41 protein-coding genes and 1 pseudogene (1 of these 42 running past the window's edge) are annotated in these 50,091 nt (G+C 72.9%); 21 read left to right on the top strand and 21 right to left on the bottom strand.

The annotated features are described in order from the left end of the window. Positions 1 to 121: 121 nt before the first annotated feature. From Psi01_RS26475 to Psi01_RS26450, 6 genes are all read right to left on the bottom strand, one after another. Complete coding sequence (locus tag Psi01_RS26475) at positions 122 to 829, bottom strand: ABC transporter ATP-binding protein (RefSeq protein WP_275424600.1); 708 nt, start codon at positions 827 to 829, stop codon at positions 122 to 124. Beyond that, entirely contained in the window at positions 822 to 1,589 is a 768-nt protein-coding gene (locus Psi01_RS26470; protein ID WP_204066813.1) for an ABC transporter ATP-binding protein, read from the bottom strand. The genes Psi01_RS26475 and Psi01_RS26470 overlap by 8 nt, the downstream gene beginning before the upstream one ends. After that, complete coding sequence (locus Psi01_RS26465; protein WP_239128033.1) at positions 1,586 to 2,503, bottom strand: branched-chain amino acid ABC transporter permease; 918 nt, start codon at positions 2,501 to 2,503, stop codon at positions 1,586 to 1,588. The genes Psi01_RS26470 and Psi01_RS26465 overlap by 4 nt, the downstream gene beginning before the upstream one ends. 224 nt (positions 2,504 to 2,727) lie before the next feature. Next, the gene (locus Psi01_RS26460; RefSeq protein ID WP_204066812.1) at positions 2,728 to 3,621 is read right to left on the bottom strand and encodes a branched-chain amino acid ABC transporter permease; all 894 of its coding nucleotides are present in this window, start codon (positions 3,619 to 3,621) and stop codon (positions 2,728 to 2,730) included. A gap of 76 nt (positions 3,622 to 3,697) precedes the next feature. Then, positions 3,698 to 4,861, bottom strand: a complete 1,164-nt coding sequence (locus Psi01_RS26455; RefSeq protein WP_204066811.1) for a branched-chain amino acid ABC transporter substrate-binding protein — start codon at positions 4,859 to 4,861, stop codon at positions 3,698 to 3,700. Between the two features lie 193 nt (positions 4,862 to 5,054). Next, complete coding sequence (locus tag Psi01_RS26450) at positions 5,055 to 6,191, bottom strand: epoxide hydrolase family protein (RefSeq protein ID WP_204066810.1); 1,137 nt, start codon at positions 6,189 to 6,191, stop codon at positions 5,055 to 5,057. Positions 6,192 to 6,244: 53 nt separating this feature from the next. Between Psi01_RS26450 and Psi01_RS26445 the strand changes: the two genes are divergently transcribed. Next, positions 6,245 to 7,303, top strand: a complete 1,059-nt coding sequence (locus Psi01_RS26445) for a helix-turn-helix transcriptional regulator (protein ID WP_204066809.1) — start codon at positions 6,245 to 6,247, stop codon at positions 7,301 to 7,303. On the opposite strand, the gene Psi01_RS26440 is transcribed toward Psi01_RS26445, so the two are convergent. The 6 genes from Psi01_RS26440 to Psi01_RS26415 all read right to left on the bottom strand — a co-directional run bounded on the left by Psi01_RS26440 (position 7,221) and on the right by Psi01_RS26415 (position 13,517). Then, positions 7,221 to 8,222 carry a proline racemase family protein gene (locus Psi01_RS26440; protein WP_204066808.1) on the bottom strand — a complete coding sequence of 334 codons (1,002 nt, stop codon included), beginning with the start codon at positions 8,220 to 8,222 and terminating at the stop codon, positions 7,221 to 7,223. The two genes, Psi01_RS26445 and Psi01_RS26440, sit on opposite strands and share 83 nt — an antisense overlap. Positions 8,223 to 8,250: 28 nt before the next feature. Next, entirely contained in the window at positions 8,251 to 9,144 is an 894-nt protein-coding gene (locus Psi01_RS26435) for a dihydrodipicolinate synthase family protein (protein ID WP_204066807.1), read from the bottom strand. After that, a complete protein-coding gene (locus tag Psi01_RS26430; RefSeq protein ID WP_204066806.1) occupies positions 9,141 to 10,556 on the bottom strand; it encodes an FAD/NAD(P)-dependent oxidoreductase in 1,416 nt (471 codons plus the stop codon). The genes Psi01_RS26435 and Psi01_RS26430 overlap by 4 nt, the downstream gene beginning before the upstream one ends. After that, positions 10,546 to 10,941 (bottom strand): (2Fe-2S)-binding protein, encoded by a 396-nt coding sequence (locus Psi01_RS26425; RefSeq protein ID WP_204066805.1) that lies wholly within the window; start codon positions 10,939 to 10,941, stop codon positions 10,546 to 10,548. Before Psi01_RS26425 ends, Psi01_RS26430 begins: the two co-directional genes overlap by 11 nt. A gap of 64 nt (positions 10,942 to 11,005) precedes the next feature. Next, on the bottom strand, positions 11,006 to 12,181 hold the full coding sequence (locus tag Psi01_RS26420) for an NAD(P)/FAD-dependent oxidoreductase (protein WP_204066804.1): 1,176 nt from the start codon (positions 12,179 to 12,181) through the stop codon (positions 11,006 to 11,008). A gap of 67 nt (positions 12,182 to 12,248) precedes the next feature. Then, positions 12,249 to 13,517 (bottom strand): MFS transporter, encoded by a 1,269-nt coding sequence (locus Psi01_RS26415; RefSeq protein ID WP_204066803.1) that lies wholly within the window; start codon positions 13,515 to 13,517, stop codon positions 12,249 to 12,251. 466 nt (positions 13,518 to 13,983) lie between these two features. Between Psi01_RS26415 and Psi01_RS26410 the strand changes: the two genes are divergently transcribed. From Psi01_RS26410 to Psi01_RS26370, 9 genes are all read left to right on the top strand, one after another. Continuing rightward, positions 13,984 to 14,931 (top strand): TOMM precursor leader peptide-binding protein, encoded by a 948-nt coding sequence (locus tag Psi01_RS26410; RefSeq protein ID WP_204066802.1) that lies wholly within the window; start codon positions 13,984 to 13,986, stop codon positions 14,929 to 14,931. Next, positions 14,928 to 16,544, top strand: a complete 1,617-nt coding sequence (locus Psi01_RS44175) for a CocE/NonD family hydrolase (RefSeq protein WP_204066801.1) — start codon at positions 14,928 to 14,930, stop codon at positions 16,542 to 16,544. The genes Psi01_RS26410 and Psi01_RS44175 overlap by 4 nt, the downstream gene beginning before the upstream one ends. Continuing rightward, positions 16,541 to 17,971 carry a YcaO-like family protein gene (locus Psi01_RS26400; RefSeq protein WP_204066800.1) on the top strand — a complete coding sequence of 477 codons (1,431 nt, stop codon included), beginning with the start codon at positions 16,541 to 16,543 and terminating at the stop codon, positions 17,969 to 17,971. The genes Psi01_RS44175 and Psi01_RS26400 overlap by 4 nt, the downstream gene beginning before the upstream one ends. Then, positions 17,968 to 19,323: a YcaO-like family protein gene (locus tag Psi01_RS26395; protein WP_204066799.1), complete on the top strand. Its 1,356-nt coding sequence runs from the start codon at positions 17,968 to 17,970 to the stop codon at positions 19,321 to 19,323. The genes Psi01_RS26400 and Psi01_RS26395 overlap by 4 nt, the downstream gene beginning before the upstream one ends. Before the next feature lie 81 nt (positions 19,324 to 19,404). Next, entirely contained in the window at positions 19,405 to 20,379 is a 975-nt protein-coding gene (locus Psi01_RS26390; RefSeq protein ID WP_204066798.1) for an ABC transporter substrate-binding protein, read from the top strand. Further along, the gene (locus Psi01_RS26385; RefSeq protein WP_239128032.1) at positions 20,376 to 21,617 is read left to right on the top strand and encodes a FecCD family ABC transporter permease; all 1,242 of its coding nucleotides are present in this window, start codon (positions 20,376 to 20,378) and stop codon (positions 21,615 to 21,617) included. The genes Psi01_RS26390 and Psi01_RS26385 overlap by 4 nt, the downstream gene beginning before the upstream one ends. Beyond that, the gene (locus tag Psi01_RS26380; protein ID WP_204066797.1) at positions 21,614 to 22,462 is read left to right on the top strand and encodes an ABC transporter ATP-binding protein; all 849 of its coding nucleotides are present in this window, start codon (positions 21,614 to 21,616) and stop codon (positions 22,460 to 22,462) included. Before Psi01_RS26385 ends, Psi01_RS26380 begins: the two co-directional genes overlap by 4 nt. Next, the gene (locus Psi01_RS26375; RefSeq protein WP_239128031.1) at positions 22,446 to 23,435 is read left to right on the top strand and encodes a COX15/CtaA family protein; all 990 of its coding nucleotides are present in this window, start codon (positions 22,446 to 22,448) and stop codon (positions 23,433 to 23,435) included. The genes Psi01_RS26380 and Psi01_RS26375 overlap by 17 nt, the downstream gene beginning before the upstream one ends. A 15-nt stretch (positions 23,436 to 23,450) precedes the next feature. After that, positions 23,451 to 24,140 carry a SanA/YdcF family protein gene (locus Psi01_RS26370; protein ID WP_204066796.1) on the top strand — a complete coding sequence of 230 codons (690 nt, stop codon included), beginning with the start codon at positions 23,451 to 23,453 and terminating at the stop codon, positions 24,138 to 24,140. Positions 24,141 to 24,168: 28 nt separating this feature from the next. On the opposite strand, the gene Psi01_RS26365 is transcribed toward Psi01_RS26370, so the two are convergent. After that, positions 24,169 to 25,314 carry a PrsW family intramembrane metalloprotease gene (locus tag Psi01_RS26365; RefSeq protein WP_204066795.1) on the bottom strand — a complete coding sequence of 382 codons (1,146 nt, stop codon included), beginning with the start codon at positions 25,312 to 25,314 and terminating at the stop codon, positions 24,169 to 24,171. 101 nt (positions 25,315 to 25,415) lie between these two features. Further along, the gene (locus Psi01_RS26360; RefSeq protein WP_204066794.1) at positions 25,416 to 26,369 is read right to left on the bottom strand and encodes a heme o synthase; all 954 of its coding nucleotides are present in this window, start codon (positions 26,367 to 26,369) and stop codon (positions 25,416 to 25,418) included. A 384-nt stretch (positions 26,370 to 26,753) separates the two neighbouring features. Here Psi01_RS26360 and tkt point away from each other — a divergent pair, with 384 nt between their 5' ends. The 8 genes from tkt (at position 26,754) to Psi01_RS26320 (ending at position 39,262) form a co-directional block, all read left to right on the top strand. Continuing rightward, complete coding sequence (gene tkt / locus Psi01_RS26355) at positions 26,754 to 28,787, top strand: transketolase (protein ID WP_239128036.1); 2,034 nt, start codon at positions 26,754 to 26,756, stop codon at positions 28,785 to 28,787. 2 nt (positions 28,788 to 28,789) lie between these two features. Continuing rightward, positions 28,790 to 29,893, top strand: a complete 1,104-nt coding sequence (tal, locus tag Psi01_RS26350) for a transaldolase (RefSeq protein ID WP_204066792.1) — start codon at positions 28,790 to 28,792, stop codon at positions 29,891 to 29,893. Positions 29,894 to 29,898: 5 nt separating this feature from the next. After that, on the top strand, positions 29,899 to 31,521 hold the full coding sequence (locus tag Psi01_RS26345) for a phosphoglucose isomerase-related protein (RefSeq protein WP_204066791.1): 1,623 nt from the start codon (positions 29,899 to 29,901) through the stop codon (positions 31,519 to 31,521). Positions 31,522 to 31,565: 44 nt separating this feature from the next. Beyond that, on the top strand, positions 31,566 to 33,137 hold the full coding sequence (zwf, locus tag Psi01_RS26340) for a glucose-6-phosphate dehydrogenase (RefSeq protein WP_204066821.1): 1,572 nt from the start codon (positions 31,566 to 31,568) through the stop codon (positions 33,135 to 33,137). A gap of 1 nt (position 33,138) precedes the next feature. Continuing rightward, positions 33,139 to 34,053 (top strand): glucose-6-phosphate dehydrogenase assembly protein OpcA, encoded by a 915-nt coding sequence (locus Psi01_RS26335; protein WP_204066790.1) that lies wholly within the window; start codon positions 33,139 to 33,141, stop codon positions 34,051 to 34,053. 111 nt (positions 34,054 to 34,164) lie between these two features. Next, positions 34,165 to 34,938 carry a 6-phosphogluconolactonase gene (gene pgl, locus Psi01_RS26330; protein WP_204066789.1) on the top strand — a complete coding sequence of 258 codons (774 nt, stop codon included), beginning with the start codon at positions 34,165 to 34,167 and terminating at the stop codon, positions 34,936 to 34,938. A 500-nt stretch (positions 34,939 to 35,438) separates the two neighbouring features. Continuing rightward, complete coding sequence (locus Psi01_RS26325) at positions 35,439 to 37,070, top strand: phospholipase A2 (protein ID WP_204066788.1); 1,632 nt, start codon at positions 35,439 to 35,441, stop codon at positions 37,068 to 37,070. A gap of 149 nt (positions 37,071 to 37,219) precedes the next feature. Next, on the top strand, positions 37,220 to 39,262 hold the full coding sequence (locus tag Psi01_RS26320; RefSeq protein ID WP_204066787.1) for a S8 family serine peptidase: 2,043 nt from the start codon (positions 37,220 to 37,222) through the stop codon (positions 39,260 to 39,262). A 37-nt stretch (positions 39,263 to 39,299) separates the two neighbouring features. Here the strand turns inward: Psi01_RS26320 and add are convergent, their stop codons facing one another. After that, complete coding sequence (gene add, locus Psi01_RS26315) at positions 39,300 to 40,310, bottom strand: adenosine deaminase (protein WP_204066786.1); 1,011 nt, start codon at positions 40,308 to 40,310, stop codon at positions 39,300 to 39,302. 214 nt (positions 40,311 to 40,524) lie between these two features. Between add and Psi01_RS44170 the strand changes: the two are divergent. After that, positions 40,525 to 41,016 (top strand): annotated as a pseudogene (locus Psi01_RS44170) (Clp protease N-terminal domain-containing protein); the annotation flags it as partial. Between the two features lie 216 nt (positions 41,017 to 41,232). Here Psi01_RS44170 and Psi01_RS26305 read toward each other — a convergent pair. Next, positions 41,233 to 42,267: a GNAT family N-acetyltransferase gene (locus Psi01_RS26305; RefSeq protein WP_204066784.1), complete on the bottom strand. Its 1,035-nt coding sequence runs from the start codon at positions 42,265 to 42,267 to the stop codon at positions 41,233 to 41,235. 167 nt (positions 42,268 to 42,434) lie between these two features. Here Psi01_RS26305 and Psi01_RS26300 point away from each other — a divergent pair, with 167 nt between their 5' ends. Together Psi01_RS26300 and Psi01_RS26295 are read left to right on the top strand one after the other, a co-directional pair. After that, on the top strand, positions 42,435 to 43,835 hold the full coding sequence (locus Psi01_RS26300) for an NAD(P)/FAD-dependent oxidoreductase (protein ID WP_204066783.1): 1,401 nt from the start codon (positions 42,435 to 42,437) through the stop codon (positions 43,833 to 43,835). Between the two features lie 102 nt (positions 43,836 to 43,937). Further along, entirely contained in the window at positions 43,938 to 45,566 is a 1,629-nt protein-coding gene (locus Psi01_RS26295) for an amidohydrolase (protein WP_204066782.1), read from the top strand. Here Psi01_RS26295 and Psi01_RS26290 read toward each other — a convergent pair. The 5 genes from Psi01_RS26290 to Psi01_RS26270 form a co-directional block, all read right to left on the bottom strand. Beyond that, positions 45,484 to 46,200 carry an SLC13 family permease gene (locus Psi01_RS26290; protein ID WP_204066781.1) on the bottom strand — a complete coding sequence of 239 codons (717 nt, stop codon included), beginning with the start codon at positions 46,198 to 46,200 and terminating at the stop codon, positions 45,484 to 45,486. The two genes, Psi01_RS26295 and Psi01_RS26290, sit on opposite strands and share 83 nt — an antisense overlap. 11 nt (positions 46,201 to 46,211) lie before the next feature. Then, positions 46,212 to 46,526 carry an anion permease gene (locus tag Psi01_RS26285; RefSeq protein WP_204066780.1) on the bottom strand — a complete coding sequence of 105 codons (315 nt, stop codon included), beginning with the start codon at positions 46,524 to 46,526 and terminating at the stop codon, positions 46,212 to 46,214. A gap of 89 nt (positions 46,527 to 46,615) precedes the next feature. Beyond that, positions 46,616 to 46,990: a spore germination protein GerW family protein gene (locus Psi01_RS26280; RefSeq protein WP_204066779.1), complete on the bottom strand. Its 375-nt coding sequence runs from the start codon at positions 46,988 to 46,990 to the stop codon at positions 46,616 to 46,618. 117 nt (positions 46,991 to 47,107) lie between these two features. Beyond that, entirely contained in the window at positions 47,108 to 47,566 is a 459-nt protein-coding gene (locus Psi01_RS26275; protein WP_204066778.1) for a hypothetical protein, read from the bottom strand. Positions 47,567 to 47,568: 2 nt separating this feature from the next. After that, positions 47,569 to 50,091: the 3' portion of a molybdopterin oxidoreductase family protein gene (locus Psi01_RS26270; RefSeq protein ID WP_204066777.1), read on the bottom strand. It continues 168 nt past the right edge of the window; the window shows 2,523 of its 2,691 coding nt (coding positions 169–2,691); its start codon lies beyond the right edge, outside the window; it ends in the stop codon at positions 47,569 to 47,571.

The raw sequence follows: 50,091 nt of genomic DNA, 5'->3' as shown, positions 1-50,091 counted from the left end.
GGCCGGTGTCCTTCCGGCCGGTGTCCTTCCGGCCGGTGTCCTTCCGGCCGGTGTCCTTCCGGCCGGTGTCCTTCCGGCCGGTGTCCTTCCGGCCCCGGCCGGCCGACGCCTTCCGGCCCGCTCAGACCCCGCCCAGATAGGCCTGCACGACCCGGGGGTCCTCGCGCAGACCGGCGGCCGGGCCCTCCAGCACGCACTCGCCGTTCTCGATCACGTATCCGCGGTCCGCGATCCGCAGGGCCGCGGCCGCGTTCTGCTCGACCAGCAGCACCGAGGTGCCCCCGGCGTTGATGTCGGCCACCAGCTCCATGACCGAGGCGACCACCAGCGGCGCCAGGCCCATGGACGGCTCGTCCAGCAGCAGCAGCCGCGGCCCGGTGACCAGCGCCCGGCCGACGGCCAGCATCTGCTGCTCGCCGCCGGACAGGGTGCCGCCCTGCTGGCCGCGCCGCTGGGCCAGGTGGGGCAGCAGCTCGTAGACGCGCTCGATCCGGCGGCGGATCTCGGCGGAGTCGCGCACCAGGTAACCGCCGAGCTGCAGGTTCTCGTGGACGGTGAGGGTGCTGAAGACCCTGCGCCCCTCGGGGACGTGCACCAGCCCGCGCGCGGTGATCCGGTGCGGGTGCTCCCGGGTGATGTCGGCGCCCTCGAACAGGATCGCGCCGCCGCTGGGCCGTACGAGACCGGAGACCGCCGAGAGCGTGGTGGTCTTGCCCGCGCCGTTGTTGCCCAGCAGGGCGACGATCTCCCCCTGCGCGACGCCGAGGGACAGGCCGCGCAGCGCGTGGACGCCGCCGTAGTGCACATCCAGCCCGCGGATCTCAAGCATGCGGCTCACCTCCCAGGTAGGCCTCGATGACGGCGGGGTCGCGCCGGACGTCCTCGGGGCGGCCGTCGGCGATCTCCCTGCCGAAGTTGAGCACCACCACCCGCTCGGAGACCTCCATGACCAGCCCCATGTCGTGCTCGATGAGCACGATGGCGACGCCGAGGTTCTGGATGCGCCGGATGAGGCTCAGCAGCTCGGCCTTCTCCCCGTGGTTGAGCCCGGCGGCCGGCTCGTCCAGCAGGAGCAGGGAGGGGTGCCTGGCCAGCGCCCTGGCGATCTCGGTGCGGCGCTGCTCGCCGTACGACAGCGCCCGGGCGGGGCCGTACCGGTCGCCGCGCAGGCCGACGAAGTCCAGCCAGTGGTGGGCCTGTTCGGTGCACTCGCGCTCGGAGCGGCGGTAGCGGGGGGTGTGCAGCAGCGCGTCGAACACGCTCTGCCGCAGCCACAGGTGGGTGCCGGCGCGCACGTTGTCCAGGACCGACAGCTCGCCGAACAGGCGCAGGTTCTGGAAGGTCCGCGCCACGCCCAGGCCCGCGACCGCGGATGGCCGCAGCCCCCGCAGGTCCTTGCCGCGCAGCGCGATCCGTCCCGAGGAGGGCCGGTAGAACCCGGTGACGCAGTTGAAGGCCGAGGTCTTCCCCGCGCCGTTGGGGCCGATGACCGAGACGATCTCCCCCTCCCCCACCGAGAAGCTCAGCCCGTCGATGGCCAGCAGCCCGCCGAAGGACAGGCGCAGGTCCGCCACGTCCAGCAGGGTCATTTGAGGGCCTCCTTGGAACGGGCGGGCCACAGCCCCTGCGGGCGCAGGAGCATGACGACGATGAGCAGGACCCCGAAGAGGAAGAAGCGGTGGTCGGCGAGGTCACGCAGGATCTCCGGCAGGATGCTGATCACGATCGCGCCGATGACGACGCCCGGCATCGATCCCATGCCGCCCAGGACCACGGCCATCAGCACCAGCGCCGACTGCAGGAAGGTGAAGCTGGCCGGAGAGATCGCCGACAGGTGCGCGCCGAACAGCACCCCGGCCAGGCCGCCCCAGATCGCCCCGGCGATGTAGGCGGCGAGCTTGACCCGGTAGGTGTGCACGCCCATCGCCTCGGCGGCGTCCTCGTCCTCGCGGACGAACCGCCAGGCCCGGCCCAGGCGGGAGCGGCCCAGCCGGGCGGCGCCGGCCACGGCCACCGCGACGACCGCCACGGTCAGGTAGTAGAACGCCACCGGGCCGTCGACGAGGTGCGGGATGCCGTAGACGCCCGACGGGCCGCCGGTCACCTCCAGGTTGTTGGCGGTGATGCGGATGATCTCCCCGAAACCGAGGGTCACGACGGCCAGATAGTCGCTGCGCAGCCGCAGGGTCGGCGCGCCGATGACGATCCCGGCGATCACGGTGGCCACCAGGACCGCGGGCACGGTGGCCAGCAGCGGCAGATCGAAGCGAGTGGCCAGCACGCCGCTGGTGTAGGCGCCGACCGCGAAGAAGGCGGCGTATCCCAGGTCGAGCAGGCCGCAGTAGCCGACCACGATGTTCAGCCCGGCGGCGAGCATCACGAAGATCGCCGCGCTGGTCATGACCGACAGCGCGTACGGCGTGGCGTTCACGAAGGGCGCAAGGATCGCGACGAGCAGTCCCGCCAGCCCCGCCCACCGGTTCTGCAGCAGCCGTGAGGCCACCGTCGGCGGCTTGGTGGTGCCCCGCAGGCGGGTCTTCGGCCCGGTCGCACGGCTCCCGCCCGGCGGCCGGGCTTCCGCGGATCCGGGGGCCGAGCCGGTCTCCGCAGGAGAACCCGAACCGGGAGAAGGAACGGACTCCTGAGGCGCGCCGGTCTCCGGAGGCGCGTCGGAGCCGGAGAGCGCGGAGTCCGGGCCCGGGGCCGCCGGGTCCTGTCCGGGGCCCTTCACACCCGCTCCGTGACGCGCTCGCCGAGCAGGCCCGTCGGCCGCACGGTCAGGAACAGGATCAGCACCCCGAAGGCGAACACGTCGCGCCACTCGCCGCCCAGCCAGAACGTCCCGAACGACTCCAGCAGCCCCAGCAGCAGCCCGCCGAGCATGGTGCCGGGGATGTTGCCGATCCCGCCGATGACCGCCGCGGTGAACGCCTTGAGCCCGATCAGGAAGCCCATCAGAAAGTCGATCTTCCCGTAGTAGGCCCCGGCCATCACCCCGGCGGCCCCGGCCAGCGCCGAGCCCAGGAAGAAGGTCCGGGAGATGACCGCGTTGACGTCGATCCCCATGAGCGCGCTGGTGCGCGGGTCCAGCGCGATGGCCCGCATGGCCCGGCCCTCGCGGGTCCGGGTGACCAGCAGGTTCAGCCCGGCCATCAGCACCACGGCCACCGCGACCAGCGTGAGCTGCTGCACGGTCAGCCGGGCCCCGAACACCTCCAGGGTGGTGCCGCCGAGCCGTACCGGGTAGACCCGCGGGTCGGCCCCGGCCACCACGCGCATGCCGTACTCCAGCGCGAACGACGCCCCGACCGCGGTGATCAGCAGGGACAGGCGGGGGGCGCCGCGCAGCGGCCGGTAGGCGACCCGCTCCAGCACCACCCCGGCCAGGCCGGTGATGACCATGGTCGCCAGGAGTACGGCGAGCAGCACCGGCAGCGCCGCGGAGGACGACACCCCGCCGGCCGCGCCGAGGATGGCGAAGCCGGTGAAGGCGCCGAGCATGTACAGGTCGCCGTGGGCGAAGTTGAGCAGCTTGATGATCCCGTAGACCATGCTGTAGCCCAGCGCCACCAGGGCGTAGAACGAACCGACGAACAGGCCGTTCCAGACGAGCTGCGTCATCCGGCCTCCCGCGCGGCCCGGGCCGCGGCCGGGGGCCCGGCCGGTGCACCGGCCGGGCCGTGGTTCCCGCGCCCGGTCACGCGAGGGGGTCCTGCAGAGTGAACGCGCCGTCCTTGACCACGAGGATCTGGAAGCCGCCGTTGGCCAGGGTGTGCTCGGGGGTGAACTTCAGCGGCCCGGAGAACATCGGGAAGCCGTCGACGGCCTCCAGCGCGGCGATGACCTTGGCGCCGTCGGTGCCGCCCGCCTTGGTGATGGCCTCGGCGGCCAGCCGTACGGCGTCGTAGGACTGGTTGGAGTAGGGGCCGGGGTCGGCGTTGTACTTCTGCTTGTAGGCCGCGATCCAGTTCTCGGCGCCCTGGAGCGTCTCCGGGGTCTGGGTCATGGTGGCGTAGACGCCCTCGGCCGCCTCGTCCCCGGCGATCTCGGCCAGCTTCGGCGACACGGCGCCGTCGGCGACCATGATCGAGCCCTTGTACCCGGCCTGGCGCAGCTGGCGGGCGATCAGGCCGCCCTCCTGGAAGTAGCCGGTCCAGTAGACGAAGTCCGGCTTCTTGGCCAGCACGTTGGTGATGTTGGCGCTGTAGTCGCTCTCCTTGGGCGTGACCGCCTCGACGATCACGGCCTTGTCGCCGAGCAGGTCCTGGGAGCGAACGGCGATGTCCTTGGAGTAGCTGGTGTTGTCGTGCATCAGCGCGACGCTCTTGGCGCCCTGCTTGTCGACCCACTTCTGGGCGGCCGCGGCCTGCTGGGAGCCGGTGCCGTTGATCAGGAAGACGTGCTTGAGCTTCTGGTCGACCAGCTCCTGGGAGTTCGCGGCCGGGATGATCATCGGGATGTTCGCCCTGCCGAAGATCGGCAGGGTGGGCAGCGTCGCGCCGGAGCAGTATCCGCCCACCGAGATGTGCACGCCCTCGGTGACGAGCTTGTTGGCCGCCGCCGAGGCCGACTGCGGGTCACAGGCGTCGTCGGCGGTCTTCAGCTCCAGCTTGCGGCCGAGCACTCCGCCCTTGGCGTTGATCTCGTCGATCGCGAGCTGCGCCGCGTTGCTCATATAGGGGCCGATGGCGGCCTCGCTGCCCGACTGGGGGATCAGCATGCCCAGGACGATCGGGCCCTGCGCCGGTGCGCTGCTCTGGTCTCCCGTACCGCCGTCGCCGAGCAGGCCCTGGCTGCATCCGGCCAGGACGAGCACGGCGAGGGTGAGTGACGCGAGGGATTTCAGGGGGGTGGCACGCATGGGGCGGCTCCTCACATTTAGTGATATGTGATATTGCATGCCGGTCGAGCGTGCTCGTCAAGGCCCGGAGCGCGACATCGACGTTCACAGATTGTTTGTCGACGCAGGACCGAAATCCGTCAAGGGCCCGAAATCCCACAGGAGCCCGGGAAGCGGCTCCGGTCCGCCGGAGCCGCCGCCGAGGTCGCCGAGGTCAGGGCCGTGAGCGCAGGCCCCTGAAGAACGCCTGCACGTCCGCCACCAGCAGGTCCGGCTCCTCCATGGCCGCGAAGTGACCGCCGCGGTCGAACTCGCTCCAGTGCACGATCGTGTTGGTCTTCTCCGCCCACGCCCTGATGGGCGGGGCGACCTCGGCGGGGAACAGCGCCAGGCCGGTCGGGACGGTGAGCATCTCCGGCATGCCCCACGCCTGCGCGAACTCGTAGTAGAGCTGGGCGGAGGAGCCGGCGGTGCCGGTCAGCCAGTAGAGCATGACGTTGGTCAGCAACCGGTCGCGGTCCACCGCCTCCTCGGGGACGTCCTTGGCGTCGGTCCAGTCCTTGAACTTCTCCACGATCCACGCCAGCTGGCCCACCGGCGAGTCGTTGAGGGCGTAGGCGAGGGTCTGCGGGCGGGTCGCCTGGATGTACATGTAGCCGGACAGCTCGTCCTCGAACCGCTTGAGCCCGCCCAGCCGCCGCTGCTCCTCCTCGGTGAGCGCGGCCATCTCCTCCGGGTCACCGGAGGGGAAGGTGAGCAGGTAGTTCAGGTGCACGCCGATCACGCGCTCGGGACAGAGCAGGCCGACCTCGCGGGAGATGCCCGACCCCCAGTCGCCGCCCTGGGCGCCGAAGCGCTCGTAGCCCAGGCGGCTCATCAGCTCCGCCCACGCCGCGGCGATGCGCTTGAGTTCCCACCCGGTCTCCCGGGTCGGGCCGGAGAAGCCGAAGCCCGGGATGGACGGGATCACCAGGTGGAAGGCGTCGGCGGGGTCCTCCGGCCGGGTCAGCGGCTCGATGACGTCGAGGAACTCCACCACGGACCCCGGCCAGCCGTGGGTGAGCAGCAACGGCGTCGCGTCGGGGTGCGGCGAGCGCACGTGCAGGAAGTGCACGGTGGCTCCGTCGATCTCGGTGGTGTACTGCGGGAACTCGTTCAGCCTCGCCTCGTGGACGCGCCAGTCGTAGCCGTCGGCCCAGTAGGCCGCCAGTTCCCGCAGATAGTCCAGGGGCACGCCACGGCTCCATCCGGTGCCGGGGATCTCGCTGGGCCAGCGGGTGCGGGCCAGCCGGTCGCGCAGGTCGTCGAGGTCGGCCTGGGGGACGTCGATGCGGAACTCCGTGATCTCCATACCTTGACGGTAGAAGCGATAAAGGACAACTACCGCCCTTAATATGAGGATTCATGTTGGGGACATCCGCCCGGTTGCTGCGCCTGCTGTCCCTGCTGCAGGCCCGGCGTGACTGGACAGGCGCCGGCCTGGCCGAACGCCTGGAGATCGACGTGCGCACCCTGCGCCGCGACATCGAACGGCTGCGCGACCTCGGCTATCCCGTGCACGCGGCCCGGGGCGTGGCCGGCGGCTACCGGCTGGGCGCCGGGGCGGCGCTGCCGCCGCTGCTGCTGGACGACGAGGAGGCCGTGGCGGTGGCGGTGGGGCTGCGCACGGCCGCCGACGGCACGGTGGCCGGGATCGAGGAGAGCTCGCTCCGGGCGCTGGTCAAGCTGGAGCAGGTGCTGCCCTCGCGGCTGCGGCACCGGGTGAACGCGCTGCAGGAGGCGACGATCGGGCTGGGCGGCGGCAGCCCGCTCGTCGACCACACGACGCTGACGGCCATCGCCTCCGCCTGCCGCGACCACCGGCAGCTGGGGTTCGGCTACCGCAGTCACGACGGTACGGCCACCGCCAGGATCGTCGAGCCCCTCAAACTGGCCCACATGGCCCGCCGCTGGTACCTGCTGGCCTGGGACACCGGCCGTCAGGACTGGCGGACCTTCCGCGTCGACCGGATGGACGCGCCGAGCCCGCGCGCCCGCTTCACCCCGCGCCAGCCTCCCGCCGCCGACCTGGCCGCCTACCTCTCCCGGCGGATCACCACGCAGATCTACGGCTGGCGGGCCAGGATCACCCTGCACGCCTCCGTGGAGCAGGCGCGCACCCGGGTGCTGCCCACCGCGGGCACGCTCTCCCCGATCGACGGGCGCACCTGCCTGCTGGAGATCGGCGCCGACTCCCTGGACGGCCTGGCCTACCTGGTCGGCATGCTCGGTTTCGAGTTCGAGATCCACGAGCCGGAGGAGCTGCGCGCGCACGTGACCTCGCTCGCGACGCGCCTGCTCCGGGGGGCGGCCCCGCCGGACGGGGCCGCGGGAGACGGGGTCACAGGAGGAAGCCCTCGGGGAAGGGATCCTGGGGGTCCAGGAAGTACTGGGCCGTACCCGTCACCCACGCCCGGCCGGTGATCGCCGGGATGACCGCGGGCCGCCCGGCGACGGTGGTCTCCTCGGTCAGCCGGCCGACGAACCGGGTGCCGATGAACGACTCGTTGACGAAGTCGCAGCCCACCTCCAGCTCGCCCCGGGCGTGCAGCTGCGCCATCCGCGCGCTGGTGCCGGTCCCGCACGGGGAGCGGTCGAACCAGCCGGGGTGGATGGCCATCGCGTGACGCGAGTGCCGGGCGTCGGACCCGGGGGCGGCCAGATAGACGTGGTGGCAGCCCCGTACCCGCTCGTCGAGAGGGTGCACCGGCTCGCCGGCCTCGTTGATCGCCTCCATGATCGCCAGTCCCGCGTCGAGGAGCCGCTGGCCGTGCGCGCGGTCGAACGGCAGGCCGAGATCCTCCAGCCGCACGATCGCGTAGAAGTTCCCGCCGTAGGCCAGGTCGTGGACGACCTCCCCCAGGCCCGGCACCTTGACCACCCGGTCCAGGCCGACGCTGAAGGACGGCACGTTGGTGATGGTCACCCCGGCGGCGGCGCCGTCCTCGACCCGCACCTCGGCCACCACCAGCCCCGCGGGCGTGTCCAGCCGGATGACGGTGAGCGGCTCGGTCACCTCGACCATCCCGGTCTCCACCAGCACGGTCGCGACGCCGATCGTGCCGTGCCCGCACATCGGCAGGCAGCCGGACACCTCGATGTAGAGCACGCCGTAGTCGGCGTCGGGCCGGGTCGGCGGCTGCAGGATGGCCCCGCTCATCGCGGAGTGCCCGCGCGGCTCGTACATGAGCAGGGTGCGGATGTGATCCATGTGCGCCAGGAAGTGCTCCCGCCGCTCGGCCATGGTGGCCCCGGGGATCACCCCCACTCCCCCGGTGATCACCCGGGTCGGCATGCCCTCGGTGTGCGAGTCCACCGCGTGGAAAACCCGCTCGGTCCTCATCGTCCCTCACTCTCCAGAACAGGATCCGCTATCGCAGGCCCGAGGCGAGGACCTTCTCGGTGGCGGCGCGGACCACTTCCTCGTCCTGCGGCGCCAGGGGCAGCCGCGGCGGGCGGCAGGGGCCGCCGCGGTGCCCGGCCATGTCCATGGAGAGCTTGATGGCCTGCACGAACGCGGTCTTGGAGTCCCAGCGCAGCAGCGGGTGCAGCGTCCGGTAGAGCGGGACCGCGGTCGCCAGGTCCCCGGCGACGGCGGCCCGGTACAGCGTCACGCAGGCCTCGGGCAGGGCGTTGGGATAGCCCGCCACCCACCCGACGGCCCCGGCCACGGCCAGCTCCAGCAGCACGTCGTCGGCCCCGGCCAGCAGGTCCAGTCCCGGGGCGAGCTCGGCGAGCTCGTAGGCCCGCCGCACGTCGCCGCTGAACTCCTTGACGGCCACGATCAGGCCCTCGGCGTGCAGCCGCGCCAGCAGGGCGGGGGTGAGGTCGACCTTGGTGTCGAAGGGGTTGTTGTAGGCGACCACCGGCAGGCCCGCGCGCGCCACCTGTCGGTAGTGCTCGATCACGGCCCGCTCGTCGGCCCGGTAGGCGTTCGGCGGGAGCAGCATCACCGCCCCGCACCCGGCCTCCCCTGCCTGCTCGGCCCAGCGGCGGGCCTCCAGGGCGCCGTAGGCGGCGATCCCCGGCATCACCCGGTCCCCGCCGACCGCGGCCACCGCGGTCCGCACGACCTCGGCCCGTTCCTCGGGCGTCAGCGTCTGGTACTCCCCCAGGGAGCCGTTGGGCACCACTCCGTCGCAGCCGTGGGCGACCAGCCACCGGCAGTGACGGGCGTAGGCGGCGTGGTCGATCGACAGGTCGTCGTCGAGGGGCAGCGCGGTGGCCACCATCACTCCGTGCCAGGGTTTCGTACGGGTCGTCATCGTGATCGTCCTTCCGGGGAGGCGGGACCGTCGTCCGGGGAGGCGGGGTCGTCGGCGGGCCGGGGCCACGCGGCCAGGTCGCCGAGCCGGACGGGCTCGGCGATCGCGCGCCGGGTCACCGGCAGGGCGTCCCGGGTCAGGCACGCCACGGTGTAGCCGCACATGCGGCCCTGGCACCAGCCCATCCCGGCGCGGGTCAGGAGCTTGACGGAGCGCGCGTCGGCGGCGCCCAGTTCCAGGGCCTCGCGTACGGCCGACAGCGGCACCTCCTCGCAGCGGCAGACCAGGGTGTCCTCACGCAGCCAGCCCTGCCAGCCGGGCCGTACGGGATAGGCCTGCCGCAGCGCCCGCGCGAAGGCGGCCATGCGGTCACGCCGGCGCGACAGGACCGGGTCGGGCGGGACGCGGCGCCCCAGGTCGGCGGCCGCCGCCCGGCCCGCGATGCGCCCCTCCACCTCGGCCAGCAGGGCGCCGCCGACCCCGGTGGTCTCCCCCGCGGCGTAGACGCCGGGCACGCCGGTGCGCATGCCCGCGTCCACGACGACCGCGGGGTCGCCGTGGTCGTCCCGTACGGCGCAGCCGAGTTGCACGAGCAGGTCGATCCGGGGGATGAAGCCGTAGCCGCAGGCGAGGGTGTCGCACTCGACCGTCCGCGTCGAGACCGGGCGCCAGTCCCGGTCCAGGCGGGCGATCGTGACGTGGGTCAGCCGGTCGTCGCCGTGCGCCTCGACCACCGCCCGGCGCCCGCGGTAGGGCACCCGGTGCCGGGCCAGGCGGAGGCCGTAACCGAGCGCCTCGGCGGCCCTGCCCGCGGCGAGGAAGGGATGCGCGGCCAGGCCGAGGCGGCCGCCGGCCTCGTACGCGCCGAGCACGTGCGCGCCCGCGGCGGCCAGCCCGGCGGCGACCGGGAGCAGGAAGGGCCCGGTGCCGGCGACCACGACCCTGCTCCCCGCGACGACCAGATCACCCTTGAGCAGCGCCTGCGCGCCCCCGGCGGTGATCACTCCGGGCAGGTCCCAGCCGGGGAAGGGCAGCGGCCGGTCGTAGGCGCCGGTGGCCACCAGTACCCCGCGCGCGGTGATCGTGCGGGGCCGTTCCTCCCGGTCCCCCTCCGCGCACCGTACGGCCAGCGCGCTCCCCTCGCGCTCGACCGACCAGACGCGGTGCCCGGTCAGCACGTCCGCCCGGGCGGCGAGCCGGTCGCACTGCCGGGCGAACCGGTCGAGACCGTGGTGGAGCGCTCCCGGCCGCCCGGCGCGGAACCCGTCCGCAGGGCGGCGGAAGTACTGGCCGCCGAGGCGCGCGGCGGAGTCGAGCAGGACCACGCCGAGCCCGGCCAGCGACGCGGTCAGCGCCCCCGCCACCCCGGCGGGCCCGCCGCCGACCACCGCGAGGTCGTAGTCAGGAGTCACCGCGTCCCCCTCCCGCACCGCGATCGCGCCCCGGACCCGCCGGTCCTGCGGCTTCCCTCTCGGTGGAGGCGTGATCCGCGGCCGGCCGCCCGTCCGGGTGCGGGCGGCCGGTGGTCACCCGGTCGCCGGGCCGGGCCTCGATCTGGCACGCGCGCAGGGACGGGACGCCGTTGACCGTGACCAGGCAGTCGAAGCAGACGCCGATGCCGCAGAACAGCCCGCGCGGGCGGCCGCCGGAGCGGGTGGTCCGCCAGGAGCGGATGCCCGCGGCGTGCAGGACGGCGCCGAGGCTCTGCCCGGGGACCACCGGTACGGCCTCGCCGTCCACGTCGATCTCGAAGCCGGGCTCCGGGTCCGCCCGGACCAGCCGGCGGGCGGGGTTCACGGGCGCCCCCGACCGGCCGCCGCCCGGTACGGTACCGGCGTCCTGGCTCGATCTCGCCTCGGTGTCACGGGGTCTCCTCTCCGAAGCGGTCGGGGCGGAAGGGGGTCAGCTCGAGGTCGGGACGCGTGCCGGTCAGCGCCTGGGCGATGAGGTGGCCCGTGGCCGGGGCCAGGCCGATGCCCGCGCCCTCGTGGCCGCAGGCGTGGTAGAGGCCGGGGGCCCGGGGATCCTCGCCGATCACCGGGAGGTGGTCGGGGCAGTAGGGCCGGAACCCGCAGTAGGCCCGGATCGCCTTGTAACCGGCCAGGACGGGGAAGAGCGCCACGGCCTGGGCGGCGAGCCTGCCCAGCACGGACGCCGGGACGGCCCGGTCGAAGCCGACGCGCTCGCGGCTGGCGCCGATGAGCACCGGCCCGGCCGGGGTGCCCTCCACGACGGCGGAGCTCTCCAGGCCCTCGGAGTCGCTCGCCACCGCGGTGACGTAGGCGGCGGTGTAGACCTTGTGCCGGATCAGCGGCCGTTCGAGCGGCTCGGTGACCAGGATGGCGCCGCGCCTGGGCAGCACCGGCACGCGCACCCCGGCCAGCGCCGCGACCTCGCCGCCCCACGTCCCGGCGGCGTTGACGACGGCCCCGGCGAGGATGTCCCCCTGGTCGGTCCTGACCCCGGTCACCCGGTCGCCGTCACGGACGAACCCGGTGACCGTGACGCCGGTGCGCAGCATCAGCGCGCCGCGGCCGAAGCTCTCGCCGCCCCGCCGGATCAGCCTGGCCGCGGCGAGCATGGGCTGGACCTGCGCGTCCTGCGGGTAGAACACGCCCCCGGCGAGGCCCTCGGCCAGGTGCGGTTCGTAGTCGCGCAACCGGCCGGGCTCGACCACGGCGTGCTCGACGCCCTGTTTGACGGCCAGGTCGGCGAGCGCCTCCATCACCGGCGGCGTCTCGGCGACCACCAGCCCGCCCTTGGCCTCGAACTCGAACCCGCCGCCCGCCGGGCCGGGACCGGGCCCGTCCGGGCCGGAGTCCGCCAGTTCGCGCCAGAGACGGTTGGACAGCAGCGCGAGGTCGAGTTCGGGACCGGGCTCCTTGTCGGAGACCAGGACGTTGCCCTCTCCCGCGCCGGTCGTGCCGCCCGCCACCGGACCCCTGTCCAGGACCACCACGTCCAGGCCCGCCCGCGCCGCGTAGTAGGCGCACGCCGCCCCGACGATCCCCGCGCCGACGACCACGACATCCGGCATGGCTCACCCCGCTCCCGCGACCTGGCCCGCCTGTAAAATGTCACATATTCCGCGGCGGATCAATGGCCTATGAGCGGTCTGCGACCCGTGGACCGAGCGACTCGCCGTCCGCGCCTCCGGCGACGTCACGACGCCGGTGCACGGCGAGCCAGACACCGCCGGCGACCGCCATCGGCAGGCCGAGGAGGGCGAAGACCGCGCTCGCGTCCAGCCGGTCGAGGAGGGCTCCTGCGGCGGCGGCCGAGACGCCGAGGCTGAGAGTGGCCGTGGCGCTCCACAGGGAGGTGACCCGGCCGCGGACCTCGTTCGGTGCGGCGGTCAGCAGGACGGTCATGGCCGCGGGGCCGTACACCACCTCGGCGGCCGCGATCAGCCCCCACAGCGCCAGCGCGGGCAGCACGCTCGACGGCAGGCCGAGCAGCATGGTGAGGACGCCCTCGGCCAGACAGGACAGGCCGATGACCAGATGGCGTCCGGACGGCCCCAGCGCGCGGATCCGGGAGGCCGCGACCACCAGGACCACGCTCCCCACGACGCCCTGGACGCCGTAGAACCAGCCGGCCCCGCCCTGCCCGAGGTCGTGCACGCGCAGGGCGAGATAGGTCATCGCGGTGATCGTGCCGCCCAGCCCCAGGCAGAAGACCGCCTCCAGCAGGAGCAGGGCCGCGATGGCACGGGTGCGCGCGGCCACCGCGGCCCCCTCGCGCAGAGAGCGCCACCAGCCGTGCGAGGCGACACCCGCGAACCGGTCGCCCGAGCGGACCGACGCGGTGAGCCACGCCGACAGCAGGAAGGAGGCGGCGTTGACGGCGAACGCCCAGCGCCAGCCCACCACCGTGACGACGAGGCCTCCGGCGACCCCGCCCAGCGCCTGGAACGCCAGGCCGTTGACCTGCACGGCCGCCGAGTACAGGGGGTACTCCTCGGGCCGGGCCAGGCTGGGCATCCACGCGTTGCGGGCGGCCTGGAAGACGAACCCGGCCGCGGCGGAGGCGAAGGTCAGCGGATAGACGAGCCACAGCCGCCCCGGGTCGTCGGCGAGCAGGAAAGCGAGGGCGAGGGCCGCCATGAGCACGTCGGTCACCAGCATCACCGCGCGCCGGTCGGCCCGGTCGGCCAGCACCCCGCCCCAGACCCCGGCCATCACGCCGGGCAGATAGCGCACGGCCAGCGTGAGCCCGGCGGCGAGCCCGGCGCCGCTGTGCGCGTAGACCATCGCGAACACCGCGACCGCGGAGAACCACCCGCCGCACGCGCTGACCAGGTTCCCCAGCCACAGCATGCGCAGGTCGCGGTTGCGGACGAGCAGCTCGCGCAGCGTGCGAGCAGGTTCCACCGGACACCCCCGAGAGACGACTGGGAATGATTTTCATCTCCGGAGCCGGGCAGATCAAGAGTTGACAATGATTTTCGTTTTCACTACTACTTCTGGAGGCGCCCTGCGGCGCCGCCGGTCGGACCGACCGAGATCCCGGCCCGGATGCCCGGAGGGAGGTGATCAGGCATGACCGTCAAGAAGTTGAAGGCGAAGGCGCGCAACGCGTCCGTCCACTCGTCCAACCACGCCACGGTGGCGCTGGCCAAGGTGGCCTGGCGCTAACCGCACGAAGAGCGGCCCCGGGCGCGGGAGCGGGATGACCGCGCCCGCGCCCGGGCGCCGCCGGATCTTCCACAGAGGCCGCCGAGGCCGCCGAGGCCGCCGCGGATTCCGAGACGGACTCCGAGCTTTCGGAGACGTCGAGGATTCAGGGGTGTCCGGGCCTCCGCGGATTTCGAGGATTTCGAGGAAAGGAACGCTCGCGATGACTTCCGGCCTGGACCGGCCCGCGCGCTGGGCGGCCGGGACCACCTTCGTGCCCACCGGGGACGGCTGGCTGGTCCACGGCCCCGACGAGGACTTCCTGGTCCTGAGCGTGCCCCCGGAGGACCGGGCCGCCGTGGCGGACCTGTTCTCCGGCCGCCTCGGCGTACGGGCGGCACTCGAACGCCTCCCGGAGGCGGCCGACCTGGTCGCCGAACTCACCGTTCCCCTCCCGGAGCCCGGCCCCACGGCCCCGGCGTCCACGGAGGAACTCCCGGCAGACGCTCCCGCGGCGACGTCTCCTATCGCCAGGCCCGTGACGGCGCCTTCCGCCTCCAGCCCCGCAGCGGCATTCTCCGTCACCGGGCCTGCGGCGACGTCGTCCGGAGCGGCCGAGGTCCTCCTCCTGGGCGACGGTCCGCTGCTGGCGCCGCTGGCGCGATGCCTGCGGCAGGAGGGCCTGGCCGTACGGCACGCAGCGGCCGGGCAGGATCCCGGACCGGGGACCGCGGTCCTGGTCGCGTGCGCCGAGCACCTGCCCGACACCGCCTGGCGGGGACTCGACGCCCGCTGCCGCGACCGGGGGATCGCCTGGCACCGCGGCCACAGCGAGGGCCGTCGCTGGTATGTCGGCCCCTTCACTCCCCCGGCCGACGGCGCCGGTTACGAGGATCTGCGGCTGCGCCGTCTGGCCGCCTGCCCGTGGCCGGACGAACTGGCCGCCTACTGGGCCTTCCTCGACGCCGGAGGACGTCCGGCCACCCCCGCCGACCCCGCCGGGGCCGAGGTCGCCGCCGCCCTCATCGCCGCCGACCTGCGCGCCTGGGCCGACGGCGCCCGGCCTCCCGGGACCCGCCGCCAGACCGGGATCGACCTGGCGGCCGGGGAGATACGTCACCACCCCGTACTGCCGGTGCCGGGCGGCCTGATGCGGGAGATCCCCAGGTGAGCGAACGAAGTGAGCGAGCGAAAAGACACGGCGGCATCGCGAGCGCAGCCGACGGGCACAGCGGCGTCGCCGACGCGGCCGGCGGAGGAGGCTACGCCGGCGAGATCCGCACCGGGCTGACGGTGACGGCGGCCGACGGCACGGTACTGGTGGCCGACCTGGTCCTGCCGGACCGGCTGCCCGCCCCGGCCGTGGTGGTCCGCACGCCGTACGGCGCCGCGGGCGGTCTGCCCGAGGCCCGCAGCCTGGCCGAGGCCGGGTTCGCCTGCCTGCTGCAGGATCTGCGGGGCCGTCACCTGTCGGGAGGCGTCTTCGTCCCCGGCGCCGACGAGACCGGCGACGGGCACGCGACGCTCGACTGGACGGCGGCCCAGCCGTGGTGCGACGGCGACGTCTTCCTGTACGGCCTCGCCTACGAGGCCTACGCCGCCTGGTGCGCCGCCGCCCACCCGGCCGTCCGGGGGATCGTCAGCCGCCAGCCCTGGCCGCCCGCCGGTCCCCCGGCCCTCGACGACGAACTGTGGTGGCGCACCGACCTGGGCGCCGGGCGGGCGACCAGACCCGGCCTCTACGAGGCGACACTGGCCCACCGGCCGGAACTGGCCGCCCTGATCCCCGCTGCCGCCGTCACCGGGACGTGGCCGGTGGACGTCGGCCCCTGGCCGGTCACGCCGGACACGTACGGGCCCGCGGCCCGGCGCATGACGGGGGCCGCCCAGGTGACCCGCGTACCCAGCCTGCACCTGGGCAGCTGGTACTGCCGCTCGGCACGGACCACCCTGCGCCAGGCCATGGCGTCCCCGTACGCCGAGGCCGTCGTCGGCGGCTGGGCCAGCGCCCTCACCCACCGGCTCCAGCCCGAATGCGCCCTCCCCGAGCCTCCCGGACCGCACCCCTTCGCCCTGGCCCTGGAGTGGCTGGACGCCGTACGGCGGGACGGCCACCCGCTGGACGGAGTGCGGCGCGGCGGCTGCCTGCTCCTCGGCACCGGGCGCTGGACGGATGCCGACCCGGTCCCGCCCCACCGGCCGGCATGGACGACCCCGCCGCTCGGAGAAGAGGGGATGCGGCCCGGGGAAGGCGGGATGCGGCTGCGTCATGACCCCGCCGACCCCTACCCGTCGGCCCCGCACTCCGCCGACCTGGCGCCGCTCGCCGACCGCGAGGACGTGGTCCGGCTGGGCGTCGACGGCCCGCTGTGCTGGCACGGCACGGCCCGCCTCACCGCCGCGGTCACCGTCAGCACCGAAGCCACGGCCCGCACCCACACCGGCACCCGTACCGAGGCCGCCACCACTCACCCCGGCTCCGGCATCCGCCCCGGGGTCACCACCGGCGCCGGCGTCGAACTGGTGGTCACCCTCGTCCACGAGCGCCCCGACGGCGCGGCCACCCGGGTCGCCGACGGCACGGCGTCCATCGGGCCCGGCGCCTCCCGGTGCGAGATCCGCCTGGCCCCGGTCGCGATGGAGTTGCCGCCCGGACACCGGCTCCACGTGGAGCTGACCGCCGGGCGTCCTCCGCGATACCCGGCGCCGCCGCAGCGGGCGGAGATCCTCCTGCACGACGTTGCGCTGCACCTGCCCCGTCCCCGGAAGGGAGCCTTCGCATGACCGACGCCTTCGGCACGGACCCGACCGGCGGACAACCGGACCCGGACTCGGCGGGGAGCGATCCCCTGGCGGTCCTGGTCGACGACCGTACCGGCCTGATCCGCAGGCTGGAGCCTCTGGAACCCGATCCCTGGTGGCCCGAGGGGCTCACGATCCACACGGCCGAGGTCGGCTCGCCGTACCGGCTGCTGCCCTGGCCTGCCGACCGGGTCGCTACCGGCACCGCGTTCGGCGATCCGGGCCGGGCCGCGATGAGCGCGCTCGGCGAGGCGGTGGAGCGTTACTGCGGCAACTTCGTCCCCGCCGGTCTGCCCCGTTCCTCCTATCGGAGGCTGCGCGAGCCCGCCCTCGACCCGGCCCGGCTCGTCCTCTACTCCGATGAGCAGTACGCCGAGCCCGGTTTCCCCTTCGTGCCGTTCACCTCCGGCCTGGAGGTGCTGTGGACCCCGGGCACGGACCTGATGGACGGCGCGCCCGCCTGGCTGCCCGCATCCCTGGTCTACGTCAACTACCTCACCGGACCTCGCGAGGACGAGCCGCCGACCAACTACGCGATGCTCGCCGGCATCGCCGCCGGGCCCTCCGCGAGGGCGGCCCGCACGGCCGCGCTGGAGGAGGTCATCGAGCGCGACGCCACGGTCGTCTGGTGGGCCGGTGCGCTGCCCGCCCGACCCGTCACCGGGGCCGGTCATCCCGCGGCGCCCTTGATACCGGAGGAGGCCGACCCCGGCTGGTACCGCCCCGCCGGCGCGACCGGGCACTGCCGCTACCGGGTCGTGGCGATCCCCACCGTCTTCGAGGTCGCGGTCCTCGGCGTCCTGCTCGACGACCCCGAGACCGGCATCGCCGCTCTCGGCGTCGCCGCCCGCCCCGACCCGGCCGAGGCCGTACGCAAGGCTCTGGCCGAGGCCGTCACGCTGCGCCGTTACGCGCTGGGCCTGCTCGACCCCGCCGGGGAGATCTGGGCCGCCGCCGCGGACGGCGTCATCGACGCGCGTGTATTCAAGCCCCACCGCGCCGACCGCCGCTACGCCGACGACTACCGGAGCGACTTCCGCGACGTCGTCGACCTGGGCTGTCACAGCCAGCTCTGGCTCGACCCGCGGATGCGCGAGCACCTGACCCCGATCACCGCCTGCGCCGACCCGGTCGCCCTCGCCGACCTGCCGCGCGTGGACGGCGATCCCCTGGAGGGCTATCTCAAGCGGGTCGCGGCCCAGGGGCTGGGCGCCTACGCGGCCGATCTGACCACGCCCGACGTCGCCTCCGCGGGGTTGTCGGTCGCCCGGGTGATCGTTCCCGGCGCCTACTCCAACGCGCCCGCGGCCTTCCCGTTCCTCGGCGGGACCCGCCTGCGCGAGGACCCCGTACGGCTCGGCCTGCGAGCAGCCGAGCGGATCAACCTCGTCCCCCTGCCACACACATGATCCCCGTCGACTCCCGCTCCGGTCTCGTCACCGACGTGCGCGCCGCGACCCTGCGCGCATGTCTGCACGTCGCCTTCGCCGACCTCGCCGCCACCGCCGGGTACGGCCTGCCGCTCGGCAACCCCACGGTCTCCGGCGCCTGCTGGCACGACCCCGCCAGGGCCCGCCTGCGGGCGCTCGGCGAGGCGGCCGAACGCTACTGCGGTCACCTCGTGCCCGCCGACCGGCTGGTGGAGGCCACCTGGCACGATCTGGCCCCGGACGCCGTCGACCCGCAGGCCCTGGCGCTGTACTCGGCCGGGCAGACCGCCCGCGACGGCTTCCCCTTCACCGGGCTGGGACGCGCCGACCGCACCCACTGGGTACGCGGCACCCGCCACGACGGCACACCGGTCTGGGTCCCGGCCGCACTGGTCTGGCTGACGCCCTTCCACGCGTCCCCGGCGACGGGGGCCGCTGCGGAGGGATCCCGGAGGTCCGGTTCCGTACGGTCCCGGCCCGTCGTCCTGCCGGTGTCGGCCGGGATCGCCGCCGGTCCCGATCTCGCCTCCGCGCGCGTCGCGGCGCTGGCGGAGGTCGTGGAGAGGCACGCCCTGGCCACGGCCTGGGCCTCGGGACGCGCCTTCCCGGAGCTGACGGGCGTGCGGTTGCCCCGGGTGCCGGGGGTACGGCTGCGCGCGCGGGCCGTACCGAACTTCCTGGACGCCCCGGTGGTGCTGTGCGTCGCGGAGGAGATCGGCGGCGAGGACGCGGGCGAGGGTCCTGACACGGCGGAACCCGGCCGGGTGCCCGCTCCCGGCGTCCGCGGGATGGCGGGGGTCGGCTGTGCGTTCGTCCCCGGTGCCGCCGATCCGCCGACCGCTGCGGCGTGGAAGGCCGCGGCCGAGGCGCTCCAGTCCCTGGACACCACCGCCCAGCTCGCCGTGGGCGATCTGTCGGAGTGGGAACACCCCCACGGCCCGCTCGCGCCCCACCGGCCCGACCGCGCCTTCGCCTCCGCCTACCGGCCGGACTTCTCCGACGTCACCGATGTCACCTGTCACCTGCAGCTCCTGGCCGATCCCTCCTTCTCCGCCCGGGTCCTGGCCCGCCTGGCCCGCGGCGAACCCGCCGGGACCGCCGGGTTCATCGGGGCGGGCCCCCTCGACCCCGACGCGGCGCTGGCCGCCCGCGGCCTGGTCCCCGTCACGGTCGACCTGACCACCCCCGACATCGCCGCCTGCGGTCTGGCCGTGGTCCGGGTCGTCGTGCCAGGGCTGCGGGCCACGGCCCCGGCCGCCTTCCCCTTCCTGGGCGACGGCGCCGACCCCCTACCGGCCCGGCCCGAACGCCTGCCGGTGCCCCACGCCTGACCTCGTACGGCGCACCCGCCCACATGCGGTGGCACACCGGCCACCCGGACAGAACACACCGATCAGAAGGAGACGCCCTCCATGAGAACCGTCACGTCCCGCGCGGCCCTGGCCCTGCTCGCCGGAACCGCCGTGCTCGCCGCGGGGTGCGGCGGGGGCGAGGCGCCCACCGCCGCCGCGCAGGTCCCGGCGCGGACCTCGGCCGCCCCGGTGGAGGTGAGCAACTGCGGCGCCACCTATCGCTTCGACGGCCCGCCGCAGCGCGTCGTCACCTCCAGCACCATCGCCACCGAGATCGTGCTGGCCCTGGGCGCCCGCGACCGGCTGGCCGGCGCGGTCGCGCCGGGCGAGCTCCTGCCCGAGGTCGCCCCCGCCTTCGACGGGGTGAACATCATCGCCAAGTCGGCCTTCCCGCCCCCGTCCAAGGAGACGGTGTTCGCCGCCGGCCCCGACTTCGTGGTCAGCGGGTACGGCGACGACTACGGGCCCAAGGCCCTCGGCGACCGGGCGCTGTTGCGCGAGGAGGGGGTCAACTCCTACCTTCTGTCCGGCAACTGCCCCGGCCGCAAGGCCACCGTCGAGGACACCTACACCGACATCCGCGAGCTGGGCCGGATCCTCGGCGCCGAGGCGAAGGCCGGGGAACTGGTGACGAAGCTCAAGACCGAGGTGGAGTCCGTGCTGCCGGTCTCCGGCACGCCGAAGGTGTTCGACTACGCCGGAGGACTGGAGAAGCCGAGCACCGCCGGGTCGAACGGCCTGATCGACGATCTCATCCGCCGGGCCGGGGGCGAGAACGTCTTCCCCGAGGTGACCTCCTACGCGCAGATCTCCTGGGAGGAACTGGTCAAGCGCGACCCGGACGCCATCGTCGTGGAGGACCAGGCGTTCGAACCGGCCGACAAGGCCATCGCGTTCCTCACCTCCTACGAGCCGATCAAGAACGTCACCGCGATCAAGGAGAAGCGGTTCATCGTGATCCCGGTCAACGACACCCAGCCCGGCCTGCGCAGCGGACGGGCGCTGAAGACGCTCGTCGCCGGGCTGACCAGGTGACCTCCTCCGAGACCGGGACTGAGACCCGAACCGAGGCCGGGGCTGAGAGCGGGACCGGGACCCGAACCGAGGCCGGGGCTGAGAGCGGGGCCGAGAGCGGGACGGAGTCCCAGGCCCCGCCGGGTTCCTCAGCGAGGCATCCCACGGCGCCCTCCGCACGGGGGCCCTCCTCCGGAGGATCCGCCGCCCCGCCTCGGGCGGCGGGCGGACGGCGCCTCGCCTTCCCGGCCGTCCTCGTCCTGCTGGCGGCGCTGCTGGGCGTCTCGCTCGTCGCGGCCGTCGGCCTGGGGCCGGTCTCCATCCCCTTCGCCGACGTGGCCCGCATGCTCGGCCACCGGCTGCTGCCCTGGCTGGTGCCGCAGGCGCCGGGCGGACCCAGGGCGGTCATCGTGCTGGACATCCGCTTCCCCCGGGTGCTGCTCGGCGCGGTGGTCGGGGCGGGGCTGGCCGTCGTGGGCGCGGTGCTGCAGGCCGTACTGCGCAATCCCCTGGCCGACCCCTACATCATCGGCGCCAGCTCCGGCGCCTCCCTGGGCGCCGTGCTGGTGATGCTGGCGGGACTGTCGCCGTTCGGGCCGCTGTCCCTGCCGCTGTCGGCCTTCGCCGGGGCCATGGCCGCCTTCGCGCTGGTGCTGGCGCTGTCGCGGCGCGGCGGGCAGGTGGCCCCGGCCAGGCTCATCCTCGCCGGTGTGGCGGTCGCCGCGCTCACCGAGGCCGTCACCAGCTACATCGTGCTCACCACGCCGGAGAAGGAGGTGCGCTCGGCGCTGTTCTGGAGTCTGGGCGGCCTGTCCGGCACGCAGTGGCGGGACGTGGGCGTGCCCGCGCTGGTCGTCGCCGCGGCCGCCGCCTGGGCGGTGTCCCGGGCCGGCCCGCTCAACGCCCTGGCCCTGGGCGACGAGGGCGCCACCAGCCTGGGTGTCGAGGTCGACCGGCTGCGGCTGTGGCTGATCGTCGTGTGCGCGCTGGTCATCGGCACGGTCGTCGCGGTGAGCGGCGGCATCGGCTTCGTCGCGCTCATGGTCCCGCACGCCGTACGGCTGGCCTCCGGCGGCGACAACCGCCGGCTGATCCCGATCGGCGCTCTGGCGGGGGCGCTGCTGCTCGTCTGGGTCGACGTGGCGGCCCGGATGCTGAACCGGCCCGACGAGATCCCCATCGGAGTGATCACCGCGGTGCTCGGCTCGCCCTTCTTCCTCATGCTGCTCGTCCGCGCCGATCGGAGGGGTCCGCGGTGAACGTCGACGTCCAGGGCGTCCACTGGCTGCACGTGCTGCGCGACGTCAGCCTCACCGCCGGGTCCGGGCGGGTGACGGGGCTGATCGGTCCCAACGGCAGCGGCAAGTCGAGCCTGCTGCGGTGCGTCTACCGCCGGATCCGCCCCGACCGCGGCCGTGTGCTGATCGACGGCGCCGACGTGTGGCGGACCCCGGCCCGCGAGGTCGCCCGGCAGGTCGCCGTCGTCGCCCAGGACACCCCGGCCGACCTCGACGACAGCGTCGAGCACGTCGTCGCGCTGGGCCGGATCCCCCATCTCGGCGCGCTGGGCCGGCTCTCGGCCGCCGAACGGGAGCTGGTCGCCGAGGCGATGGAGATGTGCGAGATCACCGGCCTGGCCCGCCGGCCGTTCGCCACCCTGTCGGGAGGCGAGCGTCAGCGGGTCCAGCTCGCCCGCGCGCTGGTCCAGCAGCCCCGGCTGCTGATCCTCGACGAGCCCACCAACCATCTGGACCCGCGCCACCAGGTCGACCTCCTGCGGCTGGTCCGCGCCCTGGGCGTCACCGTCCTGGTGACCCTGCACGACCTGCAGCTGGCGGCCGCCGCCTGCGACCGCCTCGTCGTCCTGGACGGCGGCGCGGTCGTCGCCGACGGCCCCGTGGCGCGGGTGGTCACCGAGGACCTCCTGCGCGCGGTCTACCGGGTCGAGGCCGAGGTCGGCCACGGGAGCGACGGCCTGCCCAGGATCTTCCTGCCGTTGCGCCGGCCCGGCGGGACGGCGCCGGCGGTCGCCGCCCGGGGCGGGGCTGCGGGCGGGACCGGGCATGCGGGCACCTACGATGTGAGCCGTGAACCAGCTTCTTGACCTGCCCCGCCGGCACGCCGTACGCCTGTTCCGGAGCGTGTGGGCTCCGACGGCCGCCGGTATGCGGTGGTGGGCCCTGGCCGCGGTGGTCGTCAACGCCGGGATCACGGTGACGGGCGCGGTGGTGCGGGTGACCGGGTCGGGGCTGGGCTGTCCCACCTGGCCCCGGTGCACTCCCGACAGCTTCGTCCCGGCCGCCCACGAGGGGATCTCGCCGATCAACACGGCGATCGAGTTCGGCAACCGGCTGCTGACCTTCCTGGTGCTGGTCGTGGCGGTGGCCTGCGTGCTCGCCGCGCGGCGGCTGCCGTCCCGCCGACGCGACCTGGTCCGCCTGGCCTGGATCCAGCCGTACGGCGTGGCCCTGCAGGCGTTCTGGGGCGGCGTGGTGGTGCACACCGCGCTCAACCCGGTCACCGTCAGCCTGCACTTCCTGTTCTCCGTCGGCATGATGGCCGCGGCCTGCGTGCTGTACGCCCGCGCCGGGGAGGGGGACGGGCCGGTGCGGTCCCTGGTCCGCCGCGACATCCGCGTGCTCGGGCACGTGCTGGTCGCCGCGGTGCTGGTGCTGATCCTGGCCGGGATGGTGGTGACCGGCACCGGCCCGCACTCCGGGGACGAGATGGCCTCGCGCTTCGACTTCGACATCGAGACCGTGGCCAGGATCCACGCCGACGCCGCCTACCTCGTGGTGGGGCTGACGTTCGCGCTGATGTTCGCGCTGCGGGTGACCGACGCGCCGGAGCGCGCGCGCCGGGCGGCGCTGGTCCTGCTGGGGGTGGAGCTGGCCCAGGGGGTCATCGGCTACGTCCAGTACTTCCTGGCCGTGCCGGCGTTCCTGGTCGGCCTGCACGTGCTGGGCGCGACGCTGGTGTGGATCTTCACGCTGCGGGTGGTGTTCACCCTGCGGTCGCGGGACCCGCTCGACGCTCCGGCCGGAAATCCCGACAAACTGGACAAAGTACCCGCCTAGCGGGAGGATGACCGGATGCGGCTCTCCCCCTCGCGCACGGTCCTGCGGCGTTCCTACCAGGCCGCGGTCCTGCTGAGCGTGCTGGCGATCACCCCGCTGACCTGGGCCTGGCTGTCCAGCTCCGGGCACCGTACGGTCGCCGGCTCCTCCCCCTCCTGGATCTCCGAGGTGCCCGAGGCGCCGGCCGCGCTGGTGCTCGGCGCGGGCATCCGCGGCGGCGCCCCCACCCCCATGCTGGCCAGGCGGCTGGACATCTCCGCCGAGCTGTACCGGGCGGGCAAGGTGCGGGCGATCCTGCTGTCGGGCGACAACAGCGTGGCCGGCTACGACGAGCCCACCGTGATGCGCGACTATCTGACCGCGCGCGGCGTCCCCGTCCGGGCGCTGGTCCTGGACTACGCCGGCTTCGACACCTGGGACTCCTGCGTGCGGGCGCGCGACGTCTTCGGCGCCACCCGGCTGACCGTGGTCACCCAGGTCTTCCACCTGCCCAGGGCCGTCGCGCTGTGCCGTACGGCGGGCCTGGAGACCTTCGGCGTCGGCGACGACTCCACCAAGCAGTGGGCCGCGGCCACCTACGGCTACGCGGCCCGCGAGTTCCTCGCCGCGGCCAAGGGGTTCCTGGACGCCGTGGTGCTCGACTCCTCCCCCGTCTTCCCCGGTCCCCGGGAGACGACCCTGGACGCCGCGATCCGGGGCGGCTGAGACTCGAACCCGGATGCGGCCGGGCGGCTCAGCCCCGGTGCAGGCCCTGCCCCACCCCGGGGAAGTTGCGGCGCGCCTCGGCCATGCACGTCAGCAGGGCGTGCTGCTCGTCGTTGAAGGTGCGCTCGTCGATCACCCGGCGCGCGGCGCGCTCGTGCAGCAGGCCGAGCTCGGTGGCGGCCAGCTGGTAGTCGCTCATCGCCCGCAGCCCGCCGCGCCCGCCGTGCGTCCTGGCCCACTGCCGCGCCTGCCTGCGGCCGGGCAGCGAGGACAGCATGGAGACGTCGTACGGGGAGACCAGGCCGGTCGCCTGGTAGGCGGGCAGATAGCCCTGGATGAGGCCGACGATGCGCTTGCGGTCGCGGACGATGACCCCGATCAGGACGAACAGCACGATCATCAGCAGCAGGTAGGCGGCGGCCAGCCCGGGGAAGCCGACATAGGACGCCAGGCCGTTCCAGATGCCGTGCAGGAGCATCGCGCCGATCCAGCCCGCCGCGATGACGCCGACCCGCCCGGGACCGTGCCGCTGCGCCGCGTAGGCCACCGCGACCCCGATCATCGAGGTGAACAGCGGGTGCGCGAACGGCGACAGGATCCCCCGCAGGACGACGGTCACCGCCAGGCCCTGGGCCCCCATCTCGTCGAGGGCGGCCACGTAGTAGCTGACGTTCTCGCTCATCGCGAAGCCGAGGCCGACCATGCTCGCGTAGATGACGCCGTCGGTGGGACCGTCCAGCTCGGCCCGCCTGAAGCGCAGCAGCCCCAGCAGGACCAGGCCCTTCATGGTCTCCTCGACCACCGGGGCGCCGAAGGTGGCGGTGAGGTTGCGGGCGTCGGCGTAGTCGATGGCCGCGGCCTGGCCGATGTAGAGCAGGTTGAGGGAGTTGATGACGCCCGCCACCAGGACGGCCACGCCCGCGCCCCAGCCGAAGGCGAAGATCAGGTTGCTGCGCGGCTCCGGCTCCATGCGGTCCAGCGCGAGCACCGCCGCCAGCAGCACCGGGACCGGGGCCAGCGCCAGCGCCAGCGCGATGAAGAAGAAGACCGGGTCGCCGTTGAGCACGTCGAAGGAGAAGGACACCAGCCCGCACAGCCCGGTCACGACGAGCCCCGCGATCAGCGCGACGGACGGGCGGTCCTTGAACACCCATCGAGGATCACGGCTCGCCATGGGGCAACGGTAACTGATCGTCAATGTCCTGTCCCCCCGGCCCCGCCGCGCCCGGAGTCCCCTCCCCGGTCCCGCCGTGCCCCGGGAGGAGGAGCCCGCGCTCAGACGAGCATCGAGTCGATCGCGACGGCCAGGAACAGCAGCGCCAGGTAGGCGTTGGACCAGTGGAAGAAGCGCATCGGGCGCAGGTCCACCCCGGTCTTGCCGGCGTTGACACGGCCCAGCAGCCCGTGGACCTCCCACAGGCACACCGCGCCCAGGACCGCGGCCACGATCGGGTAGAGCGGCGTGGTGCCCGCGATCGGCCACAGCAGCAGCGAGCAGAGCACGGTCGCCCAGGTGTAGAGGATGCACTCGACCGCCACGCGCCGCTCGGTGGCGACCACCGGCAGCATGGGGACCTTCGCCGTGGCGTAGTCCTCCTTGTAGCGCATCGCCAGGGCCCAGGTGTGCGGGGGCGTCCAGAAGAACACCACGCCGAACAGCACCACCGGCGCCCAGTCGAGGCCGCCGGTGACGCCCGCCCAGCCGATCAGCACCGGCATGCAGCCCGCGATGCCGCCCCACACCACGTTCTGGGCGGTGCGGCGCTTGAGGACCATCGAGTAGACGAGCACGTAGAACAGGTTCGCGCCGAGCGAGAGGGCGGAGGCCAGCCAGTTGACCGTCAGGCCGAGGCCGACGGTCGACAGGACGCCCAGCACGATGCCGAAGATCAGCGCGTTGACCGGCGGGACCTGCTCGCGGGCCAGCGGCCGGCGGCGGGTGCGGCGCATCGCGGCGTCGATGTCGCGGTCGACGTAGCAGTTCAGCGCGTTCGCGCTGCCCGCCGACAGGGTGCCGAACACCAGGGTGTTGACGGCGATCCAGAGCGGTGGCAGGCCCTTGGCCGCCAGGAACATCACCGGCAGCGTCGTGATCAGCAGCAGCTCGATGATCCGCGGCTTGGTGAGGGCGACGTAGGCCTTGACGACGTCGGCCAGCGAACGGGGCGCGGCGTCCGTGTCCACGCCCTTCTCGAGCGGGGCCGTCGCTTGCTTGTCGGTCAGCACCATCTAGGGCGCTTCCAGAACGTGCGGGGTCAACGCGTAACCTCTGATCAGAACGGATCCGTGATGCGGGCACCAGCCAGCTTGTGGACCTCAACTGTAGTTGCCCTGTCGGCCGGTCCCGGCACGGGGGCACGGACCATGCGGCAAGGTGCCCCATATGGGGTACTTCGCCAGGCTAATTACCGCTCCTGGCGACTCGCCCCGGCTCGGTGTTACTCCACGGTCGGGGTGCCGAACCGTTAGGGTCCGGTGTGGGCGGGAAATGCCAAACCAACGGCACCATCACAACTAGATCCGGAGATCGAGCACTTGAGCAGCGAACTCGTGCCAGCCCTCGAATGGAGCGACCTGGACCGACAGGCGGTCGATGTCGTACGGGCCCTGGCGATGGACGCAGTAGAGAAGGCGGGTTCGGGTCACCCCGGCACCGCGATGAGCCTGGCCCCCGCCGCATATTTGCTTTTCCAGCGCACCATGCGACACGACCCCTCCGACCCGGCCTGGCCGGGCCGGGACCGTTTCGTCCTGTCGTGCGGCCACACCAGCCTGACGCTCTACATCCAGCTCTATCTGTCGGGTTACGGGCTGACCTTGCACGACCTGGAGATGCTGCGGCAGTGGGAGAGCCTGACCCCGGGCCACCCGGAGCACGGCCACACCGCCGGCGTGGAGACCACGACCGGCCCGCTCGGCCAGGGCGTCGGCAACGCGGTCGGCATGGCGATGGCCGCCCGCCGCGAGCGCGGCCTGTTCGACCCGGACGCCGAGCCCGGAACCAGCCCGTTCGACCACATGATCTGGTGCTTCGCCTCCGAGGGCGACATCGAGGAGGGCGTCAGCCACGAGGTCAGCGCCCTGGCCGGCCACCAGAAGCTGGGCAACCTCGTCGTCGTCTTCGACAGCAACCACATCTCCATCGAGGACGACACCCAGATCGCGCTGAGCGAGGACGTCGTCAAGCGCTATGAGGCCTACGGCTGGCACGTCCAGACCGTCGACTGGACCCAGACCGGCGAGTACGCCGAGGACGTCCAGGCGCTGAACGAGGCCCTGGAGGCCGCCCGCCGGGTGACCGACAAGCCGTCGTTCATCCGGCTGCGGACCATCATCGGCTGGCCCGCGCCCAACAAGCAGAACACCGGCAAGATCCACGGTTCCGCCCTGGGCGCCGAGGAGGTCGCGGCCACCAAGAAGGTCCTGGGCCTGGACCCGACCAAGTCCTTCCACGTCCCGGACGAGGTGCTGGAGCACGCCCGCCAGGTCGTCCAGCGGGGCCGCGCCGTCCGCGCCGAGTGGGACAGGTCCTACGAGCGCTGGCGGGAGGCCAACCCCGAGCGCGCCGAGCTGTTCGACCGCATCTCCCGCCGTGAGCTGCCGGACGGCTGGACCAAGGCGCTGCCGGCCTTCGAGGCCGGTTCCTCCATGGCCACCCGCAAGGCCTCCGGCGAGGTGCTCACCGCGCTCGCGCCGGTCCTGCCCGAGCTGTGGGGCGGCTCGGCCGACCTGGCCGAGTCCAACAACACCACCATGAAGGGCGAGCCGTCCTTCATCCCCGAGGAGTTCCAGACCAAGGAGTTCCCCGGCGGGCCGTACGGCCGGACGCTGCACTTCGGCATCCGCGAGCACGGCATGGGCTCGATCCTCAACGGCATCGCCCTGCACGGCGGCACCCGTCCCTACGGCGGCACGTTCCTGGTCTTCAGCGACTACATGCGTCCCGCCGTACGGCTCGCGGCGCTGATGAAGCTGCCGGTCACCTATGTGTGGACGCACGACTCCATCGGCCTGGGCGAGGACGGCCCGACCCACCAGCCGGTCGAGCACCTGTGGGCGCTGCGCGCCATCCCCGGCCTGGACGTGGTGCGCCCGGCCGACGCCAACGAGACCGCCGCCGCCTGGCGGGTCGTGCTGGAGCACACCGACCGCCCCGCCGCGCTGGCGCTGACCCGGCAGAACCTGCCGGTCTACGAGGGCACCGCGGACGCCTGCAAGGTCGCCAAGGGCGGCTACGTCCTGCAGGACGCCTCCGACGGCCAGCCCAGGGTGATCCTGATCGGCACCGGCTCGGAGGTCGAGCTCGCCGTCAAGGCGCGCGAGATCCTGGAGGCCGAGGGCATCCCGACCCGGGTCGTGTCGATGCCGTGCGTCGAGTGGTTCCACGCCCAGGACGCCGCCTACCGGCAGACCGTGCTGCCTCCGGCGGTGCGCGCCCGCGTCGCCGTGGAGGCGGGAATCGCGCTGGGGTGGCGGGAGTTCGTGGGAGACGAAGGGGTAGTGGTGAGCCTGGAGCACTTCGGCGCCTCCGCTCCCTACAAGACCCTCTACGAGCAGTTCGGCCTCACCGCTGAGCGCGTGGTTGCCGCGGCCAAGGGCAGCCTTGCCAAGACGGGCGCCGACAAGGGCGAGACGACGGGAAACTGATCATGACTGAGATCCTGAAGAACCTCTCCGGCCAGGGTGTCTCGATCTGGCTGGACGACATCAGCCGCGAGCGGCTGCGCACCGGCAACCTGGAGGCCCTGATCCGGGACAAGCAGGTGGTCGGCGTCACCTCCAACCCGACGATCTTCGCCTCCGCCCTCAGCAAGGGCGACGCCTACGACATCCAGCTGCACGACCTGGCCATCCGCGGCGTGGAGGTCGAGGAGGCGGTCCGCGCCATCACCACCTACGACATCCGCTGGGCCGCCGACGTGCTGCGGCCGGTCTACGACGCCACCTCCGGCGTCGACGGCCGGGTGTCCATCGAGGTGGACCCGCGCCTGGCCAGGGACACCGCCAAGACGATCGCCGAGGCGCGCGCGCTTTGGTGGATGGTCGACCGGCCCAACCTGTTCATCAAGATCCCGGCGACGGTCGAGGGCCTGCCCGCGATCACCCAGGCCATCGCGGAGGGCATCAGCGTCAACGTCACGCTGATCTTCTCCCTGGAGCGCTACCGCGCGGTGATGGACGCCTGGCTGACCGGCCTGGAGCAGGCCAAGGCCGCGGGCCTGAACCTGGCGGAGATCGAGTCGGTGGCCTCCTTCTTCGTCAGCCGCGTCGACACCGAGATCGACAAGCGCCTGGACAAGACGGACTCGGCGGAGGCGAAGGCGCTCAAGGGCAAGGCCGCGGTCGCCAACGCGCGCCTGGCCTTCGCCGCCTTCGAGGAAGTGATGAACTCCCCGCGCTGGCAGGAGCTGCGCGCCGCCGGGGCGCGGCCCCAGCGCCCGCTGTGGGCCTCCACCGGCACCAAGGACCCCAGCTACCCCGACACCCTCTACGTCGACGAGCTGGTCACCGCCGGCACGGTCAACACCATGCCGGAGAAGACCCTCGACGCCGTCGCCGACCACGGCAACATCACCGGCGACACCGTCCGCGGCAGCTATGAGGAGGCCTGGAACACCATGGCCGCCCTCAAGGAGGCCGGCATCGACTACGACGACGTCGTGCGGGCGCTGGAGGAGGAGGGCGTGCAGAAGTTCGAGGCGTCCTGGACCGAGCTTCTGGAAACCGTCAGCGCCGAGCTCCGGAAGGCGTGACGGCCATGTCAGTGTCCGTGACGTTCAACGAGGAGCGCCTGGCCGAGCTGGCCGCCGAGACGGCCCGCCGGCTCGTCTCCGAGGGGGTCCACGAGGCCCTCGCAGGCGGCGACTCGACGCTGTGGGGCGAGGACGCCCGGGCCGAGGCGGCCATCCGCCTGGGCTGGCTCAACCTCCCCCTGACCAGCAGGGAGCTCCTGCCCGAGATCGGCAAGCTGGTCGAGCGCACCCGCGCCGAGGGCCTGAACCATGTGGTCCTGGCCGGCATGGGCGGTTCCTCCCTGGCCCCCGAGGTCATCTGCGCCACCGCCGACGTGCCGCTGACCGTGCTCGACACCACCGACCCCGCCCAGGTGGCGCGCGCCCTGGGCAACCGGATCGAGCAGACCGTCGTCGTGGTGGCCAGCAAGAGCGGCGGCACCGTCGAGACCGACAGCCACCGGCGGATCTACGAGAAGGCCTTCCGCGAGGCCGGCATCGACCCGGCCGGCCGGATCATCGTGGTCACCGACCCCGGCTCGCCGCTGGAGCAGGCCGCGATCGAGGCGGGCTACCCGGTCATCCTCGCCGACCCCAACGTGGGCGGCCGCTACAGCGCCCTTTCGGCCTTCGGCCTGGTGCCCAGTGCGCTGGCCGGGGCCGACGTGGAGCAGTTGCTCGACGACGCCGCCGCGGTGCGGCCGCTGCTGGCCCAGGCCGAGGGCAACCCCGGCCTGGAGCTGGGCGCCGCCCTGGGCGCCGCCGCCGCGGCCGGGCGCGACAAGCTCCTCCTCGAGGACAGCATGTCGGCGATCAACGGCCTGCCCGACTGGATCGAGCAGCTGGTGGCCGAGTCCACCGGCAAGTCCGCCAAAGGCATCCTGCCGGTCGTCGGCGCCGACCCGAACGAGGCCGACGACGAGCTGGTCGCCGGGATCGACTCCGACGGCTCGGTGACGGTCAGCGGCCCGCTGGGCGCGCAGTTCCTGGTCTGGGAGTACGCCACGGCGATCGCCGGGCGGGTGCTCGGCATCGACCCGTTCAACCAGCCGAACGTGACCGAGTCCAAGGAGAACACCGGCGCGCTGCTGTCCGCCGGCGAGCTGCCCTCCGGCACTCCGGCCCTGGTCGACGGTCCCGTCGAGGTGTACGGCGCCGAGGCCGAGGGGGCCAAGGACCTGATCGAGGTCTTCACCCGGCTGCTGCACGCCATCCCCGAGCGCGGCTACATGTCGATCATGGCGTACCTCGACCGGGAGGCGGCCTTCGACGCCCCCGTGGCCGACGGCGCCTCCTTCGACGAGATGACCGACGCCTGGATCGCGGCCGACCCGGTGACGTTGCGCGCCCTGCTGGCGCACCGGACCGACCGGCCCATCACCTTCGGGTGGGGACCCCGCTTCCTGCACTCCACCGGCCAGTACCACAAGGGCGGCCCGCAGAACGGGGTGTTCCTGCAGATCACCGGGGACAACGAGACCGACCTCGAGGTGCCCGGCAAGCCGTACACCCTGGGCCGCCTGCAGCTCGCGCAGGCGCTGGGCGACCAGGGCGCCCTGGTCAAGCGGTCCCGCCCGACCGTACGGCTGCACCTGACCGACCGCGCCGCCGGTGTCGCGCGCCTGCTCGAGGCAGCACGGGAGCTCTGATGACCGAGTCCAAGCCGCCGACGCACGCCGAGGACTCGGTGGCCATGGCGTCCACGGCGTCCGCGGCGGCGACCACCGGGATCACCGAGGAGATCGTGGCGGCCAACCCGCTGCGGGACCCGCGCGACAAGCGCCTGCCGCGGGTGGCGGGGCCGTGCGTGCTGGTGCTGTTCGGTGTGACCGGTGACCTGGCACGCAAGAAGCTGCTGCCGGCGATCTACGACCTGGCCAACCGGGGGCTGCTGCCCCCAGGCTTCTCCCTGGTGGGCTTCGCCCGCCGTGAGTGGCGTGACCAGGACTTCGCTCAGCTCACGCATGACGCGATCAAGCAGCACGCGCGCACGCCGTACCGCGAAGAGGTCTGGAAGCAGCTGTCGGAGGGCATCTTCTTCTGCCCCGGCGAGTTCACCGACGACGGCGCGTTCGACGCGCTGGCGATGATGCTCAAGGAGATCGACGAGACCCGGGGCACCGGCGGCAACTACGGCTTCTACCTGTCGGTGCCGCCGAAGTTCTTCCCGGTCGTGGTCCAGCAGCTCAAGCGGACCGATCTCGCGCACGGCCCGGAGGAATCCTGGCGCCGCGTGGTGATCGAGAAGCCGTTCGGGCACGACCTGAAGAGCGCCCAGGAGCTCAACGCGATCACCAGCGCGGTCTTCCCGGAGAGCTCGGTCTTCCGCATCGACCACTATCTGGGCAAGGAGACCGTCCAGAACATCATGGCGCTGCGGTTCGCCAACAACCTGTTCGAGCCGATCTGGAACCGGGGGTACGTCGACCACGTCCAGATCACGATGGCCGAGGACATCGGCATCGGCGGCCGGGCGGGATACTACGACGGCATCGGCGCGGCCCGTGACGTGATCCAGAACCACCTGCTCCAGCTGCTGGCCCTGGTGGCGATGGAGGACCCGACCTCCTTCGACGCCGACACGCTGCGCCGGGAGAAGGAGAAGGTCCTCAAGGCGGTGCAGCTCCCGGGCGACCTGGCCCACTCGACCGCCCGCGGGCGTTACGCCTCGGGCTGGCAGGGCGGTCAGCCGGTCGTGGGTTACACGGAGGAGGAGGGCATCCCCGAGGACTCCATCACCGAGACCTACGCCGCCATCAAGCTGGAGATCGCCAACCGCCGCTGGGCCGGGGTCCCGTTCTACCTGCGCACCGGCAAGCGGCTGGGCCGCCGGGTGACCGAGGTCGCCGTGGTCTTCCAGAAGGCCCCGCACCTGCCGTTCAGCAAGGACGACACCGAGATCCTCGGGCACAACGCGCTGGTGATCCGGGTCCAGCCGGACGAGGGCATCACGGTGCGCTTCGGCTCCAAGGTGCCGGGCACCGCCATGGAGGTCAGGGACGTCTCGATGGACTTCGCCTACGGCGAGTCGTTCATGGAGTCCTCCCCCGAGGCCTACGAGCGGCTGCTGCTGGACGTGCTGATCGGCGATCCGCCGCTCTTCCCGCACCAGCGGGAGGTCGAGCTGTCCTGGAAGATCCTCGACCCGATCGAGGAGTTCTGGGCCTCCCAGGGCCCGCCGGAGGACTACCCGGCCGGCACCTGGGGTCCCGCCTCGGCCGACGAGATGATGGCGCGCGACGGGCGCGTGTGGAGGAGACTCTGAGATGACGAGTTTCATGCTCAGCGACACGACGGCGTCGAAGATCTCCTCCCAGCTCACCCACCTGCGCCACCAGATGGGCAGCCCGGCGGTCGGCATGGTGCTGACCCTGGTGGTGGTCTGCGACGAGAGCGGGCAGTACGACGCGGTGCGCGCCGCGACCGAGGCGGCCCGGGAGCACCCCTCCCGGATACTGGTCGTCATCGGCCGCGACCCCGAGGAGCCGAACCGGCTGGACGCCGAACTGCGCATCGGCGAGTCCACGCCGGGCGAGGTCATCCTGCTGCGTCTGTACGGCGAGCTGACCCGGCACGCCGACTCGGTGGTCAGCCCGCTGCTGCTCACCGACACGCCGGTGGTGGCCTGGTGGCCGCGTGAGAGCCCGGAGATCCCGGCCAAGGACGCGATCGGGCAGCTCGCCCTGCGACGGATCATCGACGCCCGCCCGGCGTCCGATCCGGTCAAGGCGGTCTCCGGCCGCGCCCGCTCCTACGTCCCCGGGGACACCGACCTGGCGTGGACCCGGCTGACGCCGTGGCGCAGCCTGCTGGCCGCCGCGTTCGACCAGCCGGTCGGCAAGGTCAAGAAGGGCGTCGTGGAGGCCGCCTCCGGCAACGCCAGCGCCCCGTTGCTGGCCGCCTGGCTCTCCGAACGGCTCGGCGCCCCGGTCAAGGTCGCCGACTCGGAGGGCCCCGGGCTGACCGGGGTGACGCTCTCCACGGCCGACGGCACCATCAAGATCACCCGTTCGGACGCCCGGCTGGCCACGCTCTCGCGTCCCGGCCAGCCCGACCGCCGGGTCGCCCTGACCCGCCGCACGACCGCGGAGCTGCTGGCCGAGGAGATGCGCCGGCTCGACCCCGACGAGGTCTACGAGGCCGCTATCCGGCGGATCGGCCGGACGGGCAGGTCCTCCTGACATCCGGCGGGCGCCCCGGTCGCGGGGCGCCCGCCGGCCGTCTTCCCGCGTCCTCCTCTCCGAGGACCCGTGAGATTTCCGAAGACCCCTTGAGTTAAGAGAGAGCGTGCCGTGAGTGTTCCCAACGTCGTCGTCCACCGGGACGCCGACATGCTCGCCAAGGCCGTCGCCGCCCGGGTGATCACCCGCCTGGTCGACGCGCAGTCGGCCAAGGGCTCGGCGTCGCTGGTGCTGACCGGCGGCACCGTGGGCATCGCCACGCTGGCCCAGATCGCCGCCAGCCCGGCCCGCGACGCCGTCGACTGGCGCCGCCTGGACATCTGGTGGGGCGACGAGCGCTTCCTGCCCTCCGGCGACCCCGAGCGCAACGAGACCGGCGCCCGCAAGGCGCTGCTGGACCACGTCGACCTCGACCCCGAGCGCGTGCACGTGATGCGCGGCCCCGACTCGGGGATGACCGCCGAGGAGTCCGCCGAGGCCTACACCGAGGAGCTGCGCCGGGCCGCGCGCCCCGAGGACCACGGCCCCGCGCCGTCCTTCGACGTGCTGCTGCTGGGCATGGGCCCCGACGCCCACATCGCCTCGCTGTTCCCCGAGATGCCGGCGCTGCACGACACGCGCCCGGCGGTGGCCGTGCACGGCTCCCCCAAGCCGCCGCCCACCCGCATCAGCCTGAGCCTGCCGGTCATCCAGGGCGCGAACGAGGTGTGGGTGGTCGCGGCCGGTCAGGACAAGGCGGGAGCCGTACGGCTCGCGCTGTCGGAGGCCGGACCGGTGCAGGTCCCGGCCGCCGGCGCCCGCGGCCGCCGGCGCACCCTGTTCCTGCTCGACCGCGCCGCCGCCGCCAAGATCCCCGCCTCTCTGGGCCGGATCTCCTCCCCCTGACCGCTCCCGCCGGGCCGGCCCTCCCGGCGACCCGGCCATAAATGACAACATGCGGCCGGAATATTGCAGCAGGAATAAAAAATGTCTTCCGTCAAGCCGCACCGGTAGAAATCCAAGCGAATACCCGCCGTTGGCATCAGGGCCGGCGCAACGGCGGGTGATCACCTTGAATTTCCCGGGAAATCGGTCGTACCACATTCCCCGCGCCCGCCGAATCAATCGCACGGCGCAGCAGCATGGACCGAGAAGGCTGGCCTGAACTGCGGTGACATCGCGGCGCATCGACCCGCCCACACCGCGGAGCAAGGAAAACGCCGAAACAGGAAAGGCGTCCACCACCAATTCAAGCAACCGCCCGTTCCGTTGGAGCGGTGCATCGGGGACATAATACCGCCGTAAACGATCACGCTCGGTGATCTTCTTCTCGGGCGCTTGTAGGGCGATCTTCGATCACTTACGTTCCAGGTGATCACTTCGCTCACCCCCCCGAGGAGGCGCACGTGCGCCGATTAGCGAGCACCGCCGTCATCGCAGTGGCCCTACTCCCCCTGATCTTCCCCACGACATCCGCCTCGGCGTCCACCCGCGCCGCCGAGAACCCCGATCCGGCCCCGGTCCAGCAGATCGGCCCGGGTCGGTACCTCTCCGACAGCGGCACCTTCAAGATCAGCGAAATCGACGTGCCGGCCGGTTCGATCGGCCGCAGGCACGGCGTGATCTCCGTGGACGGCGGCCTGGCCCGCCCGCAGTCGGCCCCCCAGTCCCGTCCCGAGCTGGCGGTCTTCGGGCCCGGCTGGCAGACGGAGTTCCTCGGCGGCATGATCAACCGGAAGCTGGAGGTCCAGAACGGCGCCGTCGTCGTCACCGACCTCGCCGAGGGGGAGAGCGCCCGCTACGAGCTGCGCAGCAGCGTCTCCTTCCCCGGCGGCGGCGGTGTCCGGCGGTACGAGGCCCCCGACGGATCCAAGGTCACCGAGACGACCCGGTGGGACTCCGCCGCCGGGACGATGCGCACCTCGATCTCCGAGACGGTCGCGACGAACCTCGGCGACCAGCAGCCGGAGGAGGGTGACGACACCTTCACCGGCGCCGACGGCGCCCCGCTCAGCTCCGCGGCGCTCAACCTCACCTACGGCTGGACCCGGCTGGACGGCCTGCAGAGCGCCGACGCCTGGAGGGTGACCGGCCTCGGCAACACCGCCCACGGCACCTCATCGGTGGGTTACGACGCCCAGGGACGGGTCAGCACGATCAGGGAACCGGCCGCCGGCGACGCCCCCGAGGAGCTGCTGACGATCCGCTACGCCACGGCGACCACCGCCACCTCCGCCGCGTTCGGCGACTACGCGGGCCGGCTCAAGGAGATCACACTCACCTCCGGCGCCACGGCCCCGCAGACCGTGGCCCGCTACGGGTACGACCCGTCCGGTCTGCTCCGCACCATGACCAACCCCGGCACGGACGCCTCTCCCCAGGCCGCCTACGCCTACGACGCGATCGGGCGTCTGACGTCGATCGCCTCGCGTAACCACGGCACGTGGGAGCTCTCCTTCGCGGCGGGCACCGCGGCGCCCACCGCGACCTCCACCGATCCCACGGTGCCGCCCCCCGGCGATCCCCTTCAGGGCGCGACGGGAATCGACGACCCCGGGGCCTCCGGACCGCCTCAGGGCGACTTCCCGCCGGGTGACGTCTCCGGCCCGCAGGCCTACCCCTCGTACTGCTACTACGCCGCGGCCTGGCTGTGGTACCACAGGAGCGGCTGCGCGGCCTGGGCCGCGCACTACGGCTGGCACAAGCCGTACTGGAAGCGGCTCCCCAGCGGCTACTGGGTCGTCGGCATCAACCACGACCACTGCACGAAGGCCGTGGACAAGCCCCTGGGCTATGACTTCCGCCCGGCCTGCGACATGCACGACTACGGTTACGGGCTGATCGGCAACACCTACAAGCGATACAAGTACTACCTCGACCGGTATCGCAGGGTCGACGTGGACGACCTGTTCTACACCACGCTGCGCGACTGGACCTGCTCCGCGTACCGGATCAAGGGCACCTGCAGATCGCTCGCGTGGACCTACCGGCAAGGGGTCCGCCTCGGCAATCCCAAGAACGGCGCGAACGCGACCTGAGCACCCCTGGCGAGCCACGCCCGAGCGTGGCGGCCGGATGGCGGGTCCGCCCGCCATCCGGCCCGTCCAGCCGTGACAGGCGCGCTCCCGTCATCTCTCCATGAAGCCTCCATGGAGCACGGATCTCTTCGCTTTTAGGCGGAACTTGCATGAAGAAATCGATCGTCTCCTGCGTCGTCACGGCGCTGGTGTCCGCAGGAATCGCAGGAATCGGGAGCGCACCGGCCGGCGCCGCGCCGGTGAGCACGTATGAGCAGGCCGCTTCGGCGCCCCCGCAGGTGGACCCGGAGTTGCGCAACCGGGTCGCCGGCGGCGGCAGGGTCAGGGTGAACGTGGTCACCGAGACCCGCAAGGAGATGCCGGACGCGGCGCGTTCCGGCCGGGTGCTGCAGACGTTGTCCCGGCTCCCGGTGGTCACCTTGAGCGTGGACGAGGCGGCGCTGGAGCGGCTGACCGGCCTGCCCGGCGTGGTCAGCGTGACCGAGGACCGGCCGGTGCCGCCGGTGCTGGCCCAGAGCGTCTCGCTGATCGGCGGGGACCGCACCCGGGAGGCGGGCATGACCGGCGCGGGGAGCGTGGTGGCCGTGCTGGACACCGGCGTCGCCGTCAACCACCCCTTCCTGCGGGGCCGGGTGGTCGCCGAGGCGTGCTTCTCGCCCGCCGATCCCGACTACTCCGCCTCCAGCCTCTGCCCCGGCGGCACCGACCAGCAGGAAGGGGCCGGCGCGGCCGACGCGGAGAGCGGGCCGTGCGCGGACGCGGCCCTGGACTGCGACCACGGGACGCACGTGGCCGGGATCGTGGCCGGCAACGGCCAGAACCTCGCCGGGGCCCCGGCCGCCGGTGTCGCCCCCGCGGCCGAGCTCGTCGCGATCCAGGTGTTCAGCAAGTTCGAGTCGGAGGACTTCTGCGGGCCGGGGGCCGCGCCGTGCGTGCTGAGCTTCACCAGTGCCCAGCTGGCGGGACTGGACAAGGTCCTGCAGCTCAAGGAGGCCGGGACGCCGGTGGTGGCCGCCAACTTGAGCCTGGGCGGGGGCCGCTACACCGCGCCGTGTGACGACGACCCGCGCAAGCAGGCCATCGACGACCTCCTGGAGGCCGGGGTGGCCACGGTGGTGGCGGCCGGGAACGACGGGTTCGGCGACGCGGTGAACGCGCCCGCCTGCGTGTCCTCGGCTGTCACGGTGGGCAGCACCACCGTCCAGGACGAGGTGTCCGGCTTCAGCAACCGCGGCCCGCTGCTGGACGTGTTCGCCCCCGGGACGGCCGTCGTCTCCTCGATGCCCGGCGGCGGGTGGGCGCCGATGAGCGGCACCTCGATGGCCGCCCCGCACGTGACCGGGGCCTTCGCGGTGCTCCGCCAGGCCTTCCCCGGCAAGACCGCAGCGGAGCTGGAGGCGGCCATGAAGACCACCGGCAGGGCCATCGCCTACCCGGGCGCCACCACTCCGCGGCTCCAGCTCGACGACGCGGCCCTGGGAGCGGGGCCCGGGCCGGAGCCGGCGCCCGCCCCCACCTACGACAACTGGACCTCCCGCGCCATCCCCGACCCGGGCGTCGTGGAGTCGTCGATCGTGGTGGAGGGGATCCTCGGCAACGCGCCGGCGAACCTGGAGGTGTACGCCGACGTGCACCACTCCTGGCGGGGTGACCTGAAGATCGATCTGATCGCCCCGGACGGCAGGACCTACCCGCTGCGGGCGCCGGCCGCCGGGGACGACGACGACTTCATCCACGAGAACTACCGGGTGAACGCCAGTTCCTCGCCGGCGAACGGAACCTGGAGGCTCCGCGTCCAGGACGTCAAGAGGAACGACACGGGGAACATCTTCGGATGGATGCTGACCGTCCCCCAGCTCACCAACTGGACCAGGTACGACATCCCCGACCGGGGCACCGCGGAGTCGTCCATCGTGGTGGGCGGGATCCCCGGCAACGCGCCGGTCAATGTGAAGGTCTACGTCGACGTGCACCACTCCTGGCGGGGTGATGTGAAGGTCGATCTGATCGGTCCGAACGGCAGGGTGTACCCGGTGCTGGCGCCGAGCCCCAAGGACAGCGAGGACATCATCCACGAGACCTACACGGTGAACGCGGGCTCCTCACCGGCGAGCGGGACGTGGCGGCTCCGCGTCGAGGACGTCGCGGCAGGCGACACGGGCTATCTCGACGGATGGATGCTGACGCTCTAGCCGTGCCCCGTGGCGAAGGCCCGCGGCGGGGCGCCCCTCAGACCAGCGCGTCGATCTCGGCCAGCAGTTCCCGCCTGGTCCCGGGGTCGAGGTAGGAGGCGGTGACGGCGTTGCGGGCCAGGGTGGCCAGGGCGGGGCGGTCGAGGCCGAACACGTCGGCGGCGACGCGGTACTCCTCGGTCAGCGTGGTGGCGAACATGGGCGGGTCGTCGCTGTTGATGGTGACGAACAGCCCCTCCCGGAGCAGGCGCGGCAGCGGGTGCTCCTTGATGTGGGCGACCTGGCCGGTGCACACGTTGGAGGTGGGGCAGACGTCCAGCGGGATCTGCCTCTCACGCAGGTGCGCCACCAGGCGGGGATCGTCCAGGCAGGAGATGCCGTGCCCGATGCGCTCGGCGCCGAGGTGGTCGACGACCTCCCAGACGGTCTCCGGACCGGTCATCTCCCCCGCGTGCGGGACGCTGTGCAGGCCGGCGGCCGTGGCCGCCCGGAAGGCGTCCCGGAAGGCGTCGCGGTGGCGCACGCGCTCCTGCTCGATCCCGGCCAGGCCGAAAGCTACCAATGCCCGGGGAGGTTCCCGCAGAGCGTGGTCCAGGGTGATCCGGGCGGCCTCGGCGCCGTACTCGCCGGGGATGTCGAAGATGTAGCCGATCCGCACGCCGTACTCCTCCAGCGAGCGGCGGGCGGCGATGTCCAGCGCCTCGGTGACGGCCCGCATCGGCATGCCGACCACATGGTGGGCGTACGGCGTGACCGTCACCTCGACGTAGCGCCCGTTCTGCCCGGCCAGGTCCCTGGCCAGGCCCGTCACCAGGGTGGCCACGTCCTCGGGCTCGCGGACCAGCGCGTTGACCGCCTGGTAGACCCGGGCGAAGTCCGCGAAGTCGCGGAAGACGTAGAACGCCCGCAGTTCCTCCGGCGTGGTCGGCACCCGGCTGCCGGGGTGCCGGCGCGACAGCTCCAGCACGGTCGGCACGGAGGCGGAGCCGACGAGGTGGACGTGGAGCTCGACCTTGGGCAGGGCGTCGATGAACGCGTGGATCGTCATGGCGCCGAACCTAGGCGCCGTCCGCCGGGGATGCCAGACATTCGGCCGTAATCTCACACAAAGATGTAAGCTTCGGTGCTGAGGACTCGTTGAGGACTCGTTGAGGGATCCAGGTCACTTACGGGATTCTCCGGCGCCACGTCCTCCCCCCGGACGGGTGAACTGGCGCATAGTGGGTTGAAGGGCAACCCGATACCCCCCACGGAGGCCGCCCGTGTTCGAGCGTTTCACCGATCGTGCCCGCCGCGTCGTGGTCCTGGCCCAGGAGGAGGCCCGGCGGCTCAATCACAACTACATCGGCACCGAACACCTGCTGCTCGGCCTGGCCGGAGAGGAGGACGGCGTCGCCGCCCGCACGCTGCAGAGCTTCGACGTCAGCCGCGAGCAGATCCGCAACGACATCGAGGAGATCATCGGCCAGGGGGCGGGCGGCGCCGCGTCCGGCCACATCCCCTTCACCCCGCGCGCCAAGAAGGTGCTGGAGCTGTCGCTGCGTGAGGCCCTCAACATGCACCACAGCTACATCGGCACCGAGCACATCCTGCTGGGCCTGATCCGGGAGGGTGAGGGCGTGGCGGCGCAGGTGCTCACCAAACAGGGTGTACGGCTGGAGGCCGTGCGGAGCGCGGCGATCGCCCTGATCGAGCGGGGCGGCCGGCGCGAGCGCGTCTCCACCTCGGAGGAGTCGTTCTTCTCGACGGGGCTGTCGTTCAGCGCGAAGCTGGACCGCATCCAGGAGAGCCTGGACCGGATCGAGCGCCGCCTGGACGCCATGGGGGCCCCGGCCGATCCGGCGGAGCCGCAGAAAGGCGCGCCGGGAGCTCCCGACGAGGAGCCTCCGGAGGAGCCGCGGGAGCGGCACGGATGACTTTCCGGTCCGGAGGCCCTGAGCTCCCCCGGACCGGAAAGCCGAAGTGATGGGTCAGCTCGGGGATGCCGCCGCCATCACGCCTATCGCCAGCCTGGCCTCGACCACGCCGGGGTCCTCGGTGTAGCTCAGGGTCGCGCCGAGCGAGAGCAGCAGCCGGCGCATGCGCGCGTTGTCCGACAGCAGGGTCGCCTTCACCTCCGCGAAGCCCAGGTCCCGGGCCTGGGCGACGAGCATCCTGGCCAGCGCCGAGCCCAGGCCCTTGCCCTGCCAGCGGTCCTCGATCAGGAAGGCCATCTCGGCGATCCCCGGGTCGGGGGTGAACATCAGGTTGGCCAGGGCGACCACCTGCCCGTCGAACCCGGCGACCAGGGAGTGGCCGCGGGTGCGGTCGCACAGCCGCTCGAAGATGCGGGGCGGCAGCGTGGGCATCGCGGTGAAGTAGCGGAAGCGGCGGCTCTCGGGCGAGCAGCGCTCGTGCAGGTCGCGCACGGCCTCGCGGTACATCATGGTGAGCGGCCTGACCTGCGTCTCGGTGCCGTCGGCCAGCTTGACGGCCCGCTCGGCGGAGGAGGCGGCCTCGGCCGGGGGCTGCGCCAGCCGCACGAAGGAGGCGGCCCGGGCGGCCTCGGTTAGGGTGAAGGGCAGCTCGGCGCGGCGCAGCCGGATCGCCCGTCGCGGGGCGACCGGCACGGTCAGCAGGGTCGGGTCGGGCAGGTCGCTCATCTCCGCACCATAGACCCACCGGGCGTCGTCGGCGCGCAGCAGCTCGGCCAGGAGCTGGGGCAGCCGCCAGGGCGCCGAGCGCAGGCGGGAGGCGAGCAGGAGCACGCGGGTGGGCTCGTCGGTCAGCTCGTGGGCGGTGGCCGCCACCACCTGGACCCGGCGCCCGCCGGCCGCCTCCAGGGCCTCTCGCACGGCCTCGGGCGCGGCCGGGATCTCCGCGACGAACTCGTCCACCGTGCCGTCGACGTCCGGCTGGACGCTCAGGCCGAGGATGTTGCCGCCCTTCTCCGCGAGCGCGGCGGCCAGCGACGCCAGCCGTCCCGGTCGCTCGTCAACCGTCGTACGAATCCGCAGAAACCCCATCAGAACGCTCCCTCCATCGGAAAACATCCTGACGGAGGCCTGTTACGGCACCGCTACATGGAAGTGAGACCGCCGTTACGTCGAGGAAGATCACTCATGATGCGGTTGTACAACGGTTTCCGTCGCAAGCTATGTCCAGATTGACGGATATAGCAGGATATGGGGCCATGAGTACGCGTGTTCCTTTGTCTGAGGACTTCGTCAACGGAGACGTCTCCTTCTGGTTCCGATCGTCCGGCCTGCCGGCTCCGGGCGCCCCCCTCGACGGCGACCTGGACGCCGACGTCGTGATCGCCGGGGCCGGATACACCGGGCTGTGGACCGCGTACTACCTGAAGAAGGCCGACCCGGCCCTGCGCGTGGTGATGCTGGAGAAGGAGTTCGCCGGGTACGGCGCCTCCGGGCGCAACGGCGGGTGGCTGGTCGGCGAGCTGGCCGGGACCCCCGAGCGCTATGCCAGGACGCACGGCGAGGAGGCCGCCAGGCGCTTCCAGCGGGTGATGTTCGAAACGATCGACGAGGTCATCGCCGTCGCGGCCGAGGAGGGCATCGACGCCGACATCGTCAAGGGCGGGGTCACCACCGTCTCCACCAACGCCGCCCAGGACCGCAGGCTGCACGAGCTGGTCGCCCACGCGCGCCGCTGGGGCTGGACCGAGGACGACCTGCGCCTGCTGGAGCCGGCCGAGCGGGAGGAGCGCCTGCGGGTGGCGGGCGCGGTGAACGCGGTCTGGAGCCCGCACTGCGCCCGGATCCAGCCGGCCGCCCTGGTGCGGGGGCTGGCCGACACGGTGCGGGCCCTCGGTGTGGAGGTCTATGAGCGGACCCCGGTCACCGAGATCGTCCCGCGCGCGGCGCGCACGCCGTACGGCACGGTCCGCGCGCGGCACGTCATCCGCGCCACCGAGGGCTTCACCGCGGAGCTGAAGCAGTATCACCGGGCCTGGCTGCCGATGAACAGCTCGATGATCGTCACCGAGCCGCTGGGCGCGCTGTGGGACTCCATCGGCTGGCAGGGCTGCGAGCTGCTGGGCGACATGGCCCACTACTACATGTACGCCCAGCGGACCGCCGACGGCCGCATCGCCTTCGGCGGGCGCGGCAAGCCCTACCTGTACGGCTCGCGCGTCGACGACCGGGGACGCACCCACGAGTGGACCGTCGAGGCGCTGTGGGAGCTGCTGACCGGGATGTTCCCGGCGGTGCGGGAGTCCGCCGTCGCCCACGCCTGGTCCGGGGTGCTGGGCGTGCCGCGGGACTGGTGCTCCACCGTCCACCTCGACCGCTCCACCGGGGTCGGCTGGGCCGGCGGCTACACCGGCCACGGCGTGGCCACCGCCAACCTGGCCGGCCGTACCCTGCGCGACCTGATCCTGGGCGAGGACACCGAGCTGACCCGCCTGCCGTGGGTGGACCGCAAGGTGCGAAGCTGGGAGATCGAGCCGCTGCGGTGGATCGGCGTGCACACCATGTACGACCTGTACCGCCGGGCCGACGCCCGGGAGAAGGCCGGTCTCGGCCGCACCTCCGTGCTGGCCCGCGTGGCCGACTCCATCACCGGCCGCTGAGCTTCACCGGCCACCGGACCTGCCCCCCCGGACCCGATCGTCCGGATGAGAAGGAGAGATAGTGACCCACCTGCCCACCCTCCTCGCCACGGCGGTGAGGGCGTGACAGACCTGCTGTTCCGCGGCGGCCGGGCCTTCCTGGCCGCGGGCGCGTTCGCCGAGGCCGTCCTGGTCCGTGACGGCCGGATCGCCGCGGCGGGCGCCGAGTCCGATGTCGTACGGCTGGCCGGCCCCGGATGCGAGACCGTGGACCTCGGCGGCGGCCTGCTGATCCCGGGCGTCACCGACGCCCACATGCACCCGGTCCAGGCCGGGCTGGAGCGGGCCAAGTGCGACCTGTCGCATGTCTACGGGCTGGACGAGTACGTCGCGAAGGTCCACGACTACGCCGCCGCCCACCCCGATCACGAATGGATCGACGGCGGCGGCTGGGACATGTCGGCCTTCCCCGGCGGCCTGCCGCACCGCTCGCAGCTCGACTCCGTCGACCGGCCGGTCTATTTGATCCAGCGCGACCACCACGCCGCCTGGGTCAACACCCGGGCCCTGGAGATCGCCGGGATCACCCGCGACACCCCGGACCCGGCCGACGGCCGCATCGAGCGCGACGCCGACGGCACGCCGAGCGGCGTGCTGCACGAGGGCGCGATGGACCTGGTGGGCCTGCTCACCCCGCGCCCGACCGAGCAGGACCTGACGGACGCGCTGATGGACGCCCAGCAGCATCTGTTCTCCCTGGGCGTCACCGGCTGGCAGGACGCCATCGTGGGCTCCTACGCGGGCTCGGACGACCAGCTGCCCACCTACGTCGCGGCGGCGGCCGCGGGCAGGCTGAAGGCCCGGGTCGTGGGCGCGCTGTGGTGGGACCGCACGCGCGGCGCCGAGCAGATCCCCGACCTGATCGAGCGCCGCAAGTCCGCCGAGGGACTGGAGACGTTCCGGGCCACCTCGGTGAAGATCATGCAGGACGGCATCACCGAGAACTTCACCGCCGCGGTGATCGAGCCCTACTGCCGCTGCGGCGGGACCGGGCTGTCGTACGTCGACCCCGAGCTGCTCAAGGGCTACGTCGCCGAGCTGGACCGGCACGGTTTCCAGGTGCACTTCCACGCCATCGGCGAGCGGGCGGTGCGCGAGGCGCTCGACAGCTTCGAGGGCACCGACCCGGCCACCCGCCACGAGCGCCGCCACCACATCGCGCACCTGCAGATCATCGAGCCGTCCGACGTGCCGCGCTTCGCCCGGCTCGGCGTGACCGCCAACCTGCAGCCGCTGTGGGCCACCCACCACGCCCAGATGGACGAGCTGACCATCCCGTTCCTGGGTGAGGAGCGCTCGGCGTGGCAGTACCCGTTCGCGGACCTGCTGCGGGCCGGCACCCGGTTCTGCGCCGGCAGCGACTGGCCGGTGTCGAACGCCGACCCGGTCCAGGGCATGCACGTCGCGGTCAACCGCACCGAGCCGGGCACCTCGGTGCACGCGACCTATCCGACGGCCCAGACGCCGTTCCTGCCGGGGCAGAGCCTGGATCTGGCCACGGCGCTGACGGCGTACACGGCCGGGTCGGCCTGGATCAACCACGACGACGAGGCGGGCGTCATCGCGGCCGGCAACCGCGCCGACCTCGTCGTCCTGGACCGTGATCCGTTCACCGAGCCCGCGCAGGACATCTGGCGGGCGAAGGTGGCGATGACCTTCGTCGGCGGGGAGCAGGTCTACCAGGCCGGATGATCCGGCCTCCGGCCGGGGCCCGCCGCGGGCCCCGGCCGGCATCGCGTCCAGCGGACATCCGGCACCCCGTGCCCGCGCGTCCGGCGCCTACGCGTTCACCAGGCGCCCAGCACCTTGAACCACGCGGCCCCGCGGCCATCCACACCGCGACGTTGGCGACGGCCACGATCGCCCCCAGGCGCCACCACTCGGCCAGCGTCACATACCCCCCGCCGAACAGCACCGGCGCCGGACCCGAGGCGTAGTGGGTCAGCCCGCCGTACAGGGAACCGATGAACCCCAGGACCAGGGCCGACATCACCGGAGGCGCCCCGGCGGCCGCGGCCGCCGCCAGGAACGCCCCGTACATGGCGGCCACGTGGGCGGTGTTGCCGGGTGCGGCCGGTGCGAGCACCGGGTCGGTCAGCGCCGCCCCGTAGGCCAGCCCGAGGCTGCGCCTGCCGAGCGCCGGCACGAACACCAGCGCGATGCGCCGTCCCCGGCCGGTCTTGGTGAACGCGACGGATATGAAGAACGCGGCCACGATCAGCCAGATCGCCGGTTCGGCGAACCCGCTCAGCGCCACGGCCGGTTCCAGGATCCCGGTGATCATTATGACGGTGAGCCCGGTCAGCGCGACCGCTCCCAGCGGCATCGGCTGCAGGATCAGCCCAGTACGGTGGCCGCGAAGACGGCCAGGACCGCCCACCCTCCCGGCTTGACGCCCTCGGGCTGCGGCAGCAGATAGATGATCACTCCCGCGAGGACGAGTATCGCCCAGCGTGCCGCCGTCCACCAGCGGACCGGCCCGTCCCGGGCCGTGGCCGTGGCCGTGGCCGTGGCCGTGGCCGTTCCACCGTGCGCCGGTGCCGACCCGTCCGGCGCCGCTCCCTGCTGTGCCGCCCCGTCCGGCGCCGCTCCCTGCTGCGCCGGCCCCGCTCCGTCCGGCGTCTTCCCTCCCCCGCTCGGAACCCCCGTCATGAGTCCCCCTTCCCCGACCTGCCTCATTCCCTCGGGAAAGGGGGACTCACCTGGGGCTTTCCGGTCCGGATCGGCGATCCGCCGGGTCGTCAGCCCTTACGGAGCCGCCGGCCGCGCCGCCGCCGGGTGGCCATCCGCACGATCGCGCGGGCGGTGAGCAGCAGGACGACGCCCACGATCTGGCCGCCCAGGACGATCCGGTTGACGTCGACCGCGGGCTGCCAGCGGACCTCGCCGTCCTTGATGACGAACACCCCGGCCGGGGTCGCGCTGAGGCCGTACCCGCCGCCGGAGCCCTCGCCGGGGTGCTGGCCGCCCTCCTGCTTACCCCTGCCGCCTCCCCCGCCGCTGGCGATCTTGGCGACCGGGACGACCGTCACCCCTTCCCGGGTGATCGGCTCACCGAAGACGCGGTTCACGGTGGCGTTGTCCTTCGCCTGGTCGATCACGTCCATGATGTCCATCGCGATCCCCCTTGCCTATCCCGGTTCCCGGGGCTGCGTCCCCGGCCTCGCCCCCACGCTAGCCACCGGACGGCCCCGCGGACAGCCCTCCCCCGGGCCGGAGGGATCCGCGCCCGTTCAGGAGGCGACCACGAGCGCCTGGGGAGCGGCCTGCTTCATCCGGGTGCTCAGCCACGTCATCTGGGTGGCGGTCTCGCTCTCGCACCGGCTGACGACCTCCAGCAGCCCGGTGTCGCGCGCCCCCTGCGCGGCCTGCCCGATCACCGTCCAGGAGATGTCGCACTCGGCGGCCATCAGGTACAGGTCGTGCAGGTCGCGCAGGAGGCCGAGCCCGCCGGAACGGGTGCCCGAGAAGAGCGTGGAGTGCAATCGCTCGGGCTCCTGCGGGGCCTCCTCCGAATAACGCCGGACGAACGGCTCCAGCCTGCGGGCGTGGTCGTCGCACTGCGCGGCCAGCCGCTCGCAGACGTGGTAGACGTCGGGCTCGTCGCGGTGGTGCTCCCCGATCTCCCTGAAGGCCCGGGCCAGCTCGGTCTGGGAGCGGTGCAGCAGCCCCAGGTAGTGCGCAAGGTGCATGGTCACTCCTCCTCCGTCCGCCGCGGCACGCGGGCCTCCGGCTGATCCTCCGCCGCGGGTCCTGCGGGCTCCCCGGCCGGCTGCCGCGGGGTGAACCGCTCGCGGTCTCCCGGATCGCGCCGGAGCCCCGAGCGCTCCTGCACCCCGGCCCCTCCGTGCCCCGGTCTCCCGGACGTCCCGAACCTCTCGGAGGCCTCGGCCGCCGGGCCGCCGGCCGTAGGCGGGACCCGCGGGTCGTGCGGGGCCGCGGCGCCCACGGTGGGAGCGGCCGACAGGGTGCCGCCCGCCTCGGCCACCCTGCTCACCCGGACCGCCGCGACCTTGTAGACCGGCTGCTTGGAGACCGGGTCCCAGCTGGTGATCGTCAGCTCGTTGGCCGCGCGGGCGGCCCGGTCGCCGGGGCCGGAGTCGTCGAGGTCCCAGTAGCCGTAGTGGAACGGGACGAACACCACCCCCGGCCGCGTCCCGCACACCCGCGCCCTGGCCTCCAGCGCTCCCCGGGGCGACTCGACCCGCACCGTGTCCCCCTCCGACACGCCCATCGCGGAGGCGTCGCCGGGGCTGAGCTCCACCCACGGCTCGGGGGCCGCGTCGTTCAGCTGCGGGGCCCGGCCGGTCTTGGTCCGGGTGTGGAAGTGGTAGACGGTGCGGCCGGTGGTCAGCAGAAGCGGATACTCCTGACCCGGCACCTCGGGCGAGGGCTGGTACGGCGCCGCCTGCAGGAAGGCCCGTCCCCGGGGCTCCCTGGCCCGGTACTGCTCCTCGCTGTACTCCGCGCCGGTGACCAGGTCGTGGCCGTAGGTCTCGCAGTAGTCGGGGTCGGTGTTGAAGCGTCCCCCGGCGTACAGGCGCTCGGTGCCGCGCAGCGCCGCCGGGGTGCACGGCCACTGCACGCCGCTCTCGCCCCGCAGCTTCTCGTAGGTGATCCCGGTGTAGTCGCACGGTCGCCCCGCCGAGCACGCCTTCCACGCCTCGAAGGCCGACTCGGGGTCGTGCCACTTGATCAGCGGTGCGCCGTCCTTGTCGCGGAAGTCCATCCGGCGCGCGTAGTCCAGGAAGATGTCCAGGTCGGAACGGGCCTCACCGGGCGGCTCGACCGCCTTGTCCGCGAGGTGCACCGTACGGTCGACGCTGGTGAACGTCCCCTGCTTCTCGCCCCAGGTCGCCGCGGGCAGGACCACGTCGGCGAAGCGGGCCGTCTCCGTCAGGAACAGGTCCTGGACCACCAGGAACAGGTCGTCCCTGGCCAGGATCCGCCGGATCCTGGCCAGATCGGGCAGGGAGACCGCCGGGTTGGTCGCCGAGACCCACAGCAGCTTGATCGAACCCTGCTCGGCGTACCGGAAGATCTGCATGGCGTGGGTCGGCGGTGCCCAGTGCGGGATGACCGACGGATCCACGTTCCACAGCTCGGCGAGCCGGCGGATGTGCTCGGGGTTCTCCCAGTTGCGCATGCCCGGCAGGTCGCCGTCGGCCCCGGCCTCGCGGGTGTTCTGCGCGGTGGGCTGGCCGTTCATCTGGTAGAGGCCGGCGCCCGGGCGGCCGAGCATGCCGCGCAGCAGGTGGATGTTGTTGACCTGGCAGGCCGCGGCGGTCGCCTGGTTGGACTGGTAGAAGCCCTGCAGCACGGTGGACAGCAGCCGGTCGCACGATCCGAGGAGCTCGGCCGCCTGCTCGATCAGGCGGACCGGCACGTCGCAGATCTCCGCCGCCCACGTGGGCGTGCACTCGGCCACGGTCCGCTGGAGTTCCTCGAAGCCGAGCGTGTGGGCCCTGACGTAGCGCTCGTCGTACCGGCCCCTGTCGATCAGCACGTGGATCAGCGCGTTCATCAGCGCCATGTTCGTGCCCGAGCGGATCGCCAGGTGCACGTCGGCCTCCCGCGCCACCGGCGTCTCCCGCGGGTCGACGGCCAGCATCGCCGGCGGCCGCGGCCCGCGGCGGCGGTCCAGCATCCGCGCCCACAGCACCGTCTGCGTCTCGGCCACGTTGTGCCCCCACAGCGCGATCGCGTCGCAGTGGTCGACGTCGGTGTAGGAGCCGGGCTGCCCGTCGGTGCCGAAGCTGGCCTTGAGCGCCGCGGCGGCCGTCGCCGTGCAGAGCCGGGTGTTGCCGTCCATGTGCGGCGTGCCGATGCCGGCCTTGCCGATCACACCGAGGGTGTAGTACTCCTCCAGGAAGAGCTGGCCGCTGGTGTAGAACCCGAAGTGCCCCCAGCCGCCCGGCCCGTCCAGCAGCTCCTTCGACCTGGCCACGATGAGATTCATCGCGGTGTCCCAGTCGGTCTCGACCAGTTCGCCGCCGCAGCCGCGGATCAGCGGGCGGGTCAGCCGGTCGGGGCTGTTGTTGGCCTGCCAGCCGTACAGGTCCTTCGGATCGAGCCGCCCGTGGTTGACCCGATCCCCCGCCCGGCCGCGCACGCCCACGATCCGGCCGTCCTTGACCGCGATGTCCATCGCGTCGCCGTTGGAGTGCATGAGCGAGGCGGCCTGGACCCAGGCGTCCACGTCCTCCTCGCCGACGCC

The organism is Paraplanobispora siamensis, from assembly GCF_016863175.1.
Classification (GTDB): Bacteria; Actinomycetota; Actinomycetes; order Streptosporangiales; family Streptosporangiaceae; genus Planobispora; species Planobispora siamensis.
The sequence above is the reverse complement of the archived record's forward strand: the minus strand, read 5'-3'. Positions and strand labels throughout refer to the sequence as shown.

Coding starts and splice junctions, on each gene's coding strand:
- Psi01_RS26475 (WP_275424600.1), bottom strand. CDS start 829: ATGCTTGAGATCCGCGGGCTGGATGTGCACTACGGCGGCGTCCACGCG.
- Psi01_RS26470 (WP_204066813.1), bottom strand. CDS start 1,589: ATGACCCTGCTGGACGTGGCGGACCTGCGCCTGTCCTTCGGCGGGCTG.
- Psi01_RS26460 (WP_204066812.1), bottom strand. CDS start 3,621: ATGACGCAGCTCGTCTGGAACGGCCTGTTCGTCGGTTCGTTCTACGCC.
- Psi01_RS26455 (WP_204066811.1), bottom strand. CDS start 4,861: ATGCGTGCCACCCCCCTGAAATCCCTCGCGTCACTCACCCTCGCCGTG.
- Psi01_RS26450 (WP_204066810.1), bottom strand. CDS start 6,191: ATGGAGATCACGGAGTTCCGCATCGACGTCCCCCAGGCCGACCTCGAC.
- Psi01_RS26445 (WP_204066809.1), top strand. CDS start 6,245: ATGTTGGGGACATCCGCCCGGTTGCTGCGCCTGCTGTCCCTGCTGCAG.
- Psi01_RS26440 (WP_204066808.1), bottom strand. CDS start 8,222: ATGAGGACCGAGCGGGTTTTCCACGCGGTGGACTCGCACACCGAGGGC.
- Psi01_RS26435 (WP_204066807.1), bottom strand. CDS start 9,144: ATGACGACCCGTACGAAACCCTGGCACGGAGTGATGGTGGCCACCGCG.
- Psi01_RS26420 (WP_204066804.1), bottom strand. CDS start 12,181: ATGCCGGATGTCGTGGTCGTCGGCGCGGGGATCGTCGGGGCGGCGTGC.
- Psi01_RS26410 (WP_204066802.1), top strand. CDS start 13,984: ATGACTTCCGGCCTGGACCGGCCCGCGCGCTGGGCGGCCGGGACCACC.
- Psi01_RS26400 (WP_204066800.1), top strand. CDS start 16,541: ATGACCGACGCCTTCGGCACGGACCCGACCGGCGGACAACCGGACCCG.
- Psi01_RS26395 (WP_204066799.1), top strand. CDS start 17,968: ATGATCCCCGTCGACTCCCGCTCCGGTCTCGTCACCGACGTGCGCGCC.
- Psi01_RS26390 (WP_204066798.1), top strand. CDS start 19,405: ATGAGAACCGTCACGTCCCGCGCGGCCCTGGCCCTGCTCGCCGGAACC.
- Psi01_RS26370 (WP_204066796.1), top strand. CDS start 23,451: ATGCGGCTCTCCCCCTCGCGCACGGTCCTGCGGCGTTCCTACCAGGCC.
- Psi01_RS26365 (WP_204066795.1), bottom strand. CDS start 25,314: ATGGCGAGCCGTGATCCTCGATGGGTGTTCAAGGACCGCCCGTCCGTC.
- Psi01_RS26360 (WP_204066794.1), bottom strand. CDS start 26,369: ATGGTGCTGACCGACAAGCAAGCGACGGCCCCGCTCGAGAAGGGCGTG.
- tkt (WP_239128036.1), top strand. CDS start 26,754: ATGGACGCAGTAGAGAAGGCGGGTTCGGGTCACCCCGGCACCGCGATG.
- tal (WP_204066792.1), top strand. CDS start 28,790: ATGACTGAGATCCTGAAGAACCTCTCCGGCCAGGGTGTCTCGATCTGG.
- Psi01_RS26345 (WP_204066791.1), top strand. CDS start 29,899: ATGTCAGTGTCCGTGACGTTCAACGAGGAGCGCCTGGCCGAGCTGGCC.
- zwf (WP_204066821.1), top strand. CDS start 31,566: ATGGCGTCCACGGCGTCCGCGGCGGCGACCACCGGGATCACCGAGGAG.
- Psi01_RS26335 (WP_204066790.1), top strand. CDS start 33,139: ATGACGAGTTTCATGCTCAGCGACACGACGGCGTCGAAGATCTCCTCC.
- Psi01_RS26320 (WP_204066787.1), top strand. CDS start 37,220: ATGAAGAAATCGATCGTCTCCTGCGTCGTCACGGCGCTGGTGTCCGCA.
- add (WP_204066786.1), bottom strand. CDS start 40,310: ATGACGATCCACGCGTTCATCGACGCCCTGCCCAAGGTCGAGCTCCAC.
- Psi01_RS26305 (WP_204066784.1), bottom strand. CDS start 42,267: ATGGGGTTTCTGCGGATTCGTACGACGGTTGACGAGCGACCGGGACGG.
- Psi01_RS26300 (WP_204066783.1), top strand. CDS start 42,435: ATGAGTACGCGTGTTCCTTTGTCTGAGGACTTCGTCAACGGAGACGTC.
- Psi01_RS26290 (WP_204066781.1), bottom strand. CDS start 46,200: ATGCCGCTGGGAGCGGTCGCGCTGACCGGGCTCACCGTCATAATGATC.
- Psi01_RS26285 (WP_204066780.1), bottom strand. CDS start 46,526: ATGACGGGGGTTCCGAGCGGGGGAGGGAAGACGCCGGACGGAGCGGGG.
- Psi01_RS26280 (WP_204066779.1), bottom strand. CDS start 46,990: ATGGACATCATGGACGTGATCGACCAGGCGAAGGACAACGCCACCGTG.
- Psi01_RS26275 (WP_204066778.1), bottom strand. CDS start 47,566: ATGCACCTTGCGCACTACCTGGGGCTGCTGCACCGCTCCCAGACCGAG.